Origin of the sequence: Vibrio sp. S17_S38 (assembly GCF_014694375.1) — a bacterium.
In the GTDB taxonomy this organism is placed as follows: domain Bacteria; phylum Pseudomonadota; class Gammaproteobacteria; order Enterobacterales; family Vibrionaceae; genus Vibrio.
In genome coordinates this window covers 288,358-340,622 of the sequence record NZ_JAAUWW010000001.1, presented here as the reverse complement: position 1 = coordinate 340,622, position 52,265 = coordinate 288,358, and the positions used below count along the sequence as shown (strand labels likewise).

Annotated in this window: 44 protein-coding genes and 2 pseudogenes (1 of these 46 running past the window's edge); 29 read left to right on the top strand and 17 right to left on the bottom strand. The window is 40.5% G+C overall.

The genetic code is table 11. The features are described from left to right. Positions 1-102: 102 nt before the first annotated feature. A pseudogene (locus HC725_RS01535) lies at positions 103-390 on the bottom strand (peptidase U32 family protein); the annotation flags it as partial. A gap of 246 nt (positions 391-636) precedes the next feature. Between HC725_RS01535 and ubiT the strand changes: the two are divergent. The 12 genes from ubiT (at position 637) to deoD (ending at position 11,908) form a co-directional block, all read left to right on the top strand. Further along, positions 637-1,155 (top strand): ubiquinone anaerobic biosynthesis accessory factor UbiT, encoded by a 519-nt coding sequence (gene ubiT, locus HC725_RS01530; protein ID WP_190329988.1) that lies wholly within the window; start codon positions 637-639, stop codon positions 1,153-1,155. Between the two features lie 117 nt (positions 1,156-1,272). Then, positions 1,273-1,785, top strand: coding sequence for a GNAT family N-acetyltransferase (locus HC725_RS01525; protein ID WP_190329987.1), 513 nt, complete (start codon positions 1,273-1,275; stop codon positions 1,783-1,785). Positions 1,786-1,836: 51 nt separating this feature from the next. Next, complete coding sequence (locus HC725_RS01520; protein ID WP_238928391.1) at positions 1,837-2,304, top strand: DNA polymerase III subunit psi; 468 nt, start codon at positions 1,837-1,839, stop codon at positions 2,302-2,304. A gap of 4 nt (positions 2,305-2,308) precedes the next feature. After that, entirely contained in the window at positions 2,309-2,794 is a 486-nt protein-coding gene (gene rimI, locus HC725_RS01515) for a ribosomal protein S18-alanine N-acetyltransferase (protein ID WP_190329986.1), read from the top strand. Positions 2,795-2,946: 152 nt separating this feature from the next. Continuing rightward, the gene (gene prfC, locus HC725_RS01510; RefSeq protein ID WP_190329985.1) at positions 2,947-4,527 is read left to right on the top strand and encodes a peptide chain release factor 3; all 1,581 of its coding nucleotides are present in this window, start codon (positions 2,947-2,949) and stop codon (positions 4,525-4,527) included. A 93-nt stretch (positions 4,528-4,620) separates the two neighbouring features. Further along, on the top strand, positions 4,621-4,857 hold the full coding sequence (locus HC725_RS01505) for a hypothetical protein (protein ID WP_190330013.1): 237 nt from the start codon (positions 4,621-4,623) through the stop codon (positions 4,855-4,857). A gap of 4 nt (positions 4,858-4,861) precedes the next feature. Further along, positions 4,862-5,671 carry a TatD family hydrolase gene (locus tag HC725_RS01500; RefSeq protein WP_190329984.1) on the top strand — a complete coding sequence of 270 codons (810 nt, stop codon included), beginning with the start codon at positions 4,862-4,864 and terminating at the stop codon, positions 5,669-5,671. 219 nt (positions 5,672-5,890) lie between these two features. Then, entirely contained in the window at positions 5,891-7,144 is a 1,254-nt protein-coding gene (locus HC725_RS01495) for a NupC/NupG family nucleoside CNT transporter (protein ID WP_190329983.1), read from the top strand. A gap of 452 nt (positions 7,145-7,596) precedes the next feature. Continuing rightward, entirely contained in the window at positions 7,597-8,370 is a 774-nt protein-coding gene (gene deoC / locus HC725_RS01490; RefSeq protein ID WP_190329982.1) for a deoxyribose-phosphate aldolase, read from the top strand. A 139-nt stretch (positions 8,371-8,509) separates the two neighbouring features. Continuing rightward, positions 8,510-9,865 (top strand): thymidine phosphorylase, encoded by a 1,356-nt coding sequence (gene deoA / locus HC725_RS01485; RefSeq protein WP_190330010.1) that lies wholly within the window; start codon positions 8,510-8,512, stop codon positions 9,863-9,865. 33 nt (positions 9,866-9,898) lie between these two features. After that, a complete protein-coding gene (deoB, locus tag HC725_RS01480; protein ID WP_190330009.1) occupies positions 9,899-11,119 on the top strand; it encodes a phosphopentomutase in 1,221 nt (406 codons plus the stop codon). Between the two features lie 69 nt (positions 11,120-11,188). Next, the gene (gene deoD / locus HC725_RS01475) at positions 11,189-11,908 is read left to right on the top strand and encodes a purine-nucleoside phosphorylase (protein ID WP_190329981.1); all 720 of its coding nucleotides are present in this window, start codon (positions 11,189-11,191) and stop codon (positions 11,906-11,908) included. A gap of 116 nt (positions 11,909-12,024) precedes the next feature. On the opposite strand, the gene HC725_RS01470 is transcribed toward deoD, so the two are convergent. Next, entirely contained in the window at positions 12,025-12,627 is a 603-nt protein-coding gene (locus HC725_RS01470; protein WP_190329980.1) for a YtjB family periplasmic protein, read from the bottom strand. Between the two features lie 245 nt (positions 12,628-12,872). Between HC725_RS01470 and serB the strand changes: the two genes are divergently transcribed. Beyond that, positions 12,873-13,853: a phosphoserine phosphatase gene (serB, locus tag HC725_RS01465; protein ID WP_190329979.1), complete on the top strand. Its 981-nt coding sequence runs from the start codon at positions 12,873-12,875 to the stop codon at positions 13,851-13,853. A 132-nt stretch (positions 13,854-13,985) separates the two neighbouring features. Beyond that, positions 13,986-15,368, top strand: a complete 1,383-nt coding sequence (radA, locus tag HC725_RS01460) for a DNA repair protein RadA (RefSeq protein ID WP_190329978.1) — start codon at positions 13,986-13,988, stop codon at positions 15,366-15,368. Positions 15,369-15,376: 8 nt separating this feature from the next. Here the strand turns inward: radA and mtgA are convergent, their stop codons facing one another. Continuing rightward, positions 15,377-16,066, bottom strand: a complete 690-nt coding sequence (gene mtgA, locus HC725_RS01455) for a monofunctional biosynthetic peptidoglycan transglycosylase (RefSeq protein ID WP_190329977.1) — start codon at positions 16,064-16,066, stop codon at positions 15,377-15,379. Between the two features lie 273 nt (positions 16,067-16,339). On the opposite strand from mtgA, the gene fusA reads away from it, so the two are divergent. Further along, a complete protein-coding gene (fusA, locus tag HC725_RS01450; RefSeq protein WP_190329976.1) occupies positions 16,340-18,430 on the top strand; it encodes an elongation factor G in 2,091 nt (696 codons plus the stop codon). Between the two features lie 91 nt (positions 18,431-18,521). On the opposite strand, the gene HC725_RS01445 is transcribed toward fusA, so the two are convergent. From HC725_RS01445 to HC725_RS01395, 11 genes and pseudogenes are all read right to left on the bottom strand, one after another. Next, complete coding sequence (locus HC725_RS01445) at positions 18,522-18,734, bottom strand: VF530 family protein (RefSeq protein WP_190329975.1); 213 nt, start codon at positions 18,732-18,734, stop codon at positions 18,522-18,524. A 99-nt stretch (positions 18,735-18,833) separates the two neighbouring features. Then, a complete protein-coding gene (locus HC725_RS01440; protein WP_190329974.1) occupies positions 18,834-20,513 on the bottom strand; it encodes an AMP-binding protein in 1,680 nt (559 codons plus the stop codon). A 336-nt stretch (positions 20,514-20,849) separates the two neighbouring features. Then, a complete protein-coding gene (locus HC725_RS01435) occupies positions 20,850-23,018 on the bottom strand; it encodes a phosphocholine-specific phospholipase C (protein ID WP_190329973.1) in 2,169 nt (722 codons plus the stop codon). Between the two features lie 6 nt (positions 23,019-23,024). Further along, on the bottom strand, positions 23,025-23,168 hold the full coding sequence (locus tag HC725_RS01430) for a hypothetical protein (protein WP_190329972.1): 144 nt from the start codon (positions 23,166-23,168) through the stop codon (positions 23,025-23,027). A gap of 310 nt (positions 23,169-23,478) precedes the next feature. Next, positions 23,479-24,615, bottom strand: coding sequence for a glycerate kinase (locus tag HC725_RS01425; RefSeq protein WP_190329971.1), 1,137 nt, complete (start codon positions 24,613-24,615; stop codon positions 23,479-23,481). 19 nt (positions 24,616-24,634) lie between these two features. After that, positions 24,635-24,817, bottom strand: a pseudogene (locus HC725_RS01420) (GntT/GntP/DsdX family permease); the annotation flags it as partial. Between the two features lie 181 nt (positions 24,818-24,998). Beyond that, positions 24,999-26,135 carry a sugar diacid recognition domain-containing protein gene (locus HC725_RS01415; protein ID WP_190329970.1) on the bottom strand — a complete coding sequence of 379 codons (1,137 nt, stop codon included), beginning with the start codon at positions 26,133-26,135 and terminating at the stop codon, positions 24,999-25,001. Between the two features lie 119 nt (positions 26,136-26,254). After that, a complete protein-coding gene (gene pncB, locus HC725_RS01410; RefSeq protein ID WP_190329969.1) occupies positions 26,255-27,463 on the bottom strand; it encodes a nicotinate phosphoribosyltransferase in 1,209 nt (402 codons plus the stop codon). Between the two features lie 262 nt (positions 27,464-27,725). Next, the gene (dapD, locus tag HC725_RS01405) at positions 27,726-28,757 is read right to left on the bottom strand and encodes a 2,3,4,5-tetrahydropyridine-2,6-dicarboxylate N-succinyltransferase (protein ID WP_190329968.1); all 1,032 of its coding nucleotides are present in this window, start codon (positions 28,755-28,757) and stop codon (positions 27,726-27,728) included. Between the two features lie 146 nt (positions 28,758-28,903). Continuing rightward, positions 28,904-29,503, bottom strand: coding sequence for an acetate uptake transporter (locus HC725_RS01400; RefSeq protein ID WP_190329967.1), 600 nt, complete (start codon positions 29,501-29,503; stop codon positions 28,904-28,906). Positions 29,504-29,745: 242 nt separating this feature from the next. Continuing rightward, on the bottom strand, positions 29,746-30,048 hold the full coding sequence (locus HC725_RS01395) for a YebG family protein (RefSeq protein ID WP_190329966.1): 303 nt from the start codon (positions 30,046-30,048) through the stop codon (positions 29,746-29,748). 507 nt (positions 30,049-30,555) lie between these two features. Here HC725_RS01395 and HC725_RS01390 point away from each other — a divergent pair. From HC725_RS01390 to HC725_RS01380, 3 genes are all read left to right on the top strand, one after another. Then, positions 30,556-30,912, top strand: coding sequence for a MerR family transcriptional regulator (locus tag HC725_RS01390; RefSeq protein ID WP_190329965.1), 357 nt, complete (start codon positions 30,556-30,558; stop codon positions 30,910-30,912). Positions 30,913-30,970: 58 nt separating this feature from the next. Continuing rightward, positions 30,971-31,348 carry a carboxymuconolactone decarboxylase family protein gene (locus HC725_RS01385; RefSeq protein ID WP_190329964.1) on the top strand — a complete coding sequence of 126 codons (378 nt, stop codon included), beginning with the start codon at positions 30,971-30,973 and terminating at the stop codon, positions 31,346-31,348. Positions 31,349-31,552: 204 nt separating this feature from the next. Then, positions 31,553-31,936, top strand: coding sequence for a cytochrome b562 (locus tag HC725_RS01380; protein WP_190329963.1), 384 nt, complete (start codon positions 31,553-31,555; stop codon positions 31,934-31,936). A gap of 37 nt (positions 31,937-31,973) precedes the next feature. Here HC725_RS01380 and HC725_RS01375 read toward each other — a convergent pair whose 3' ends face one another. Next, positions 31,974-32,876 carry a LysR substrate-binding domain-containing protein gene (locus tag HC725_RS01375; RefSeq protein ID WP_190329962.1) on the bottom strand — a complete coding sequence of 301 codons (903 nt, stop codon included), beginning with the start codon at positions 32,874-32,876 and terminating at the stop codon, positions 31,974-31,976. A 98-nt stretch (positions 32,877-32,974) separates the two neighbouring features. On the opposite strand from HC725_RS01375, the gene recC reads away from it, so the two are divergent. The 4 genes from recC to HC725_RS01355 all read left to right on the top strand — a co-directional run bounded on the left by recC (position 32,975) and on the right by HC725_RS01355 (position 43,535). Continuing rightward, positions 32,975-36,559 carry an exodeoxyribonuclease V subunit gamma gene (recC, locus tag HC725_RS01370; RefSeq protein ID WP_190329961.1) on the top strand — a complete coding sequence of 1,195 codons (3,585 nt, stop codon included), beginning with the start codon at positions 32,975-32,977 and terminating at the stop codon, positions 36,557-36,559. Between the two features lie 345 nt (positions 36,560-36,904). Continuing rightward, positions 36,905-40,696, top strand: coding sequence for an exodeoxyribonuclease V subunit beta (gene recB / locus HC725_RS01365; protein ID WP_190329960.1), 3,792 nt, complete (start codon positions 36,905-36,907; stop codon positions 40,694-40,696). Further along, a complete protein-coding gene (gene recD, locus HC725_RS01360; protein WP_190329959.1) occupies positions 40,696-43,056 on the top strand; it encodes an exodeoxyribonuclease V subunit alpha in 2,361 nt (786 codons plus the stop codon). Before recB ends, recD begins: the two co-directional genes overlap by 1 nt. 14 nt (positions 43,057-43,070) lie before the next feature. Next, positions 43,071-43,535, top strand: coding sequence for a YhcH/YjgK/YiaL family protein (locus HC725_RS01355; protein ID WP_190329958.1), 465 nt, complete (start codon positions 43,071-43,073; stop codon positions 43,533-43,535). Positions 43,536-43,612: 77 nt separating this feature from the next. Here HC725_RS01355 and argA read toward each other — a convergent pair whose 3' ends face one another. Then, on the bottom strand, positions 43,613-44,950 hold the full coding sequence (gene argA / locus HC725_RS01350) for an amino-acid N-acetyltransferase (RefSeq protein WP_190330008.1): 1,338 nt from the start codon (positions 44,948-44,950) through the stop codon (positions 43,613-43,615). Positions 44,951-45,247: 297 nt separating this feature from the next. Between argA and mltA the strand changes: the two genes are divergently transcribed. After that, entirely contained in the window at positions 45,248-46,357 is a 1,110-nt protein-coding gene (gene mltA / locus HC725_RS01345; RefSeq protein ID WP_274601372.1) for a murein transglycosylase A, read from the top strand. Positions 46,358-46,500: 143 nt separating this feature from the next. Then, positions 46,501-47,313: a tRNA cyclic N6-threonylcarbamoyladenosine(37) synthase TcdA gene (gene tcdA, locus HC725_RS01340; RefSeq protein WP_190329957.1), complete on the top strand. Its 813-nt coding sequence runs from the start codon at positions 46,501-46,503 to the stop codon at positions 47,311-47,313. 30 nt (positions 47,314-47,343) lie between these two features. On the opposite strand, the gene rnhA is transcribed toward tcdA, so the two are convergent. Beyond that, complete coding sequence (gene rnhA / locus HC725_RS01335) at positions 47,344-47,814, bottom strand: ribonuclease HI (RefSeq protein WP_190330006.1); 471 nt, start codon at positions 47,812-47,814, stop codon at positions 47,344-47,346. A 68-nt stretch (positions 47,815-47,882) separates the two neighbouring features. Here rnhA and dnaQ point away from each other — a divergent pair, with 68 nt between their 5' ends. The 5 genes from dnaQ to HC725_RS01310 all read left to right on the top strand — a co-directional run. Continuing rightward, the gene (dnaQ, locus tag HC725_RS01330; protein WP_190329956.1) at positions 47,883-48,632 is read left to right on the top strand and encodes a DNA polymerase III subunit epsilon; all 750 of its coding nucleotides are present in this window, start codon (positions 47,883-47,885) and stop codon (positions 48,630-48,632) included. A gap of 33 nt (positions 48,633-48,665) precedes the next feature. Further along, positions 48,666-48,917 (top strand): DUF2999 family protein, encoded by a 252-nt coding sequence (locus tag HC725_RS01325; RefSeq protein ID WP_190330005.1) that lies wholly within the window; start codon positions 48,666-48,668, stop codon positions 48,915-48,917. A 338-nt stretch (positions 48,918-49,255) separates the two neighbouring features. After that, positions 49,256-50,968 carry a 2-isopropylmalate synthase gene (leuA, locus tag HC725_RS01320; RefSeq protein ID WP_190329955.1) on the top strand — a complete coding sequence of 571 codons (1,713 nt, stop codon included), beginning with the start codon at positions 49,256-49,258 and terminating at the stop codon, positions 50,966-50,968. Between the two features lie 28 nt (positions 50,969-50,996). After that, the gene (locus HC725_RS01315) at positions 50,997-51,767 is read left to right on the top strand and encodes an AraC family transcriptional regulator (RefSeq protein ID WP_190329954.1); all 771 of its coding nucleotides are present in this window, start codon (positions 50,997-50,999) and stop codon (positions 51,765-51,767) included. Positions 51,768-51,945: 178 nt separating this feature from the next. Then, positions 51,946-52,265: the 5' portion of a LysE family transporter gene (locus HC725_RS01310; RefSeq protein ID WP_190329953.1), read on the top strand. Its footprint extends 298 nt past the window's final position; the window shows 320 of its 618 coding nt (coding positions 1-320); it begins with the start codon at positions 51,946-51,948; the stop codon falls past the right edge of the window.

Below are 52,265 nucleotides of genomic sequence, written 5' to 3'. Positions count from 1 at the left end.
TTGGTTAACATAATCACCATCCAGTTTTGTTAAAACTGAATGATACCAAGTGGATCAATTTTCAATTGGTGTTAGTGGATCATTTTTGCACTGGTGGTGACAATCAGCGACAATCAAGGCATCAACTCCGAGTTGAGCTGCTTGGTCTACTGCGTTAGTCCATCGATGAAAACCATTTGGATGAGCAAAAGTATTGAGTGCAATATGGATTTTTTTGCCGTGGTTATGCACGTACTCCACCGCTTTATCGAGTTTTTTGCCGCTAAAATTAAGCCCAGCAAAATGGCGAGCATTGGTGTCATCTTTAAAGCCGATATAAACCGCATCTGCGCCACAATCTATGGCGGTTTTGAGCGCTGGTAAATTGCCAGCGGGACAAAGAAGTTCCATCCATTAAACCTTTTATTCTGAATTTATCCGGTATTTTATTCAGTTTGATTGGTAGGGAATTGATATAAGGCAGGTTTATTGCGATCAACTTCTGTGAGTCAGCACATTTTGTACATAAATATCATAAAGAGGTAGGAGGGTTGACATTTATGGGTATTTTAGCAATTAGATGCTCATTCTTTGATTCATCTCAGAGAAGGTTTTTTTTAATAACTTAAAGTGTGAATATTAATTTTAGGAGTAGTTATGTTTTCATCTATACGTTCTCACATGGTTGCTAATGCAGCCCGCATACTCAAAACACCGATACAGTTATTACCAAAGGGCTTACAAGAAAAAGCGTTATTGGAGGCGTTAAAACAAGTATTTCATGAAGCACTTGAAGATGGCGATTTTGAATTTTTGCAAGATCGATGGCTGAAAGTCTCGATCAATGATCTTAACGTTTCTTGGATGATCAGCTTTCAACACGATCAACTTGTGGTTTCCGATAAAGAACAGACGGAAGATGTGAGTTTTTCTGGTTGTTTAAACGATCTGGTTTTAATTGCTAGTCGTAAAGAGGATCCGGATACGTTATTTTTTCAGCGTCGCTTGAAGATTGAAGGTGATACTGAATTGGGACTTGAAGTTAAAAACCTAATGGATAGTATCGATCTTGATTCACTGCCTAAGCCGCTAACTTATGCGTTAATGCAATTGGCTGAATTTGTGCACAAAGGATCACAGTCAACCGATAATCATCAAGTGGCCTCGGTGGCATAAAGTTTTGTAGGGCTTAGTGTTGAGTTGTAGGCTTTGGTGTTAAATTGTGGCGATTGATTAAATTACGACTATTGGCTGATTTAAGGGTACAATCTCGTTCTCAAATTAGAGGTGATTATGCAAATTAGAACCGAAGCTCCAGCCGATATCCTGACGATTGACTCATTATTAAAAAGTACTTTCCCAACCAAAAATGAAGCTAAATTGGTGCGTGCATTGCGCGAGAATAGCCGTTTTACTTTGTCTATTGTGGCTTGTACCGATGAAGGTGAAGTGATCGGTCATGCGTTGTTTACTCCTGTGACGTTGGATGGTGAGGATTTCGGTTGGCAAGGTCTAGCGCCAGTTTCTGTTCATGAAGAATATCGCAAACAAGGTATAGCGGAAGCTTTGATAAAATATGGTCTCGATTCTTTATATGAATTTGGCTACTCGGCGTGCGTGGTGCTTGGCGAATCTCATTATTATTCTCGTTTTGGATTTCAAGATGGTGAATCGATGGGGTTAGTTTCTCTCTACAACTCTAGACCTGAATATCAACGCGGTGCATTTCAAGTATTACCATTAATAGATGATACTTTTGTAGGTAAAGCGGGTTTGGTAGAATATAGCCCTGAATTCAGCGAGTAATTGTTGTTCTCATTTTTTACCTAACAGAATACGAGTGTGGATGTGAATACCATGTCAAAACCTAATGAGTCATTGCTCGGTAGTCAAAGGTTGATCGAAAGACAAAAATTGCAAGAAATAGGCGTAGATGTCTGGGAAGTTGCTCATCCAGAACGATTGCAAGGTGTAGAACAACGTAGATTTTCTTTACCAGAATCCTGTGCTTTATTGTTGGTGGCTGATTCTATTCCTGTTGGTGATGAAGCGGTGTTGTTTGCTAAAGTGCTTGCCAGTATGAAGTTGAATCTGGAGCAAGCCTTGCATGTTACACCTGCACAATTATCACAGATCACGCATCATCAGTTAGTGTGGATTTGGTTTGCAGGTACATCGTTATCTGATGCGGAACAAAGTGAATCGGCAATACCTTTTGAAGTTGATGGGTTACAAGTATTAAATTCAGTTTCTCTTAGCGATATTCCAACCGATATTCAACACCGTCGCCAACTATGGCAACAAATTTGTTCTTATCAAAAGTGATCTTATGACCATTCTTCCTCTTATTACTTCTCATCTTGATAGTGTATGGGTAATTGAACAACAAGCGCATAGTCATCCGTGGTCTGAAACTATGATCCGAGACTTATCACATAAGAACACCCCAAACTCTTCTAAATATCAATTTGGCTTGTGGGTAGATAAACAATTAGTCGGTTACCTTTATTGTCAAAATATAGTTGGAGAGGTCACATTGTTGACCATTGCGGTTGATCCTAATCAGCAAGGCAAGGGATACGGGCGAGCCTTAGTTGAGCATTTGATTGAATACAGCGAACAACAAGAAGCTGAAAGTATTTGGCTTGAAGTCCGCGCGAGCAACAAAGGTGCCTATCATCTTTATGAAGCGCTTGGTTTTAATGAGATGGATCGCCGTATCAATTATTACCCATCGGCCACCGCTAAGCATGGTAAAGAAGATGCGATTATCATGAACCTACTATTAGATAGTGGATTTAATCCTTTCAGCTAGAGTTATCACCATTTTTGCGTATAATTCGCCCCATCTAGCTAGGTTTGTTTTCAAGAGCGAATTCAGTCTTCCCGATACATCTTAGCGGTCCTATTATTTTTGTTGCTGTGAATACGGCAGCAGACAAACTGTTTATAAGGTTTACAGCACTTATGTCTTTCCTTTCTGAAGTTGGCAAGCGTCGTACGTTTGCGATCATCTCTCACCCGGATGCGGGTAAAACCACCATTACTGAAAAAGTATTGTTATTCGGAAACGCTTTACAAAAAGCGGGTACGGTAAAAGGTCGTGGTTCGAATCAACATGCCAAATCCGACTGGATGGAAATGGAAAAAGAACGTGGTATCTCGGTAACCACTTCTGTAATGCAGTTTCCTTATAATAATTGCTTAGTGAACCTATTGGATACACCGGGACACGAAGACTTTTCTGAAGATACTTACCGTACATTAACCGCTGTTGATTCATGTTTAATGGTGATTGATGCAGCTAAAGGTGTCGAAGATCGTACACGTAAACTGATGGAAGTGACTCGTTTGCGTGATACTCCAATCGTGACTTTTATGAACAAATGCGACCGTGATACTCGCGATCCTATGGACTTACTGGATGAAGTTGAAAGCGAGCTGAAAATGGCGTGCGCACCTATTTCATGGCCGATTGGCAGTGGTAAAGAATTTAAAGGTGTGTATCACATTCATCGTGATGAAACGATTTTATACGCCACAGGTCAAGGCAGTACCATTCAAGAAGTACGAACGATCAAAGGATTAGATAACCCAGATCTTGATGTCGCTGTTGGTGTAGAAGTCGCCGCTCAGTTGCGTGAAGATTTAGAATTGGTGATTGGCGCGGCACATGAATTCGATCGTGAGTTATTTTTAAGCGGAGAATTGACTCCGGTATTTTTTGGTACCGCATTGGGTAACTTCGGTGTCGATCACATGCTTACAGGCTTAACTGAATGGGCACCATCGCCGCTTGCTCGTGAAGCTAATGAACGTAAAGTTGAGTCGACAGAAGAAAAGTTCTCAGGTTTCGTGTTTAAAATTCAAGCCAATATGGATCCAAAACACCGCGATCGCATTGCATTTATGCGTGTTGTGTCAGGAACGTATACGCAAGGTATGAAGATGAATCACGTTCGTACTGGTAAGAATGTAAACATCTCGGATGCGGTAACCTTTATGGCAGGTGATCGTACTCGCGCTGAGCATGCTTATGCGGGGGATATTATTGGTTTACATAACCATGGAACGATCCAAATTGGTGATACATTCACTCAAGGTGAAGCGTTAAAATTTGCTGGTATTCCTAACTTTGCACCAGAGTTGTTCCGCCGTATTCGTCTGCGTGATCCACTAAAACAAAAACAGCTCCTAAAAGGCTTAGTCCAACTTTCTGAAGAAGGAGCGGTGCAAGTTTTCCGTCCCTTGCAAAACAATGATCTGATTGTTGGCGCGGTCGGTGTTCTTCAGTTTGATGTGGTTGTGGCGCGTTTGAAATCGGAATATAACGTTGAAGCTATTTATGAAGGTGTTAATGTGGCAACCGCTCGTTGGATTGAATGTTCTGATGAGAAAATGTTGGAAGAGTTTAAGCGCAAAAACCAAGCTAATTTATCGCTAGATGGTGGTAATAACTTATCCTATGTTGCACCAACGATGGTGAACTTAAACCTCGCTAAAGAGCGTTTTCCTGACGTAGAGTTCAGAGCAACACGTGAGCACTAAAATTTAAGTCGCATCAAACTTTGCAGCGAGTTGCGAGTTTATCGAAACCACATGTATACTCAAATCATTAAGATTGATGGAAAGGGGTTTTACATGTGGTTTTCTCAATTTAAATCGTTATATAAATTCAAAACACGTCATGTAGTGCACATTTTTCATAAGATAAAAGATAGATGCCGTTCCTACTTAGCTCGCTATGATGCTTGGTGTAAAGAGTTAGGCCTCACTCCTGAACATAAACGCAGTTGTTGTGCCTATAAAGCAGAATCTGCATCGCAAGATTCAGTATTGAAAGAAACATCGAAGCCAGATTCTAACTTCAAAGTATAATGCGATGACCTTTTCTTATTCATTTGTCGATACGCATTGTCATTTTGATTTCCCGGCCTTTAAACAGACGCAAAAACACCTAAATATTGCCAATGATGCAGGGGTGAGTAAAATAATTATTCCGTCAGTAGGGGAGTCTAACTGGTTGGAGATTAAGACATTATGCGATCAATTTTCTCCTCTATACTACTCGTTAGGCTTACATCCCTACTTTATAAAACATCATGAAGATGATGCTTTAGAAAACCTCAAGCAAGCGCTTTCTTCTCGCTCAAAGCAGTGTGTTGCGATTGGTGAATGCGGCTTGGATTTCATGCTAGAACCATTACTTCTTACGCCAGATATGATCCAAAAACAATCTCTATTATTTGAAGCGCAAGTAGCACTTGCCGCAGAGCTTCATTTGCCCCTTATTTTGCATTCCCGTAAAGCACACGATCAAGTGCTAAAAATTCTTCGCCTGTATAAGCCCCAAAAAGGTGGTGTTATTCATGCCTTTTCGGGGAGCTATCAACAAGCGATGGAATACATTAAATTGGGTTTTTATATTGGAGTGGGCGGGATTATTACTTACCCAAGAGCGAAAAAAACACGTGAGACAATATTACGCATTCCGCTTAATTCGGTAGTCCTTGAAACAGATGCACCAGACATGCCTTTGAATGGATTTCAAGGTGAAGATAATCATCCTGCAAAAATTAGCTTGGTTTTTGATGCTCTTTTCCACCTAAGAGGGGAGGTAAGAGAAGAAAGCCGAGAAGTGATCGCCAAGCAAGTGTGGTTGAATAGTCATCAATTGTTTTCATTAGACTGATTACAATTATCAATAAAAAGCAACCGTTTGCTCGTTTTCATTGATGATTCATTACTTGTGAATGTGATCCGCATCACGATGATTTGTTCTTTTCATTATTTTTACATTAACTAATGTGATTCGGGTATTACTTTGTTACAGGATGTCAGAGTATAATCACCTCGATTTTTGAACTCCACTTTAAATAAACTTTAACTTAAAATAAGGAAGCCATATACCATGAGCCTGGTTATGAGCATTGTTGGAATGATCTTTCTGCTAGCAGTAGCAGTCCTTTTTTCTGACAACCGCAAAGCAATTAATTTAAGAACAGTCGGTGGCGCTTTTGCCATTCAATTCTGCCTAGGTGCATTTGTACTATATGTTCCTTGGGGAAGAGATGTTTTAGCGTCGATGACAAACGGTGTTCAGCACGTTTATGATTTCGGTAATGAGGGTATTGGATTCCTTTTCGGCAATCTAGTTAACTTTTCTGTTGACGGTGTCGGCTTCATTTTTGCTTTTAAAGTTCTGCCTACCATTATCTTCTTCTCTGCATTAATCTCTGTGTTATATAACATTGGCATTATGCAGATTGTTATTAAAGTTTTAGGTGGCGGTTTACAAAAAGCATTAGGAACGTCTCGAGCTGAATCTATGTCTGCAACAGCGAATATTTTCGTTGGTCAAACAGAAGCGCCATTAGTGGTTCGCCCTTTTGTGCCGAAAATGACACAATCTGAATTATTCGCAGTAATGTGTGGTGGTTTAGCTTCTGTTGCTGGTGGTGTTATGGCAGGTTACGCAGCAATGGGTGTACCGTTGTCTTACCTAATCGCAGCGTCATTCATGGCGGCGCCTGGTGGCCTGTTATTTGCTAAAATCATTAAGCCTGAAACGGAAGAGCCAATTGATCAAATCGATGGCACACTAAATGATGATCCTGATAAACCAGCAAACGTAATTGACGCAGCTGCTGTCGGTGCATCTTCTGGTCTTGCTCTTGCGCTAAACGTTGGTGCAATGTTATTAGCGTTCATTGGTTTGATTGCTTTACTTAATGGTATTTTAGGTGGTATTGGTGGTTGGTTTGGCCTTGAGGGGTTAACGTTAGAGCTTATTTTAGGTTATGTATTTGCTCCTGTTGCTTGGTTAATCGGTGTACCTTGGAGTGAAGCAACGATTGCGGGTTCTTTCATTGGTCAAAAGACTATCTTGAATGAATTTGTAGCTTATTCTAACTTTGCCCCATACCTTGCTGAAGGTGCATCCGTTATTCTTTCTGAAAAAACTAAAGCGATTATTTCTTTTGCTTTATGTGGTTTCGCTAACCTTTCTTCTATTGCAATTTTACTGGGTGGTCTTGGTGGTCTTGCACCAGAACGTCGTTCAGAGATTGCACAAATGGGGATGAAAGCGGTTCTTGCTGGTACATTATCTAACTTAATGGCAGCAGCTATCGCAGGTTTCTTCATTACGCTACAAACTATGTAATTTGAGTTTATATATATAGACGCAATTGAAAAATATTAAAGCCGTAGCAGATTTTGCTACGGCTTTTTGTTTTGTATTTTCTGTTATATGAGCTGTTAATCTGAAATAGTTAGATTGAAGGTCATAGATTTGTTTTCATCACCGAAATAATGTGATTGATCTAACATTTTTTTTGAGATACAAACCGTTTGCGTTAAAGACAAAAACTGATAACAAAATGTTTATCAGTATAATCACTATGTATACAACCTATAGACTTTGGGTTGTGCGGTGACAAGGATTGCAATTAGTGCTGAATTTTTTATTTAGCGTTAAGTCTTCAAGGAACCAAGTCCGTTCATTTCATACTATTTATTAGGACCAACGTCCATCAGTTTTGGTTAATGGGCTAAACTTTAAACAACAACATTGATCAAAGCTTCATCGATATAATTTAAACATCGGAGATAGAAATGAGCGATTTACAAGCAGCTGCTTTACGTGCACTAAAATTAATGGATCTCACCACGTTGAATGAAGACGATACGGATGAGAAGGTGATTGCCTTATGCAAAGATGCAAAATCACTAGCAGGCAACACGGCTGCCATCTGTATTTACCCACGTTTTATTCCTATAGCGAAGAAAACGTTGCGTGAACAAGGCACTCCAGAAATCAGAATTGCTACTGTAACTAACTTTCCACACGGTAATGAAGATATTGATATCGCGGTTGCTGAAACCAGAGCAGCTATTGCTTACGGTGCAGATGAAGTGGATGTGGTTTTCCCATATCGCACACTTATTGCGGGTGATGAGAAAACTGGTTTTGAACTGGTGAAACAATGTAAAGCCGCGTGTGGTGATGTTTTACTAAAAGTGATTATTGAAACCGGCGAGTTAAAAGAAGAAGCGTTAATCAAGCGTGCTTCACAGCTTTCTATTGAAGCAGGTGCCAACTTCATTAAAACCTCAACAGGTAAAGTACCTGTTAATGCGACACCAGAATCTGCCGAAATTATGCTTAATGTTATTAAAGACATGGGCGTTGCTAAAACTGTGGGTTTCAAACCAGCTGGTGGCGTTCGTACCGCAGAAGATGCACAAGCTTACCTTGCTATGGCTGACCGTATTTTAGGTGCTGATTGGGCCGATAATATGCATTACCGTTTTGGTGCTTCAAGCTTACTTGCTAACTTACTTAACACGTTAGGTAAAGGCGAAAAAGCAGCGGAAGGCGGTTACTAATCTCTCTATTTTGAGAGTCTTATTTGTCGGTATGGATAACCTGAGCATTAAGGTTAGGTTATCTCTTACTCTTTTTCATGGGTTCCTCATGGTAAATAGAGAAGATATGTCGTTCAGATACATAAGCAGGCAGGTTGTGATGTTTTTACCTCAAGAAATTATTCGAAAAAAACGTGATGGCGAAGTGTTAACGGATGCAGAAATTAATTTTTTCATCCAAGGCGTTGCTAATGATACGGTTTCTGAAGGTCAAATCGCTGCTTTTGCGATGACCATTTTTTTTAATGAAATGACGATGCCAGAACGAATTGCGCTCACTTGTGCAATGCGAGATTCAGGTATGGTGATCGATTGGTCTCACATGAATTTCTCTGGCCCGATAGTTGATAAACATTCAACGGGTGGTGTGGGCGATGTGACCTCATTAATGCTTGGCGCAATGGTGGCAGCATGTGGTGGCTTTGTTCCTATGATTTCAGGGCGTGGTCTTGGTCATACTGGCGGCACATTGGACAAGCTAGAGTCGATCCCGGGTTATAATATTATGCCAACTAATGAATTATTTGGCGAAGTAACCAAAGAAGCTGGTATTGCGATCATTGGCCAAACCGGCAATTTAGCACCAGCAGATAAACGGGTTTACGCCACGCGTGATATTACGGCAACAGTGGATAATATTTCACTGATCACGGCATCGATTTTATCTAAAAAATTGGCTGCTGGGCTGGATTCATTAGTCATGGATGTCAAAGTAGGTTCTGGCGCGTTTATGCCAACCTATGAAGCGTCTGAAGAGCTAGCGCAATCAATCGTTGCGGTAGCTAATGGTGCTGGGACTCAAACTACGGCAATTTTAACGGATATGAATCAGGTGTTAGCCTCATCTGCTGGTAATGCCGTAGAAGTTCGTGAAGCAGTACAGTTTTTAAATGGTGAAATGAATTCTCGAAGTGAGATTCGCAATCCTCGTTTATTCGAAGTTACCATGGCTTTGTGCACAGAAATGTTGTTGCTCGGAAATCTGGCAACGGATGCTGATGATGCTCAACAAAAATTGCAAACCGTGTTAGATAACGGCAGTGCGGCGGAATGCTTTGGTAAAATGGTAGCCGGCCTTGGCGGTCCGAAAGATTTCATGGAAAATTACCATGATTATTTGCCTGAAGCTGAGGTAATCAAACCAGTTTATGCCCCAAAATCAGGAACAGTAACCGCAATGGATACTCGAGCCATTGGTATGGCCGTGGTATCAATGGGCGGTGGTCGTAAAGTTGCAACAGATAAAATTGATTATGCAGTTGGGTTTGATCAGTTTATTCGTTTAGGGGAAACAGCGGATAACATGACACCACTTGCGATGATCCATGCTCGAACAGAAACGCAATGGCAGCAGGCCGCTGATGAGTTACAACGAGCGATAACTATTGCAGATAATCGCAATAGCTATCAAGCAACTCCAACTATTTATCGTCAAATCCGAGCTCAAGATCTATAAAGCGATCCAGCAAGCTTGGAAGGAGAATAAATGATGAAACGTGCAATTATTTTAGTACTCGATTCTTTTGGAGTCGGCGCATCAGAAGATGCAGTGAAATTTGGTGATGTAGGCGCTGATACTTTAGGACATATTGCTGAGCAATGTAGCCAAGGTTTAGCTGATAATGATAAGCGTACTGGACCATTACGTTTGCCAAATCTATCCAAATTAGGCTTGGGTAAAGCGGCGCAAGAATCGACAGGAAAGTTCCCGATTGGTCTTGATGAAGATGCTGTTATTACAGGCGCTTACGGTCATGCTGCCGAGTTGTCATCTGGTAAAGATACGCCATCTGGACACTGGGAAATTGCAGGTGTGCCAGTGTTGTTTGATTGGGGGTATTTCAGTGATGAGAAAAATAGTTTCCCTCAAGAGCTGCTAGACAGCATAGTTAAACGAGCAAATCTTCCTGGCTATCTTGGTAACTGTCATTCATCGGGTACGGTTATTCTTGACGAGCTGGGTGAAGAACACATGAAGACGGGCTGGCCGATTTTCTATACTTCTGCTGATTCAGTCTTTCAAATCGCATGCCATGAAGAAACTTATGGCTTGGATAACTTACTTGAATTATGTGAAATTGTCCGTGAGGAGCTTGAGCCGTATAACATTGGTCGCGTTATTGCGCGTCCATTTATCGGAGCGAAAGCTGGCGAATTTGCGCGTACTGGTAATCGCCATGATTTATCGCTTGAGCCACCAGCGGCGACTGTGTTGCAAAAACTAGTCGATGAAAAAAATGGTGAAGTGGTTTCAATCGGTAAAATATCTGATATTTACGCAGGTTGTGGTATTACTCAAAAATTCAAAGCTACCGGCCTAGAAGCATTATTCGATGCGACACTTGAGCAAGTAAAACGATCTGGTGATAACACCATCGTCTTTACTAACTTTGTCGATTTTGATTCATCTTATGGGCATCGCCGTGATGTTGCTGGTTACGCTGCAGCTCTGGAGTATTTCGATAAACGCTTACCTGAAATTCAAGCGATTTTACAACCTGATGATGTTCTGATTTTAACTGCTGATCATGGTTGTGATCCAACATGGCCGGGGAGCGATCATACTCGCGAGCACATTCCAGTCTTAGTTTCTGGCCCTAAAGTACCTGCTGGTTCATTAGGTCGTCGTGATACTTTTGCTGATATTGGTCAAAGTTTAGCGGAGTATTTTGGTACTTCAGATATGGATTACGGTAAGTCGTTTCTATAAATATACAATCATTTATCTTAGTCACCACTTGAATCTAAGCGGTGCATCAACACTAACAAGGAAATAAACATGGCAACTCCACATATTAATGCTGAAATGGGTGACTTTGCAGACGTAGTATTGATGCCGGGTGATCCACTTCGTGCGCAATATATTGCAGAGAACTTTTTAGATGATGCGGTACAAGTTTGTAACGTACGCAACATGTTTGGCTACACAGGTACTTATCAAGGCCGTAAAGTTTCAGTAATGGGTCATGGCATGGGTATTGCTTCTTGTTCTATTTATGTTACTGAGCTTTTCAAAGATTTTGGCGTCAAGAAAATCATTCGTGTGGGCAGTTGTGGCGCAGTAAGTGACGATATTAAATTGCGTGATGTCGTTATTGGAATGGGTGCATGTACCGATTCTAAAGTAAACCGCATGCGCTTTAAAGATCACGATTTTGCTGCGATTGCAGATTATCACATGGTTAAAAATGCTGAAGAAGCAGCTAAAGCACGTGGCATTAAAGTGAAAGTCGGTAACCTTTTCTCCGCTGATTTGTTCTATACGCCTGATCCAGATATGTTCACCGTTATGGATAAATACGATATTCTAGGTGTGGAAATGGAAGCGGCGGGCATTTATGGTGCAGCGGCTGAATATGGCGCAAAAGCGGTGGCGATTTGTACTGTATCTGATCATATTAAATCTGGTGAGCAAACTACATCAGATGAACGTGCAACTACGTTTAACGAAATGATTTATATTGCATTAGACTCCGTTTTACTGGGTGATAAAGAGTAATCATTTCCTTTATAAACTGATATATAAAAGCGCCCTAATTGATAAGATTAGGGCGCTTTTTTGTTGGAAGTATTTTAAAGTTTAGAACTTAGAACTTAGAACTTAGAACTTAGAACTTATAGGTCTTTAAGTAAGATATTTTCAATATTGTCTTTTGGCTTATAAAGCAGAAGTAAGCACAATAATACGCCACTTAAAAAGCTTAAGATCAGCATGATGTACATCAGATGATCACTGTTTCTATAGCGGTGATCTGATACCGCGGTGACTTCACCTTTTTCAAAAGTAATGCGAATAAAGCCAATCACACTATTATCGTTAAAAATAGGTTTTACTAACTGCTCTAAACCAATACTCGCACTAGCGAGTGGAGTATCAAAGCCGAGGGTTTCACGGGCTGGTTTAGCCTTATCACTGGAAGCCAAGTGAATCCCTTCTGTATTATAAATCGTGGCATCTTGTACTAACGTTTCTGCTGCTATTTGATTTGCTAAATTCAGTAGGTCATCTTGATCGTCATTCATTATGAAATTACTGGCAGACATAGCGGCTTGCGAGACTAACAAGCTAGTTAGAGTATTTAGTTGGGAGTTTTGAATACGTTCATTATCTCTGCTAATGACAAAGCTATTAATGATGGTGTAAATAAATATGCCAGCTAATAGAGCTATTGCGATTAAACGTAAAAAACCTCGCCAAGAAAATAAAGACGTTTGCATAAATTACTTAACCTGTACTATGGATATTTAAGCCAGAACAATGCGATCCAGTATAACTGAAGTGTAGATGTTTCTGAAAATAATATGCCTTCCCTCGCTATTAACGCCACTCTCAGTCTCAATTCATTTGATCATGGGTATAAATTTGCTTATCAAGTGAGCATTTTGTATATGAAAGAGTGAAAGGCTTGCATAACTAATTTGCAATAAGGTAACTTGGATCAGATTAGATGAGGATAAGAAACATGGATGTAGCAAAAAAATTGAAAATACAGCGTAATATGTCGCTCTTAAAGAGATTTCCTGAAACGAAGACTCACAGTTGTTTAACCAAAATAAATGCTCAATGGATCGTCTTTGGGGAATATTTACCTCCCGAATATTTTGATGCAATTGAGACGTTTACTGGTGAACTTCATGCTGTTTTAGATGCGTGGAAGGTTGGTCGTTATGAAGTGGCGTTGATGTCAGGTTCATTGTCACCAGAATTAATGGAATTTGTTCATGGTATGCATCTTGATTGTGCTCCCATTAATGTTTTGCCTGAATTACACAAACCGGGCTTAATTGTGATGGATATGGATTCCACTGCGATTCAAATTGAATGTATTGATGAAATTGCGAAATTAGCCGGCGTTGGAGAGCAAGTGTCGGCGATTACAGAACGGGCAATGCAAGGTGAATTAGACTTTGAAGCTAGTTTACGTGAACGAGTTGGGGCTTTAGCCGGAGCGGATGAGTCTATTCTTGAGAAAGTTCGAACTCATTTACCTTTTATGCCAGAGCTTGAAGAACTGGTGAATACTTTAACCTTGTTAGGTTGGAAAACGGCGATTGCATCTGGTGGCTTCACTTATTTCTCGGATCATCTAAAATCAGTACTTGGGCTTGATCATGCTCAGTCTAATACGCTTGAAATTATTGATGGGAAACTGACGGGTAACGTTTTAGGGGATATCGTTTCCGCTCAAACTAAAGCGGATATCTTGGTGAGTTTAGCCGATGAGTACGATGTAGAGCAACACAATACGATTGCAGTAGGTGATGGGGCGAATGATTTGGTTATGATGGCAGCTGCTGGATTGGGTGTTGCTTATCATGCTAAACCGAAAGTTGAGCAACAAGCACAAACCGTAGTTAGATATGCCGGACTTGGTGGTGTGATTTGTATTTTATCTGCCGCTTTGATTAAACAAAAGCGCGTGAGTTGGAAGGCTATCCCGTAGCCTAAACCTGAAACTTAGAACAAGAAGCAGAGCTTAGTAGTTCTGCTTTTCCTATTTTATACACTTAAGCTTTTAGATCCTTATAAACTTAATGTCGTAAGGTATAACGTTTAAATTACTTGAGAGAAAACCATGGTAAGCAAAGCAAAACGAGCTTATGTCTGCAATGATTGCGGAGCAGATTTTCCACGTTGGCAAGGGCAGTGTAATGCTTGTGGTGCATGGAATACCATTACAGAAGTTCGCCTTGCCGCTTCTCCTCAAGTGGCGCGTAATGAGCGTTTATCGGGTTATGCAGGTAGCGGATCAGAATCCCAAGTTCAAAATCTTTCTGAAATTGATTTGCAAGAAGTCCCACGCTTTTCAACCGGTTTTAAAGAATTTGATCGTGTTTTGGGGGGCGGAATTGTTCCGGGATCAGCGGTGTTAATCGGTGGTAATCCCGGCGCAGGTAAAAGTACCTTATTACTCCAAACTGTATGTCGACTCGCGGCGCAGATGTCGACCCTTTATGTTACGGGGGAAGAATCACTACAGCAGGTCGCTATGCGTGCCTCTCGTTTAGGTTTACCCAAGGATCATTTGAAAATGTTATCGGAAACCAATGTCGATAAAATTTGTCAAATAGCTGAAAAAGAACAGCCGAAGATCATCGTAATAGATTCAATCCAAGTTATGCATGTAGCGGACGTTCAATCCTCTCCCGGTAGTGTTTCTCAAGTTAGGGAGTCCGCGACCACTCTGACTCGTTATGCAAAAAAAAATAATGTAGCTGTTTTCTTGGTTGGCCATGTGACTAAAGATGGCACCTTGGCAGGACCTAAAGTCCTGGAGCATATTATTGACTGTTCTGTTTTATTAGATGGTAGTGCAGATAGTCGTTTTAGAACCTTGCGTAGCCATAAAAACCGTTTTGGTGCCGTCAATGAGCTCGGCGTATTTGCCATGACAGGACAAGGATTGAAAGAGGTGAGTAATCCTTCTGCTATCTTCTTGTCTCGTGGTGATGAAGAAACATCTGGCAGCTCTGTGATGGTGGTGTGGGAAGGAACAAGGCCGTTGCTGGTCGAAATTCAGGCGCTGGTGGATTACTCACAGCTTTCTAATCCACGCCGTGTTGCCGTTGGTTTGGATCAAAATCGCTTGTCCATGTTATTAGCGGTATTACATAAACATGGCGGTTTGCAAATGGCCGACCAAGATGTATTTGTTAACGTTGTTGGTGGGGTAAAAGTGGCGGAAACTAGCGCCGATCTTTCCTTGTTAATGGCTCTGCTATCGAGCTTTAAAGATCGACCATTACCGAAAGATGTAGTGGTGTTTGGAGAGGTGGGTTTAGCTGGGGAGATTCGCCCCGTACCTAGTGGTCAAGAGCGTTTAATGGAAGCGTACAAACACGGCTTTAAGCGTGCCATTGTTCCTGCTGCGAATATGCCCAAAGGTGGCATTGCAGGGATGCAAATTCACGGTGTGAAGAAGCTATCGGAAGCGATTGATGCGTTTGATGAACTTTAAGTTATCTTTCAATCCATTTCCTTTAAATAGCCAAATCCTAATTGATTCATTTGAGTTTCTATCCAATCAATTCTTTGCCATTGATATTGAGTAGGTCTGTTTACTTTAAATAAATAAGGATTGGGTAAAACAGCCGCCAATTGTGCTGCTTGTGACATTGAAAGCTGGCTAGCATTAATTCCGAAAAAATGCTTGCTGGCAGCTTCGACACCAAAGATACCGGGACCAAATTCCACGAGATTTAAATAAATTTCAAGAATACGATGCTTTCCCCACTCCAATTCAACGATAACACTTAGCCATGCCTCGATTGCTTTCCTGACTAAACTTTCACCGGGCCATAAAAATAGATTTTTCACGGTTTGTTGAGTTATTGTGCTGGCACCTCTACGTCGCTCGCCAGAAATAATATCTTCAACAGCTTCGCTGGTAGAAATCAAATCAATACCATGATGATTTGGGTATCGCTGATCTTCTGATGCAATAACCGCAAGTTGCATATTAGGTGATATTTTATCTAACGTCGCCCATTTTGCGGCTGTGCGCTGTTGGTATTGGCTTGGTGGTGACAATTCACGTTGCAATTTCCAGCTCCAAATCACAGGATTTACCCATCTTAAAGGGAGAGTTATGAGAATAGATAATCCGATGAAAGTAATAATTAAGCGTAATAGCCATTTTTTTATCCATTTTCTCATGCTAATCCTTTCACTTTTTTTATTTTTGCTTAAAATGCCGCCACAATATCCATTATTTGGCAAAATGAGACCATAGCAGACATTGCTGATGGACCATAATTTAGCCGTAATAGCTCGAATATACTATAGAGCTAAACCTCAACAACAGTGGCTTACCAGCTTAAAAGTGGTAGGCCGAAAGATTTTTTATTCAAATGTGCGCAGGGGATATCAGTCTTGACAGATTGTGTTATACTCTGCGCGAACTTTATATCCTATTAATAGAGTAAGACAATGACTGATTTATCAAAATACAGAAACATTGGTATTTTTGCCCACGTTGATGCGGGTAAAACAACCACAACTGAGCGTATCCTAAAGCTAACTGGTACTATTCACAAAACTGGTGAAGTACATGATGGCGAATCAACGACTGACTTCATGGAACAGGAAGCTGAGCGCGGGATTACTATCCAATCTGCTGCAGTAAGTTGTTTCTGGAAAGACCACCGTTTCAACGTAATCGACACCCCTGGACACGTTGACTTTACAGTAGAAGTATATCGTTCTCTTAAAGTTCTTGATGGTGGTATCGGTGTATTCTGTGGTTCTGGTGGTGTTGAACCTCAATCAGAAACTAACTGGCGTTATGCGAATGACTCAGAAGTTGCACGTATTATCTTCGTAAACAAACTGGACCGTATGGGTGCAGATTTTTACCGTGTTACAGAGCAAGTGAAGAAAGTACTAGGTGCTACTCCACTTATCATGACTCTACCAATCGGTATCGAAGATGACTTTAAAGGCGTTGTAGACGTTCTTTCTCGTAAAGCTTACATCTGGGACGAAACTGGTCTTCCAGAAAACTACACTGTTGAAGATGTTCCTGCGGACATGGTTGACGATGTAGAGCAATACCGTGAAGAAATGATCGAAACGGCTGTTGAGCAAGATGACGAATTACTAATGGCTTACATGGAAGGTGAAGAGCCTTCTGTAGAAGACATTAAACGTTGTATCCGTAAAGGTACTCGTGACCTAGCGTTCTTCCCAACATACTGTGGTTCTGCGTTTAAGAACAAAGGTATGCAATTAGTATTAGACGCTGTTGTTGATTACCTACCTTCTCCAACAGAAGTTGATCCTCAACCTCTTATGGATGAAGAAGGCAACGAAAATGGTAAGCATGCAATTGTTTCTGCTGATGAAACTTTTAAAGCTCTAGCATTTAAGATCATGGATGACCGCTTTGGTGCATTAACTTTCGTTCGTATTTACTCTGGTAAATTGAACAAAGGTGACACCATCATGAACTCGTTCACAGGCAAAACTGAGCGTGTAGGCCGTATGGTTGAGATGCAAGCTGATGAGCGTAAAGAACTTACTTTTGCACAAGCGGGCGATATCATCGCTATCGTTGGTATGAAGAACGTTCAAACAGGTCATACTCTATGTGATCCTAAAGACCAAGTAACACTTGAGCCAATGGTATTCCCAAATCCAGTAATCTCGATTGCTGTACAGCCTAAAGATAAAGGCGGTTCTGAGAAAATGGGCATTGCGATTGGTAAAATGGTTGCAGAAGATCCAACGTTCCAAGTTGAAACTGATGAAGAGACTGGCGAAACCATCCTTAAAGGTATGGGTGAGCTTCACTTAGACATCAAAGTAGATATCTTGAAGCGTACTTACGGCGTTGATCTTATTGTTGGTCAACCACAAGTTGCTTACCGTGAAACGATCACTAAAGCGGTTGAAGATAGCTACACTCATAAGAAACAATCTGGTGGTTCTGGTCAATTTGGTAAAATTGATTACCGTATCAAACCAGGCGAGCAAAACACTGGCTTTACATTCAAATCAGTGGTTGTTGGTGGTAATGTGCCTAAAGAATTCTGGCCTGCTATCGAAAAAGGTTTTAAGTCTATGATGAATACAGGTGTTCTTGCAGGATTCCCAGTACTTGACGTTGAAGTTGAATTATTCGATGGTGGTTTCCACGCAGTCGATTCATCTGCAGTAGCATTTGAAATCGCAGCGAAAGGTGCATTCCGTCAAACTATGCCTAAAGCAGGCGCTCAACTTCTTGAACCTATCATGGCAGTGGATGTATTTACTCCTGATGATCACGTTGGTGATGTTATTGGTGACCTTAACCGTCGTCGTGGCATGATCAAAGACCAAGAAGCTGGCGTTACAGGCGTTCGTATCAAAGCTGACGTACCACTTTCTGAAATGTTCGGCTACATCGGTTCTCTACGTACAATGACTTCAGGTCGTGGTCAGTTCTCTATGGAGTTCGCACACTACGCACCTTGTCCTATGAACGTATCAGAGCAAGTAATTGCTGACGTTAAAGCACGTAAAGAAGCAGAGAAGAAGTAATTCTTTTTTAAGCTGATTTAGCTTTAAATAAAAACCCGCCAGTGATGGCGGGTTTTTTTATGTCTTATATTTTCGACACTTGAGACTGAGACTAGTGCTTTAAGGTGATATAGAGCTGTTCAACTTTCGTGCGAGCCCACTCCGTCTTGCGTAAAAACTTCAAACTGGACTTAATGCTAGGGTCGGATTGAAAGCAGCGGATATTGATTATTTGTCCTAGCTGTTCCCAGCCGTAGTGCTCAACCAGTTCTGTTAAGAGCTTTTCTAGCGTAATACCGTGTAGCGGATTATTTGTTTGAGACATGAGTAAACCTAATCAAAATAGAATGCAGATGATTATAGCAGTCAGGCTATATTATTTGGACATTCTATTTTTTTCATTTTATCAGTTATATATAAGACCTTATTCTTCCCATACGACCAATTGATCTGATGGCCAGTTTTCACCAATGTCATGGTACTTTTTCTCTAATACATGACGTTTGATTTTTAATGTCGGCGTTAAAATATTATTTTCAATTGACCAAGGTTCTTTGATCATTAACACACCTTTTATTTTGGCGTGAGATTCAAGGTTTTGATTGATTTGGGTAATGATTTTTTTTGTTTTACGTTCATAACGAGCCCTATCGAAGTTTTTAAAAGCATGCGGGATCACAAGTAAAATAGGCGCAGGTAATCCTAGGCCAATCAAACACATCATTTCGACACGTGAATGTTCAAAGATTGTTTTTTCTATAGGAACAGGTGAGACAAATTTCCCTTTAGCGGTTTTAAAGGTATCTTTTTTACGTCCTTCAATGGATAAATAACCTTCATCATCTAGGCTGCCAATATCACCAGTGTACAACCAGCCTTCACTATTAAATGCTTCTTTAGTGGACTCGTCATTCTTGTAATAACCAGCAAAGAGACCATGGCCACGAACCATAATTTCTTTATCTTCTGAGATCTTAATCTCAACACCAGGGCCTGCAGGGCCGATGGTGCCAATTTTATCGGCTCTAAATGGGTAATTAATGGTGTTGTAGGCAAAAGTTTCGGTCATGCCCCATGCTTCGGTAATATTTAAACCAACCGAGTGATACCACTTTAATAAAGAAGGAGATATTGGCGCAGAACCAGACCCTAGTACACGAGCTTTATTGAGTCCCAGACCTGATGCAATTTTCTTTTTTACTAGACTATTAATAAAAGGAATGGCTAACAAAATATTGAGTTTACGTTGCGGCATTTTTTCTAAGATCCTCTGCTGGAATAAAGTCCATAAGCGAGGGACAGAGATAAAGAGTGTAGGCTGCTGAATTTTCACGTCATCAACAAAAGTATCCAAGCTTTCAACAAAACCAGTTGGAACTCCGCCGATCATAGAAGAACCTAAAATATAAACGCGCTCCGTAATATGGGCAAGTGGAAGATAGGATAGTAATTTATCATCCTCTTCGATACCAATATGGTTCACTATATTTTGTGCGCACCAAGCAAAACCACCGTAATTTAGCATCGCACCTTTCGGCAGGCCTGACGTTCCTGAGGTGTAAACCAGAGACATTAATGTGTCGTTTTTATGCTCAGGTGTATCGGTGCTCGCCTCATGACTTTCGACTAAGATTGAGTACTCTTGTTTACAAGTAGGGACATTTTGATAAGGCAAGCTAATAGAAATAATATCCGGATGAGCAGCTAATATCTCAATAGTCGCTTGGTTATCATCAAGCTTACCTACAATGACTGCTTTGGATTCACTATGAGTTAAGCAGTGTTCAATCGTATCGCTTCCTGCGGTTGGGAAAATAGGGACGCTAACATAATTGCCCAGCATTAAGGCTAAATCACAAATGAACCATTCAGCGCAGTTTTTAGAGAGTAAAGCGACTTTATCTCGTGGTTCTAGCCCTAAACCTTGTAATGCAGTCACTAAGCGTTGTGCTTGGTCGACGACTTCAAAGTATGTAAATTCCTTTATTTCTCTATCAATAGGCTGAGATAAATAGATTTCATTTGGTCGATCTTTTGCCCATTTAAGAAGCTTTTCATGAGGCATGATTAATGTATTGAAATCTATATCTAAGTTTGAAGTCATAGTCACACCTTACTGGATGAATTTACATGCTATTAACATTTGTAGCTTGTCCGATATTAAATAACAAGAAGACTAAGGTCCAACCAGTTTAGATGTGTGAGCTAAGTCGTTACTTTCAGTGTAACTATTTATGTCGGTGTGAGGTGTGTTAGGGCTAGAAAGCTTGCCTAGGCTAATACATTAAGATGAGGATGTTAATAAATAAGCACCCTAAACTGAAGTAATTGTCTATGACAGCTAATCTATTACAACAAGTTTAGGGGGAATTATAGTTAATCCATTCATACCATTTTGATTTAACAATGACGCTATGGGATTAATTAAATGTATAAAATATTAAAGGCCAGTTGCTAACATCGGGTCAGAAAATGTGTGCTGCCCATTTTCGAGTCTGCCACTGTATCGACGTTTAAAATTAAGATCTTCATTTGTTACGGTAAAATCGTACCAATTTGCATGTCCGCCAACAGCTTGAATATATTGTTGCTTTGTATTTGGTTCTAAGTCAATTGTAATGATTTTGTTTTTATCGTAAACGGATAGATCTAATTGAAGTTGTACTTTCTTTTCTGAGGGATTATTTAAGTCAATAACGACTGCCGGTGATTCTATATTTACATCATAACAAATACTGACTTCGGGATTGCAGATCTCAGAATATCGACCTTTAAACTCACGATGAAATCCGTTCGGACCTAAGACCCAGAGGTGGTATGAATCAGTGTCATCAAGCGACTGCCAATTTTCCGTGAAGGTTTCATCAATATTAATGGCATACCGATTTGGTCCGCTGATCAAATCAAGCATGTTATAAATATGCAAAACGGCAGCTTTTCCCCCGGTATTACTCATCGATAATTCTATTTTTCTTGTTTCAGAGTTAACTCGTCCATTGACATGAAATTCATAAGGTAAGGCTCGAGATGGTCGGTAACCTATTTCTTGATTTGGTATTGTTTGTTCATCTTCGCTGGGTGGATTAATCTGAGGTAATGCTTCTTGTGATGTTCTAATTTCTTTTGCTAATGCTTGATCTATTTTTGGTAGTTCAGGTAATGATTCAGAATTGGGAGTTGTAAAATTAAAAGCCGAGGTAAGATCACCACAAATTGCCCTACGATATGGGGAGATATTCTCTTCAACCACACCAAAACGTTTTTCAATAAATTGTAAGACGGAAGTATGATCGAATACTTGTGAGTTAACCCATCCACCTCGACTCCATGGCGAAATAACATAACAGGGAACTCTAGGCCCAGGACCATAAGGCAAGTTATCTGCTGGCTGCCCTGGATTATCTTGATCGTGATACTCTCCTGCCGTATCAATGGTGCATCTGCCTTTGATTTCCCCATTAATTTGAATGCTTGGTGCACAAGGAGGAGGAAGGTGATCAAAAAAACCGTCATTTTCATCGAAGTTAATGATTAACGCTGTCTTACTCCATATTTCGGGGGAATCGGTTAATATATCGAGTAGGGCTTGTGTATACCAACCGCCTTGTACTGGGCTTGAAGGGCCAGGATGCTCAGAATACTCAGCAGGAGCGATGATCCATGACACTTGAGGAAGTATTCCTTGGGCGATATCGGCCTTGATAGAGTCAAGAAATCCTTTGTCGTTCATTGTGTTCGACACACCTTTCAATAAAGGATTAATAGTATTGTCGGCTAGATGCCATTCTGGGTATGGAGAACCGTTTGAGTTATTACCTCGCTCTTCATTTGCCTCTCGGTAAGCTCTAAATCCTGCTAATGGATTGTCGGTGAAATTATCAGGTAAGTTTTGATATACCTTCCAAGTTATTCCTGCAATCTCTAGTCTTTCAGGATACGTTGTCCAGGAATACCCTTCATTGGAAGAGCCTACAGAAGCGAAATTATTAGTAATTGCAGGAGGGTTTTCATCATTGATAGAGTTATTAGTACCACTCCAATGGAAGAGGCGATTTGGGTTCGTTCCGCCATGAAAAGAACAATAATACTCATCACAAATCGTAAATGCATTTGCGAGAGCAAACTGAAAAGGGAGTTCTTGTTCAGTGTAATAACCCATCGATTGTTTTTCTTTATAAGTTGGCCAATCGCTCATTCGCCCAAGATCCCATGCCTGTTGTGCATTTGGATAGGTGTGAGGTGTACCATTTACCCGCTGAGCATTCCCGTCATTTGCATTAAGGTGGTAAGGGGTAAGGATACGGTTTTCACCTAACTTCTGATATTTTTGCTGCCAAACATTCCCATTAACGGTAGGAATAGGGTGACGGTCACCAAACCCTCTTACGCCTTTTAATGTTCCAAAATAATGATTAAATGAACGGTTTTCCTGCATTAAAATGACAATATGTTCAATATCATTAATATTCCCATGAACATTGTTGGCGGGGATCTCTAATGCTTTTGCTATAGATGCAGGTATAAAAGAAGACGTAGTTAATCCTGCACTTATAGCAGTCAAAGATGATGCCTTTAAAAATTGACGTCGTTGTTGGCTCGTTTTATTCATAATTATTTACTCATTGGATTGTGACGGTGGGCAGTGAAGTTCTGATGGGTTTGGCGAGATATCACCACCACCTTGATCTGCTGAATTGTCGTTACAAGCAGTAAGTAATAAAAGATTTGCAAAGACTAATATGAATAACTTGTAAGGCATGGTTTTTCCTCAATAATAGTGTGCAAACACCATAATGATAGTATGTGACGTTTTATTGATAATTTTATTAAATAAGATGCGTCTAGGAAATTAGTGGTGATTCAGTGAATACAATGATGGTCTTGATAAGAGGGTTATCGTTGAGGGTTATCGTGAAGGGAAGAGTTATGAGGCTTGTGGTTTTTGATAATGAAGTTACTGATAATACACTAAAACAATATTCTCAATGGGTAAGATACCAGGTGATATACTTACCCTGCCCCTTAATTAAAGGGGGTAAAGAGAATATGCTTGATGTAGGGGATTAATATCAGCTAACTTGCCAAACTCGTGCGACATTTTCAGCCAAGTTACTCATGTTTATCTCAGCTTCGGCAAAAGCGGTGGCGAGATCAAAGGGGCGAGGAATAGCGGCAAAAACGGCATCGATACCATATTTATACACTTCTTGATAATTGTCACCAAGGCAGCCTGCGAGAGCAATAACCGGAATACCGTACTGTTTAGCGACTTTAGCCACCCCTACAGGTGTTTTGCCATGGGCGCTTTGCCAGTCAATTCGACCTTCTCCTGTTATGACTAGATTAGCGCCTATTAAATGCTTCTCCATTTCTAATGTCTCTAGCACTATTTCAATACCCGGCTTTAAGGTGGCAGAAGTAAAGCCTAAAAATGCAGCACCTAATCCCCCAGCAGCGCCAGCCCCTGGAATATTTTTAACTGATTTCCCCAGTTGACTCTCGATTAAACTGGCATAGTGATTGAGCGCTTGATCGAGTAATTGAGTATCTTCAATCGTTGCTCCTTTTTGTTTACCAAAAGTTGCCGTTGCTCCATGCTCACCGCATAGCGGATTATCAACATCACACGCGATCTCGATTTCGCAATCGGCTAATCGTGGATCAAGTTTACTGATATCGATGGTTTGTATTTTAGCTAAACCAAGGCCGTTACTATTAATTAGATTTTGCTCATTATCTAAAAAACGAACCCCGAGAGCTTCTAGCATTCCCATGCCACCATCATTGGTTGCACTGCCACCCAAACCTAAAATCAGTTTCGTAGCGCCATTATCCAAAGCATGTAAGATTAATTCGCCGGTGCCAAAGCTAGAGGTTTGTTTTGGATCTCGTTGTTCAGGCTTAACATGATGCAAACCACTTGCCGCAGCCATTTCAATAATGGCAGTAGAGCGGTTATCGCCTCCTAGTCGTCCATAGAAAGCATTGACAGGCGTCTTGAGAGGGCCTGCTACACTTATCTCTATTAATTCACCTTGAGTGGCATCAATTAATGACTGAACCGTTCCTTCTCCACCATCGGCAACGGGAACTTGAACGTATTCAGCGTGTGGCCAGACACGGCGCAGACCGTCTTCGATTGCTTGGCAAACTTGCTTAGAGGTTAAGCTTTCTTTGAATGAATCAGGGGCGATAACTATTTTCATAATGAACCTTATTAAATGTTTACAGTAAAATCAGGCTTAAAATATAAACCAGTACCATTGATGTTATTCCTTGAACGAGTGTAGCCATTGTTTGAGCGCGATACGCTAAGCCAACACTCATACGACTAAATTGCGATACAACCCAGAAAAAACTGTCATTAGCATGTGATACGGTCATTGCTCCCGCGCCAAGCTTATTAACTCCGTATCGTTATTATAATTCTCATTGAAAATAAGCATTTTAACTACGCTCTTATTGGGATTTCGATGAGTTGTTATTGGAGTTAATATTATTGTTGATAAGCCAATAAATAGCTTTAGTCGCATCTCCAAATTTTAGAGAGGAAAAATAATTAATATTGTGCATTTGTACAAAGTCTAATTTACTTTGTGATCTGGGACGCAATATATAGCTCAACTAAACCACTAAAATTATGTGGTGATATTTGAGTGATATTTTCAATTTTGTTAAGCCGATAGCGCAAAGTGTTACGATGAATGAAGAGGCTTTCAGAGCAATGTTTTAAATTGCCTTGATGCTCAAATAATGCATATAAGGTTTTCATCAATTGGCCTGATTTATCGTGGATTTTCAGTTTTATGATAGATTGTCTCAGCTGTTCTCCTTGCCAACTATTACTTAAAGGCGTGAGCAGCACAGGAATGCGTAAATCGTCAAAAAGGAATTTCTTGCTTTGAGGTGAGTGTAATTTACCTAGGGCAAGCACTTGTTTGGCACTTTGATAAGAGAGAGGAAGTTGAGCAAGGTTAGAATAAAACTGCCCCAGAGCAATTTGAACATTGTTTATTCCATGTTTATCTAATGTAGCGAGTAACTCATCAATACGTTGACTTTCATGACTATGGTCCCACTGATGATCGCTTACTTTACAGGGTTTAAGTACTACGATTTCATTCATAGCAATAACGGCAACTAAATTGTTCCTTTTAGGGAACTCTAATAGCTCGACAATCTGCCTAATGGTTGATAAGTGATTAGCTTGTGTATTTTGTTCTACCTCAATCACCACCGCAACTCTTGGTTTAGATAGATCTAGACTTAACCTTTGTGCCCAGTTATTAATTTCATTTTGATCCAACTCGCCATTGATCCAAGATGAAATGAACTCCTCTACATGTCTTTTATCCCACTGTAGCTGTTCTATTAACAGAGAGCGTTCAATGATCATTTCCGATGTCATTTTGACTAGAGCAGCATAATTTCGAATGTCTTCAGGGGGACCGGTAATTCCCACAACACCAATAATGTTTTGGTTGAATTTAAGTAATAAGTTGATGCCAGGTTTTACACCTTTGAGGCCATAGCTACTTTGCTCTGTGATTTCAACGGTATCACCATGATTGATAGCTAATAAGGCTCCATCATGGATCTGTCCAATACGTTTCGGGTCGCCACTGCTGATAATGATGCCGTATTGATCCATTACATTAATATTGGTTTCAATAATCGCCATGGTGCGATCAACAATTTGTTGGGCTAATTGAGTGTCGAGAAGCATGTGGGCTGACCTTACTAAGATAACGTTTATTGAGATTATCTTAGTAGGATGAAGTTGCCAGCATTTGTATGTTCAATTGTGACTTTGCACAGTTATTGTGTGGTTTTTGATCGTAAGATTTATGAGGCCAACTGAAACGCTTGCCTTAACTGCTGTAAGTAGTCTTCATCTTTACACATGCTTTTACCCGGTTCATCAGAAATTTTTGCTACTGGTTTACCTTGGCATGCTGTCAGCTTTAACACGATATTTAAGCTCTCTACATGGGGAATGTCACAGCTAAGCTTAGTACCAATTCCAAAACTGGTTTGAATTCGGCCATTAAAATGATGGTAAATAGAAGCGGCTTTCTCTAGCGATAAACCATCAGAGAAAACGATCAGTTTGCTTTGAGGATCGATACCAAGCTTTAAATAATGGTTAATGGCTTTTTCTCCCCATGCAATCGGATCGCCACTGTCATGACGTAAGCCAATAAATTGATGTGAAAGATCGGCATTAAAATCACGCAAGAAGGCATCCATATTGATGCAATCGGTTAACGCGATACCGAGCGTTTCTGGGTATTCTTTCAACCATGCATTGAGTGCCATTTTTTGTGAGCCAGCTAAGGTTGGTGAAAGCTGTTGGTGAGCTTGAAACCATTCATGTGCTTGAGTGCCCACAGGCGCAATATTATATTTAAACGCCAATGCGTAATTTGACGTGCCTTTCAATTGTGGGCAAGACTCAATGAGATTACTCACAATTTTAGTTTGTACTGCTTTTGAAAAGCGACGGCGAGTACCAAAATCAATTAAATTAAAATCAGCCGTGTTTTGTTCTTGATTAAATATGGCGAGCTTATGTTGAAGATGTTGAATGGCATCTTCTACTTTGACGTTCGGATATTTTATCTTTGATCGTAATTCACTGATGATGGCGAGCAGTGGCACTTCCCATAAAATTACATCCAACCATTTACCTGTCAGCTTCACGGCTAACTGCCCATCTTGGTTACTCACTTCAATCGTCTCTTCATTTAATTGAAATTGAGTTAAATACTCCAAGTAATCGGCTTGGTAGAAAGATAATGATGTTAAGTAGTCAATTTCTGGTCGCGTAAAGTGCAATTGGCATAAGGCTTTAATTTGCACTTTTAATGGTTCAATGAGATTGGTGAGATCTTCTTGGCTACGACAATGAAATTCAGCGACGACATCGACATTGGGATATTGATGAAAGACCGCTTGTTGCATGTGCAGTTTATAAGCATCGGTGTCGAGCAAAGAATCAATGATTGGTAAATCAATCAATGTGGATTGAAGCGAAGAATTAGAGTGGGTCATGAGTATCTTCAAATTACAATAATCTGAACATTTTACCCTACCTATTTGTAAATAGGAAAAATTGTCAGTTTGAAATCGTATTTAATCTTAAAGTCAATTGGCCTACGATGATCTAAAAGCTTTTATATTATCGTATTCCTTCCTTATTTTTTATATAAAAAACCCCAGAATAAGTCTGGGGTTTCAATTGATTAACTTGTACAGATTAAATAAATTAACTAGCTTTTAGTCTATGGTGATCTTTACGCCTAATAACTTGAATTTAGTTATTGCTGTGCAACTCACTGTTTAGCTCAACCGCAGATTTATTGGTTAAGCATTCAATTTTTCCCGTCACAGAGTTACGGCGGAATAGAAGATCCGGTGTACCCGCAAGGTCGCGTGCTTTTGCTACTTCAACTTCATTACCAGAAGCATCAAGCATGGTTACTTTAGTACCGGCTGTGATGTAAAGGCCAGACTCAATCGTACAGCGATCACCTAATGGGAAACCAAGGCCTGCATTGGCACCAAGTAGGCTGTTTTCGCCAATCTTAATAACAACCTTACCACCGCCAGAAAGAGTACCCATAATAGAGGCACCGCCACCGATATCCGAACCTTCACCAACCATAACGCCAGCTGAGATACGTCCTTCAACCATGCTTACACCTGTTGTACCAGCGTTGAAGTTAATAAAGCCTTCATGCATAACCGTTGTGCCTTCACCCACATGAGCACCAAGACGAACGCGTGAAGTATCTGCAATACGCACACCCGTTGGAACAATGTAATCCACCATTTTAGGGAATTTATCGACGCAATCGACAGTGATCACTTCACCATTAAGACGAGCTTCAATTTGACGACTTGCAAGTTCAGGTAAATCGATTGGACCTTGGTTTGTCCAAGCAATGTTATGCAGTAAACCAAAGATACCATCAAGCACAATACCGTGTGGTTTGGCTAGACGGTGGGAGATTAATTGTAGCTTCAAGAAACCTTCAGCAACAGAGGTTGGTTGCTCATCAGTCGCTAAAATAACTAACACTAATGCCGCTGACGCCTGAGTTGCTCTTTCTGCAAAGTCAGCATTGGCAACATCACCTTGAGCTGCAAATGCAGTTGATAGCTCAGCAGCAATTTCAGATGTTATCTCAATAGCTTGGTTACCTTGTTTGTAGCCAGTAACTTGAGAAACGGCAGCAACTAAAGCATCAGATGGGTTTAATACTGGGTGAGGGAAGAATGCTTCAATGATTTTACCGTCACGGTTTTTGGTTGCGGTGCCGAAGGCAAGTGCGAAATTAGCCATTTAAGATGTCTCTCCATGTCAAAATAGTGGGCTGGTATGATCAATCAGGTTGCCCATTGAATGTAATGTTGTTAAGCCAATCATAATGATTGCTTGCCTGAGTGGAAAGGCTTGAAGTGAAAATAATCACAATTGATGACGGTTTCTTATAAATGTTCTTGTTGAACGTCAGTATTTTTTGAAGGCAAAACAATTTGGGCAGGCAAAGGCAGAAAAACTAATTCCTGTTGAAGTACTTTAGTCATCGCTAAATAAAATGCACAGCAACCACAAACGATTCCCATAATACTGGCTAAAATATTAATGCTGGAAAATGGTAGAAATTGATACAGAGCGAGTAAGAAATAAACCATGGCTAAGCTGAGAAAAACCACAAAATCCAGTCGAGTTAAACGATGAGCAATGATGGTCATCGTGCTGGTGAAAATGCCCCATAAAATGAAATAAGATCCCACTAAAGCTGCGGGTGGTGTCGGGACGATATTAAGAGCAGGAAGCAATAAGATCCCCACATAAGATAGCCAATAAAGACCATACGCACTGAAAGTGATCCCTGCAAAGCTGTAACCATGCTTATACGCTTGCATGCCTACCAGTAATTGCGTTGCGCCACCAAAAACGAGTGCCATCGAAATCACTAATGCATTCAATGGAAATACGCCTAAGCCATGTAAATTAATTAAAATACTGGTAATGCTAAAACCGAATAGGCCAAGTGGAGTGTAATCAATGGAGGCGTTTTTCATAGTTTGCGGGATGATTAGTAATTGAACATACGAATACTAATATCATTGAAATGGAGTTTTGTAAACAATTTTGCAATCAATTGTATACAATATCTTATTTGCAGTGAAAAGCCAACTGAAAAATAGGACCGTTAATACTGTGAATTGAAACTATAAAGTGCGTTCATCATAAACAATAAAGGCAATAACGGCGTGTGCTGTTATTGCCTTTTGATTAATGAGAGCAAAAAATGGGATGGATATTAAGCCACTTGCTCATCATCGTTAGAAGCTGGTTCTTCTACGGTTTCTTTTTTGGCTTTTTTCGGTGCAGGTTTACGTTTAGCACCGAGCGCATAAAGTACTTCTTCTTTGTTTTGAGCAAGATAAAGAGATAATTCTTCTTTCTTCGCATCATCTTCAATCAGCTTACTGGTTTCTAGCAAAGTAAAAAGCTCATCCGCGATATCGAGCATTTTGTCATAAGCGTCTGCTTCAGCTTTAGAAGTAAAAGTCATCTTCTCTTCTCCGTTGCGTTCCACCACGTACTTGACGATTACAGCCATGGTTATCCCCGTATTATATAAGTTTATTTGAACTGGTTTTTTATACAGTTTTTTTGTGTGTTTGTCTAGTTGGGGAAAGTCTTATTGATGGTTACGAAATGGTAATCATGAACCGAGATGGGCGAACGTGATTCAGGATCTCTAGCCGTCGGTTAGGGCTTAAATAGCTGCGAGAGATCTACTATTTTTCTTTGCCTATGCTCATGTATAGGGTGACTAGTATTTTGGTTTCTCGCTTTCTTTATCACATTAAACCGATTACACGCTTCAAAAAATCGATAGTTAAGGTTTATTATCCTCATAAACTAATTGATGATCTGCGATCGTGTATAAAGTCAGTTCGGGTTTATCAGATCTTTATGCTAATTAACTGTAGTTGCGCTATAACAGGTCGTGAATTTTTTATACATGGACTAATTGACTTGATAATTTAATGCGTTGTCTAAATACTTTTGTACAAAAACTAAAACACCCAGCTTTAAATAAACAAAACTCAGAGGCAAGATTATGAACATGAGTGAATTTTCTAGTTTGGTGGAGTTGTCTCCTCATACTTTACGGTATTACGAAAAAATCGGTTTGCTTAAAAATGTTCAGAGAAATAGCAGTGGGCATCGAGTATATAGTTCGATGGATTTTAAGTGGATCAGTTTTATCAAGCGTTTAAAAGAAACAGCAATGCCTCTTGAAGAGATTTTGGAGTATGCAAAGTTGAGGGAGGTTGGATCTGAATCTGTCATGTTGCGCCAAATATTATTGGAGCAACATAAAGAAAATTTGAGGGCTCATATCGATCAACAACAAAAACATCTGCATGCTTTAGAAGATAAGATAAATCTTTATAAAAGTGGAAAAGTCGATTGACTTAGAGTTCACTCTAACTTGTATGGTGTGCCTGTACTCATAAAACAGGAACACACCAATGACAAAATCACGTTTTGATTCAGGTTTAGAATTACTCACTAGTATTGATAGTGAGGCTGGTACAAGTGTCATCGAAAGCTTGCAAGATATTTGCCCCGATTTAGCCAAATATATAATTGAATTTCCCTTTGGGGATATTTACTCCCGTTCTGGGTTGGATTTAAAATCTCGAGAAATCGCCACGGTTGCTGCATTAACGGCACTAGGAAATTGTACTCCTCAACTTAAAGTTCATTTGAATGCAGCGCTTAATGTTGGTTGCAGTGAGGATGAAATAAAAGAAGTCATATTGCAGATGTCGGTTTATGCCGGTTTTCCAGCCGCCTTAAATGGGATGTTTGCTTTTAAACAGGTATTGGTTGAGAGAGCAGCGTAATAAAAGTGCTCGCCTTACTTAAAATAGCCGTTGCAGTTTGATGGGATAGATCCTTGCTTGCCATTTTACTGCAACTTCAATTACTTTACGCAAAAGAACCATATCAGTTCATGCTGTAACACCTTAATACAAGTTCTGCTTGTGTCCAATTAGCAGCTTTCGTTACACTCCCATCCTCATTCAAATACCAAAGAAAGTTGTGCTATGAAAAAATTAATTCCATTTATTGCCTTATTGATTACCGCAAATGTGTATGCTGCTGGATCGGATCTGAAAGCCACCATGAAAGAAATGAAACTCGAATTTAAGCATGCGGCTGAAGCGAAGAGTATTAGTGAGATGCAAGTACCAGTTACCAACCTGACAAACTTGATCAATAAAGCAAAATTAGGTACTTATCCGCCAGAAAAACAAGATTTGTATTTAGAAGGGTTCAATAAACTAACGGTCGCACTGAATAATGTAGAGGCAGATCTGGAAGCTGGGGAGCTTGCTCAAGCACAGCAAGAGCTACGCCAAGTCGACAAACTTCGTATTGAATATCATGGCAAGCGCAACCCAAGCATCTGGAGTAAATTGTTCGGTTAAGGTGTGTGAATTGTCTAATTAGATTAAGTGGATATAACTAATCATGCTTAGGCTGTTTCCATTCAGAACTAAAATCAATAAAGCTTTTCAACAGTGGGCTTTGGTATTTTTCTGTATGTACCAGTAACCAGAATCGGCGTGTCATATCGAGTGGCAAGGGGAGTTCTACCACTCGTTTGCTTTCAATCGCGGAATGCGCAGCCAAGCGAGATAAACACGCAAGGCCAAGATTGGCAGTGGTGGCATTTAAAATAGCCTCAGTAGTATTAAGCTGAAAAGCCTCGTGCCAGTTTTCTAGTCTTGGCGCGATGGTGCGCAAGAAAAACTCTCGAGTCCCTGAACCAGCTTCTCGTAGTAGCCATGTGGTTGACTCTAAATCACGCATTAATATTTCTGGTTTCTGAGATAGTGGGTGGTCGGGTGAGCACACCACGCACATTTCATCTTGGCCCCATTCTTTGGCTAAGATTTGTTCCGACTGAATTTTCCCTTCGATCAAACCAATATCGAGCTGATAATCGATCAATTTTTGGCAAATTAACGCCGTATTCGAAATGAATAAGCTCTGTTGTTTATGTTGTGTTTGTTGGCGAAAATCTCGTAGAAGGTAAGGGGCAAGGTGATTGCCAATAGTATCGCTAGCACCGAGTTTTAATTCACCATTAAGCGTATTGCTTCGTTGAAAAAGATCGCCAATATCTTCTGTTCTGTGGAGCAATTCATCAGCAAGAGGTAGTAAGCGCTTACCTTCTTGATTGAGGACCAAACGATTATTTACACGATCAAATAAAGGATGTCCTAACTGCTTTTCTAATTCCGCTAAAGACAAGCTGACCGCTGCTTTGGATAAAAATAACTTTTCAGCCGAAACCGTTAGCGTTTTGTGCTTGGTGATGGTCGCAAATACTTTGATCTGCTTGAGTGTGATATTCATAGACATCCTTCATATCTGAAGCCGAAAGTATGAAGCGTATAGGGATAAAAAACAATTTTATGGTAGTCTTTTGTTATCCCACAGAAATTGTTGTCAGGTGCCTTGTGTTTACCATTTACCATTCCAATCAAGTTGATGTTCTTAAATCATTATTAGTGGAACTTATCCGCTTAAATCCTCTGCAAAATCCATTCGATTCAGAGCAAATTTTGGTGCAAAGTCCAGGAATGTCACAATGGTTAAAGATGGAAATGGCGCAAGAGTTTGGTGTTGCCGCCAATTTAACCTTTCCTCTTCCTGCTACGTTTATCTGGGACATGTTTACCAGAGTTCTTACGGATGTGCCTAAACGCAGCGCTTTTAACAAAGAGGCGATGACATGGAAACTGATGCAGCTGTTGCCATTGCAATTAGAACAGCCGGAATTCGCGCCGTTAAAACAGTATTTACAAGATGATAATGACCAATCTAAGTGCTATCAATTAGCTGAAAAAATTGCGGATACCTTTGATGGATACTTAGTTTATCGCCCGGAATGGATTGCAACGTGGGAAGCTGGGGAAGTTGTAGATGAACTCAATGGTGAGCATCCGTGGCAACCATTATTGTGGCAAGCTTTGTATGATCAAACCGTTGCTTTGGGTCAATCACCTTATCATCGTGCCAATCTTTATGACCATTTTATTGAAACACTCGACACTATGTTGGAATGCCCACAAGGGTTACCACCTCGGCTATTTGTGTTTGGTATTACTGCTCTTCCGCCACGTTATATGGACGCTTTACATGAGCTGGGTAAGCACATTGATGTGCACTTAATGTTTACCAACCCTTGCCGTTTTTATTGGGGGGATATCAAAGATCGTAAGTATTTGGCTAAACTTGAGGCCAAAAACCGTCAAAAAATGCATTGGTTGCAAGATAGATCTGAACTGGGCGAATTAGTACCACAACTTAAAGGCAGTATTGAACAAAATGCGCAACAAGAATGGCAGCAATTGCATACGGAAGATGCGGTTGGTAATAGTTTATTGGCGTCGATGGGAAAGTTAGGGCGTGATAATTTGTATTTATTATCACAACTTGAAGCCAATGAAATCGATGCTTTTGTTGATATTAAGACCACAAATTTGTTGCAACATATTCAAGCCGATATTTTGGAACTGCACGAGCATCAAGATGACGAGAAGCTAGAAACTAGTATCCATAAACCTGTGGTCGAGCCAAATGATGCATCATTTCAGCTGCATGTTTGTCATAGTCCAATGCGTGAAGTGGAAGTGCTGCATGACCGATTACTGGCGATGTTTGATGCAGATCCGAGCATAAAGCCACGCGATATTATTGTGATGGTGGCGGACATTAATGCGTATAGCCACGCGATTCAGGCGGTGTTTGGTAATGCGCCCAACGAGCGTTTTATTCCGTATTCCATTTCCGATCGTAGCGTCGACCAAGAAAACCCGATTCTGCAAGCTTTTATGAATTTACTGGCATTGCCGAAGTTGCGTTGCCAAGCGTCTGAATTGCTTGAACTGCTTGAGGTTCCTGCTGTGATGGCGAGATTTGGTATTAAACCTGAAGAGTTTGAACGTGTGACATCTTGGGTTGAACAAGTCGGTATTCGCTGGGGATTGGATGAGAGCACCGCACAACAATTTGAGTTGCCGAACCAAAAAAATAATACTTGGTTATTTGGTATTGAACGCATGTTGCTTGGTTATGCGATATCGGAACAAGCGGGTTTGTTTTTAGATTCAGAAGGAAGTATTGCCCCATTTGATGAAGTGCAAGGTATGGATGCAGAGCTTGCCGGAAAGCTAGCGGAATTTGTCTCACGTTTACAGCACTATCGTGATCGGTTGATCCAAACTCAATCTTTTGCGGATTGGCAGCATTGCTTATTTACGTTGCTAGATGATTTTTTCTTGGTGGATTTAGAAGGAGAGAGTGTCCTTACTTCGATTCGCCATTGTTTGCAGCAATTACAACAGCAGCTCGAAGATGCTGGTGTGAGCGATGACATTTCGCCTCAAGTATTAGAACAATATTTGATGAATCATTTATCTAGCTCGAAAGTGAGTCAGCGATTTTTAGCTGGACAAGTTAACTTTTGTACCTTAATGCCAATGCGCTCTATTCCATTTAAAACAGTTTGTTTACTCGGAATGAATGATGGTTTGTATCCTCGCAGCGTTAGCCCTGAAAGTTTTGATTTAATTGCAGGACGAGCTCGCCCCGGGGATCGTTCACGCCGAGATGATGACCGTTACTTATTTTTAGAGGCGCTGCAATCGGCCCAACAAATTTTATACATCAGCTATGTCGGACGTTCTATTCAAGATAACAGCGATAAAGAACCGTCGGTGTTGGTGGCAGAATTACTCGAATACTGCCAGCAAAACTACGCACTTTCTGGTAGTGAACACTTACCCAGTGATGAATCTGGATTGGCGGCTATCAATGCCATTCGACATCAGCATCCGTTAGTGCCATTTAGTCCAAGTGCCTTTACTGCTTCATTCGATGGAAAAAATGCGGACATTGCGAGCTATGCTAAAGAATGGCTGCCGGTGGCAAAATCTCAACAGTTACAGGGTTCTAAAGCGGAAAATAGACGCAATGAGGTTGAACTCGATTCTTACATATCTCAACTTGAACCTAACCATTTAGGTGTGTATTCATTAGACTTACAATCCTTGCAGCGTTTTTGGCGTTTACCTGTGCGTTATTTTTTTAATCATCGTCTGAAAAGTTATTTTGATGGCAGTGCCGCGTGGTCTAACTCTTTAGATGATGAGCCATTTAGTTTTAATGGTTTAGAATCTTACCAGCTAAGCGAGCACTTACTTCAATCTTGGTTGGAAGTTCAATCCTCACCTAATCATTGTGGTTTAAATACTGACTTTAATTCTGTAGCTGAGCGATTTATTGCTGAGAACAAAGCACAAGGAAAACTGCCTTTAGCGGAGTTTGGTCAGTTAGCGTCACAACAATTAATAAATAAAGTGGAACCATTAACCCAATCTTTAGCGCAATTGATCGAGAAACCATTAGAAGATATTGAAATTGACCTGGCGATTGATATCGAGCTTGATGGCGTGTCTTACCCACATAAAATTGTTGGCTGGTTAAATGGTCTTTATGCTTCAGCAGGTCAACCAAGTTTGGTGCGTTATCGTACTGGTTCATTACACTGCGTGACCATGATGAGTTGTTGGTTAGAGCATTTATGTATGAACGCCAGTGGTTATCCACAAATCAGTGATTTATTGGGGCTGTCTAATAAGGATGGCTTACAACATATTCAATTTAAAGCGATGGATAAAAATGAGGCCCTTAATCAATTAACTCATTTAGTCGGTTTATATTATCAAGGTCTGAACTCTCCATTATGGTTTGTTCCTAAAACGGCCATGGCTGGAGTTGAAAATGGATTTTTAAAATCCAATTGGGGCAGCGCAGATTCGACTTGGGTTGGATTGGATTCACCTGAGGCACAAGAGATAGCAACTAAAGTGATGGAAAAAACCTTCCAAGATGGTTATACCTTTGCCGGTGAAGGAAGCGATGACTATATCCAACGTATTTGGAAGCAGTGGACACCAGAGCTTGCGGATGAATTGTTAGAATTAGGCGTGGATGTTTTAAAGCCGATGCTTGATCAAGTTAGAAAAATACAAGTATAAAATAAAAACCGCCAGCGCACTGTAGGGTACGGCTGGCGGCAAGAAACGAGGTATTTTATATGTTCTATTTTCGTTTTATTGAGCGACTTTTGTTTTGTCTATCTTAGTGATTAAAGAACTCAATCATCTTCATCTTCAACTAGAAGAAAAATAAGAGAGTGCGGCTTTAATCGATAGATCATTATTGGATTTTCTAGGGTGCGATACTAATCGCGCCGGAGTATAAAAAACGTGAGGCTATTCTCACTCTCTAAAATTGATGAATTTATCGATAAATCATCATTATAAATTAAGCACCAGATCACACTTGCGCTCATTTGTGTATAGAAATAGGACAGCAATAATATGGCTCAATCTCTTAATAGCATGACTTTTCCCCTGCATGGCGCACGTCTTATTGAAGCGTCGGCGGGAACAGGGAAAACGTTCACGATTGCCGCCTTATATTTACGCCTATTACTTGGGCATGGAAGTAATCCTATCGATGGGCTGGAAGGTTCGGCCCATTGCCAACCATTAACCGTTGACCAAATTTTGGTGGTGACCTTTACCGAAGCGGCAACAATGGAATTACGTGGGCGTATTCGTAGCCGTATTCATGAAGCTCGAATCGCATTTCGTCGCGGTCAAAGTAATGATCCTATTATTAACCAGCTATTGCTTGATTTTCCTGATCATCAAACCGCGGTGCCTATTTTATTGCAGGCCGAACGTCAAATGGATGAAGCGGCAATCTTTACCATTCATGGTTTTTGTCAGCGCATGCTCACTCAAAATGCGTTTGAATCGGGTAGCCGTTTTCAAAATGAATTATTGACCGATGAAAGCCAATTGAAACTGCAAGTGGTGAGTGATTATTGGCGTCGTAATTTTTACCCAATGTCCGCCAGTTTAGCCGCGAAAGTCAGCCAATTGTGGTCTTCTCCTCAAGATTTATTGCATGAGATTTCTAACTATTTATCAGGTGAAGCATTAAGTTTTCCTAAAGTGGATCTCGACGCGGATTTAGAAGCATTACAGCAAAAGCATATTGATCGGATTGATAACGTAAAGCAGCTATGGCGCAATGCTGAGGTCAATTTTTTTGATGTGATCAGTAATTCCGGTGTTGATAAACGTTCTTACAGTTCACGCCATTTACCTAATTGGATTGAACAAATTTCTGATTGGGCGCAGCGCCATGATGTTTCTGGATTTGTGCCAGACAATGTCGAGCGTTTCGCACAAAGCGTCATTAATAGTAAAACGAAGAAAGGTCAGCCAGCCAGTCATGCGGTATTTTCTGCTATTGATGAGCTCATTGATAACCAACCAGACTTTGGGTTGCAGTTTAAATATCGCGCGATTACTCAGTGCCGAGCCATGCTACTACAAGCAAAGCAAGCACACAGTTGGTTGTCGTTTGATGATTTATTGAGTCAGCTTGGCGGTGCGATTGAAAACGATAAACAAGGTTTGCTGACTGAGCGTATTCGTCAGTTATTTCCGGTGGCGATGATCGATGAATTCCAAGATACCGATCCATTGCAATATCGTATTTTTAGCCGGATTTATCTTGAGCATCCACAATGTGGTTTATTCATGATTGGCGATCCTAAACAAGCTATTTATGGATTCCGTGGTGCGGATATTTTTACCTATATTCAAGCAAGAAACGAAGTGGCAGATCATTACACCTTAGATACTAACTGGCGTTCAAGCCAAGCGGTGATTAGTGGTGTTAATGGCATTTTTGAATTTGATGACCGCCCATTTGTTTATGACGACGATATTCCATTTCTACCCGTCAACGCCAGTCCTAACGCCGAGAATATGCAGTGGTCACTTAATGAAAAACCACAAGCAGCTTTTAATGTGTGGCTGCAAAAAAGTGATGATGGCGCGCCTGTTTCAAGTGATGCTTATACCTCAATGATGGCTAATTCTACCGCTTATAAGATTAATGAAATTCTGTCTTCAGCCCAACAAGGCAACGCCATATTTAGCGATAAAAAAGGACAGGCACATCAAATCCAAGCCAATAACATTGCAGTACTTGTAAGAACAGGGCGTGAGGCTAAACAAGTGAAGCAAGCGTTATCTCAACAAGGGATTGCCAGCGTTTACTTATCCAATCGAGACAGTGTATTTGATAGCGTGGTGGCAAAAGATGTGTTGCGTTTATTAACCGCAGCGCTCAATCCAAGTGATGCAAGATCGTTGCGCGCGATGCTAGCCAGTGACTTATTTGCTTTGAGTCTCAGTGAATTAGACAATTTTAATAACGATGAAAATGCGTGGGAAAATGTCGTTAATGAATTTGAACGCTACCAGCATGTTTGGTTAACACGCGGCGTATTACCGATGATCCGTGCGGTTCTCACTCAACGTGAAATTGCGGAGCGTTTATTGGGTCGCGCTCATCATGATGCGGATTTAGATCATGAAGGCGAGCGCAAACTGACCGATTTATTGCACTTGGCCGAATTGATCCAGCAAGCCAGTTTATCTTTGGATGGTGAAAGTGCTTTGATCCGTTGGCTGGCCGATAATATTGAGCAACATGATGGTGATGCGGGCGATCAAATTCAGCGTTTGGAATCAGAGCGAAATCTAGTGCAGATCATCACGATTCATAAATCCAAAGGGCTGGAATATGATTTGGTGTTCATGCCATTTGTGATGAATTATCGCGAAAGTAAGGTGGCGAAATTTTACCGCCATGAAGATCAAAAAACCGTCCTCGATTTATCTAAACCAGAAGACGGGATGGAACTGGCAGAAAAAGAACGTTTAGCTGAAGATTTACGCCTGCTATATGTCGGTTTAACGCGTGCGGTTTATGGGATATTTATTGGTATTACGTCTCTTAAAAAAGGCAATGGTAAAAAATCGACGGCGCACTTAAGTGCAATGGGATATTTATTGCAGCATCATCAGCAAGTGGAGGCGAGTGAGTTGACGCAAGCTTGTGAACAGTTGGCGGAAAAAGTGCCAGCGATTCATATTTGTCAGGTTTTACCTGAAAGACCAGATAGTGCTTATCTTCCCGCAACCAATGAGTTAACCGATTATAAAGCTCTGCAATTACAAGCTCGTATTGATCGTCGTTGGCGTATGACTAGCTATTCAAGTTTGATTAAACAGTCTCATCTTCATGTTGGAGATGAACTAGCATTGCGATCAGATTTTGATGCGTCTGTTGATTTAGAAAAGCCCATAGACAGCGACGCGGCAATTGATTTTTCTGATCAAGTAACATCAAGCGATATCGTCTCTTTGGTATCTGGGGAGCTTGAGGAACATGATGATCCTCAAGCTTTGGCTGAAGTGGATCTGTGGTCGATGTTTGCCTTTCCACGTGGCGCTAGGCCGGGAACGTTTTTGCATACTGTTTTTGAACAAATTGAATTTACTCAAGCGGCAACGAGCATTGAGAATACGGCGGTTATTGAGCGTTTATTGCAGCAAGAAGATTACCCACTTGAATGGTTACCAACACTGCAAGTCATGGTTGATAATGTGCTTAATACCCGATTAGATGGGAAAGATTTATGTTTATCGAGTAAAGGCCAGGCACAGCGTTTGGTGGAGATGGAATTTTTATTGCCAATCGAAACGCTCTCGGCAGCGGCGATTAATCGGGTGACTCATAAGTATGATGAACTGTCCGCTCAAGCACCAGACTTAGGTGGTTTTTCTCTAAACGATCGACCACTACAAGGGATGCTGAAAGGTTTTATTGACTTGGTGTTTGAGCATCAAGGCCAATATTACGTTTTGGATTGGAAATCGAATCATCTGGGCGATCACTATCAAGACTATCAACCAAATCAATTACAACAAGCGATGCTTGAACATCGATATGATCTGCAATATCAGCTCTATTCATTAGCCTTACATCGATTTTTACGCAGTCGTTTAGCAAATTATGATTACGAGACGCATTTTGGTGGTGTGTATTATTTATTCTTGCGTGGTTTTTCAAATCCAGCAGAGTTGACACAATCAAATGCTTTGCCGAATGGTGTTTTTCATACCAGGCCAAGTTTTGAGTTATTAGATGAGTTGGATAATCTGATCGCAGATACACCTCCCGTCGTCAAAAAAAACCGAAAAATAAGTAATGATACTCAGCAACAAGGAGAGCTTTTTTGATGAATACGACGGTTCAAAGTCATTGTGAAAATAGCAGTAATCGTGCGCTCACCTTTATGAAATTACTACAACAACACGGTGTATTTAGAGCGATCGATGTGCAGTTAGCCACTTGGGTACACCAACAATCGTTACTCGCTGATCAGAAAGTGGTGAACACCGATCAACAATTTTTACTTTCTGATCAACAAAAGCTAAACGCAGATTCAATGGCATTACTTACTTGTATGGTGAGTTATGAATTTGGTCGAGGTCATATCTGTTTAAATTTAGATGAGTGGGATCTCGTGCAGAGCTTATCGCTGAGGTTTTTATTCAAGCGTCAACCTGAGTTACAGCAACAATATGGTGAATGGGTTGAGAGCCTAGTTCACATTGATTGGCAGTCACTTTGCCTTGCATCATCATTAGTGGAATCTGCGCCGTCATTAACTACGTTAGGGCAAATATCCCCGAAGCCTTTAGTGTTGGAAAATCGCCGTATTTACTTACATCGCTATTGGCAATATGAAACGCAAGTAGCAGATCAGTTGCGCCAACGTGCAGAACCATTAGCATTAAGCACACGCGATATTGAAAATATAGCGCAGACATTGAATCGCCTATTTGAGCGAGATTATTCCTATTTATGGCAAGCTATTTCGCCACGAGAATCGAACCAAGTTCAGCGCCAGCGATGGGTGTGTGAAATGTTGGATGTACAATTTGAATCTGATGTTCTGAAAAAAACAAACGCCTCTCAAGTACTAGATTGGAGCGCAATTGATAGCGTTTTGACGCAAGCGACATCGGTCAGTGATCTACAAGCTTTAGATTCTTTAGTACCAACATCGGTCTGTTTAAATTGGCAAAAGGTGGCGGCAGCCGTGGCGTTATCTCGTCGGTTTGCGGTGATTTCTGGTGGTCCAGGAACGGGCAAAACGACAACGGTGGTGAAATTACTGGCCGCTTTGATTGAGCAATCGTTAGGGGAGTCAAGTTCATCGACTGCTTGTGTACCTACGATTAAGCTGGTGGCACCAACGGGTAAAGCGGCTGCGCGTTTAACTGAATCGATTGGTAGTGCAATAGAGCAGCTTCCGATTGCACCTAACATAAAAGCACTATTACCTTCTCAATCTAGCACTATTCACCGTCTTTTGGGGGCACGCCCTAATACAGTCGCTTATCAATACAATCGCAATAACCCGCTGCATGTGGATATTTTAGTGGTGGATGAAGCGTCGATGATAGATTTGCCTATGATGTTCCGATTGCTTGAAGCGCTACCTAAGCAGGCGAGATTGATTTTATTGGGCGATAAAGATCAGCTGTCTTCGGTGGAAGCGGGCGCAATTCTTGGCGATATATGTCAGTTTTCCTCCATTGGTTATCAAACCAATTATCTACAAACACTCTCTAGGTTAACTGGGTTTGAATCTTTGCCTGTTGCGGCCCAAGGCAGTGCGATTGCGGATAGTTTATGCATGTTGCAAAAGAGCTATCGCTTCCATGCTCGTTCAGGGATCGGTCAACTTGCTCAAGCGATAAATGCAGGTGATGCACAAAAAATGCAGCTGACTTGGCAACAAGGCTTTGAAGATATTGCCTTATACCCATTTTATCGTGAGCAAGATCTTTCTGTTGATAGCACTTTAGCTACGGCTGTTGGTGATAATGAAAGGCTGACTCAAAAACAAATTCAACCCCATTTGTTGTCCCTTTTAGTGAAAGGTTATCAAGCTTATTGCACGGGTTTATCTCTTCCTATCGTGAGCAATCGTCAATCTGAAGTGGCGCTGAAAACCTTAATGGAGAAAAAAGCTCGCCATGTGCTCAATGCTTTTTCAAGGACTCGATTATTGTGTGCGGTACGGGAAGGAGAATATGGCGTAGTTGGAATGAACAGCGAGATCGAGAAGGCGTTATCCCAACAATGTTTAATTCAACCGGTTGAAAGCGAGAAATGGTATGTGGGTAAACCGATAATGATCAGTCAAAATGATTCGGCATTAGGTTTACATAATGGCGATATCGGTATGTGTCTACTTGATGAGTCGGAAAACAATCCAAGATTGCGAGTATATTTCGAAATGCCAGATGGCCGCATCAAGGGTATTCTTCCTAGCCGTATTCCTGTTCATGAACTCGCTTTTGCAATGACCATTCATAAATCTCAAGGAAGTGAATTTGATCACACAATATTGCTGCTACCAGCTAAATTAAACCCTATCTTAACTAAGGAGTTGATTTATACTGGTGTTACTCGAGCAAAATCGCGTTTAGATTTATTTGCCAATCCTCAAGTGCTAGCGCAAGGTATTTCAATAAAAACCAAGCGCACCAGTGGCTTGAGCGAGAAGTTAACTAATTATAAGTAATGGACAGGTAGCGTATGTTTTTCGGAAATGTAAATCGGTTGGAGTGGAGCACTTTTCTTCCTGCTCATTTTTTAAGTTACCTTGAGAAAGCAGTGAAAATTGCTGCAGAAAATGAAGAAAACGGCCGTTATGATATTGATGGCGATAAGGTATTTTGTGTTTTAATGACACCAGAAACCGAGCCTAGGGAAGATCGAAAAACGGAAATTCATCGCGATCATCTGGATATTCAACTTCTGCTAGAAGGGGAGGAAACCTTTGGATATTCGATCGAAACCCCGCAAGCTTTATTAGATAAGCCTGATTACACTAATGATGTATTGCTGTTTAATGAAGTGAGTAATGAGAGTTTTATTTCACTGCGTTCAGGTGATTTTATTATTTTCTATCCGGGTGAATCGCATCGTCCTCAATGTGCGACGCGTGAACCGATGGCGTTGCGTAAAATTGTAGTTAAAGTGCATAAGAGCATGATTTAGATTCGCTCGACAGAGAATAAAATGCTTCGTGATGAGGCTATACGAAGCATTTTTTGTTTTGAGTTATATTTCGGATTTTATACTTTCAGCACTAATATTTTCGATTTTCGCTGATAGTTATACAAACCTTGTTTTGCCATCGGCAGAGATTCTACCCCCACTTCCACAAAACCTTGTTCTCTGAACCAATGCAAGCTGTGTGTGGTGAGAACAAAAAGTTTATCAATCCCTTTTTGCTTGGTTTGTTGGCGCATGTGATTAAGCAATAATGCCCCACGATCACCATCTCGATAATCAGGATGAATTGCGACACACGCCATTTCTGCCATTTTATCATCAACATAAGGATAAAGTGCTGCGCAGCCAATGATCAGGCTGTCTTTTTCTATAATCGTGAATTGATGGATCTCTTGCTCTAATTGTTCTCTTGAACGGCGAACGAGAATGCCTTGCTCTTCTAATGGCTGGATTAAATCTAAAATGCCACCAATGTCATTGATCTCTGCATTTCTGGTTTGTTCGGCACTTGCCATAACGATTTGTGTACCAATCCCATCAAATGAAAATAATTCTTGTAGTAGTGCGCCATCTTCTTTGTAACTGACGAGGTGACAACGAGGCACTCCCGCACGGCAAGCTGTAATCGCCCCGCGTAAAAAACGAAATGTGCCACTAGAGTGACCATTTTCTATGTCCGGTTGCGCTTCCATATTTTGTACGATTTTTTCTGCGCTACTTGGAAATAGTTCAGGGATGACTCGGTTATGTTCATCGATGATGCCTTGCTCGGAACAAAACCCAATCAACTTATCAGCCTTGAGTCGAATTGCGACTTGGGTTGCCACATCTTCGTACATCAGATTAAAACTTTCACCAGTAACAGAGCTGGCAATTGGACCTAATAATACAATCGATCCCATGTCCAACATGCGATTAATCGCGGCATGATCTATTCGGCGCACCTTACCACTGTGGCAATAATCGACACCATCGTCGACACCAAGAGGTTGGGCGATAATAAAATTACCACTGGCGACATTGAGTTGGGTGCCTTGCATGGGCGTATTTCGCAAGCTCATAGAAAGTCGTGCAGTAATGGCGAGTTGCAGTTGACCAGCCGCTTGCATCGCAATTCCAAGAGCGTCTTCATTGGTGACGCGGATCCCTTTGTGGTAAGAGGATTCACAATGATGTTTAGACAGGTTGAGATTAATTTGTGGTCGAGCGCCGTACACCAAAACAATCCGGACACCCAAGCTGTGCAGCAATGCAATATCATTGATGATGTTATCAAAGTTGCTTTCGCTAAATGCTTCACCGCCAAGCATGATCACCATGGTTTTTCCACGATGGGCGTTAACGTAAGGGGCGGACTGACGGAATCCTTTCACTAATGCAGTACTACGCATTTCAATATAACCTTGTTGACTATTTATTTTAAAATAATGACTAAAAATTCATTTTTCTGCAATCATTATTTTTAACTAATGTGAGGTGTTAGTGAGTCGATTTTGATTACTTATGAATACTTTGTGGCAATGACATTGTGATGACAGATGAGTTAACAAAGTAAATAAAATGTTGATAAATATTTCAGAGTATTGTGTCACTAGTGTAATTTTGTCATGCTGCGTGCCAACTCTTGAGTTAACTCATTTACGGTGATTTTTGTGCTAAAACTTTTTTCGTTTTCTCCTGTTTTCCCATTTTCATTGTCTTCTTGGTCTGTAACTAAGCGTTATGCAAAATTGACTTTAGTTTGTAGTGCCGTCTTTGTTATGTTCGGTTGTGCTAATCCAACCGACCGAGGCCAGCAGTATCTAGATGGTGATTTACCGTCAACCTTAACCTCGGAAGATAATGTCGACTCTGATGCTTCACGTGATTACACCACCTTTGCCGCTCAAGCAGAGGAGGTAGAAAAAAAATCCCCCTCTTTAAAAGCTAAGTATCATAATTTGTATGCACAATTAAATGTGTGGGCGCAAGAAAGTGGCGATCCTAATGAGTTAGCGAAATACGGGGTTAATTTTGATCAATTAGGTGGGGCTGATAAAAAAGGTAATATTTTATTTACTGGTTATTTTTCACCAGTGATTGAGATGCGTCATACTCCCGATCATCTGTTTAAATATCCCGTTTATGGCAAGCCTGAATGTGGCGCAGTGTGCCCAACTCGTGCACAGATTTATGATGGTGCATTAGACGGTAAAGGGCTAGTGCTTGGTTATGCATCCAATATGATTGATCCATTTTTGATGGAAGTGCAGGGCAGTGGTTTTGTTCATTATGCTGATAATGATGATCTTGAGTATTTTGCCTATGGTGGGAAAAACAACCATCCTTATGTCAGCATTGGCCGAGTGTTGATTGAACGTGGCATTATTCCCAAAGAAAAAATGTCGATGAAGGCGATAAAAGACTGGGTGGCGAAAAGTGATCCTGCCACAGTGAAAGAATTGCTAGAACAAAATCCATCGTATGTATTTTTTGATCGCCAACCAGGTGCGCAAGTGGCGGGTTCGGCAGGTATTCCTCTCTTACCAATGGCATCAGTAGCTGGTGACCGTAGTATTTTTCCTATGGGAACCCCTATCCTTGCCGAAATACCATTATTGGATGCGAATGGGAAGTGGACAGGTGTGCATATTATGAAGCTGATGATCGTGCTTGATACTGGCGGCGCAGTGAAAGGTGGTCATTTAGATTTGTATCATGGAATGGGCGCTCGAGCAGGCATTGCTGCTGGTCATTATCGTCATTTCGGTCGAGTGTGGAAGTTGGATTTAACCGCGCCACCATTACAGATCCCATCGAACTAAGATTAATCGTTAGGTTTTATAGTTAACTCTAGTCTTCAAATATCAGAACCGATGAAAGAGTGTGTATTAGCCTTAAGATAGGTATAATGCGCGCTCTTTTTTATTCTCTGCTTCCTCTTGTTCGAGTACATAAAGGCTCCATTATGAAAACACTGCAACCAGCATCTGACAGCTATAACCAACGATTTGGTGGCACTCGCCGTTTATATGGCAATAGTGAAGTCGATATTCTGCGTGCTGCACATGTGTGTGTGATTGGGATTGGTGGTGTGGGATCGTGGGCGGTGGAAGCCTTAGCGCGTACAGGTGTTGGGCATTTAACCCTCGTTGATATGGATGATGTGTGCGTGACCAATATTAACCGCCAAATTCATGCGATGACCGGCACAGTAGGGCAGAGCAAAATAGAAGTGATGGCTGAACGAGTAAGGCTGATTAATCCAGAGTGTGAAGTGGCATTAATTGATGACTTTATTACGCCAGAGAATATTGCTGACTATATTTCAAAAGACTTCGATTACGTGCTAGATGCGATTGATAGTTTGAAGCCGAAAGCCGCATTATTAGCTTATTGTCGCAGTAATAAAATCAAAGTGATCACGATAGGCGGCGCGGGTGGGCAAGTGGATCCTACCCAAATTAAAGTCGCGGATTTATCGAAAACCGTGCAAGATCCACTGGCTAAAAAGCTTAAAGATACCTTACGTCGTTTTCATAATTTTAGTAAAAATCCACAGCGTAAGTTTGGTATTGATTGTGTGTTCTCAACCGAGCAACTGAAATATCCACAACCGGATGGTAGCGTATGTGGCGTTAAATCGACGGCTGAAGGACCAAAACGTATGGATTGTGCCAGTGGCTTTGGCGCGGCAACCGTTGTTACCGCTAGCTTTGGATTTGTGGCAGTGGCGAAAATCGTTGAAAAAATTCTTTTGAAAGCGAAAAATAAGAACTAAAAGCGAAGCGTTCTCGCCATTCAATTCTTATTATTTTTCACTCGGCTGAAATCCTTCGTCTGCGCGGGTTGGTGACTCTGCTGCAGTGCGTGCTAAATCATCACATATTTCATTTTCACGATGTCCCGCATGACCTTTAACCCATTTCCATTCAACTTCATGGCGAGCGGTTTCGGTGTCTAGTGCTTTCCATAAATCGACATTTTTTACTGGTTTCTTAGCTGAAGTTTGCCAATTTTTTTTCTTCCAACCATGGATCCATTGAGTGATCCCTTGACGAACATATTGGCTATCAGTGGTTAAAGTAACCTTGCATGGTTCTTTTAATGATTTTAATGCCACCACTGCTGCCATCATTTCCATGCGGTTATTGGTCGTTTGTTGAAATCCTTCCGATAAATACTTTTCTTGTTCTTTATAGCGTAGAACGATGCCGTAACCACCTGGGCCAGGATTGCCTAAACAAGAACCATCTGTGAAAATCTCAACGTGTTTCGTTATCATTTGGTATGATTACCTTAATTTTTTACTGGGGCTTAAAACCCTCATAGTTTTACATAGAGTTTATTATGAATACCAGTACCAATTCATCACATGACCGCATCATTGTTCTGGATACCGAAACCACAGGTATGAACCGTGAAGGTGGGCCAGTTTATATGGGGCACCGGATCATTGAGATTGGTGCGGTCGAAATTATTGATCGTAAGCTGACCGGTAGGCATTTCCATTGCTACATTAAGCCTGATCGCTTAAGTGATCCTGAAGCGATTGGAGTGCACGGTATTACCGATGAATTCTTGGTCGGGAAACCAGAATATAAAGCGATTCACCAAGAGTTTATTGATTTTATTCGTGGCGCTGAACTGGTCGCGCATAACGCTCCCTTTGATACGGGATTCATGGATTATGAATTCAAACTCAATGGTAGCAATGAAAAAACTGCTGACTTGTGCAAGGTTACCGATACCTTGGCAATGGCGAAAAAAATCTTCCCCGGCAAACGAAATAATCTAGATATTTTATGTGATCGTTACGGTATTGATAATTCTCATCGTACCTTGCACGGCGCTTTGCTCGATGCTGAGATTCTAGCCGATGTTTATCTGCTGATGACTGGTGGACAAACTAGCATGCAATTTAATGCTGGTCAGTCTAAAGATGGTGGCGTGGGTGAAACCATTCGTCGCGTTTCTGCAGAGCGAGTATTGAAAGTATTAAAAGCGAGTGATGAAGAACAGAAACAACATGAAGAACGTTTAGATTTAGTGGCTAAAAAAGGCGCTTGTTTGTGGCGCGAAACAGTCGTTAAAAATTAGTAACTGAATAATAAAATAAATAAGGTAAGTATGATGAACCCAATTATTGCCCTGTTAAAACAAAACAATATTAGTGATGCACAGATCCGCGAGTTATTTGAAACTATGACTCAAAATCCATTGGCTGCAATGGCAACCATTAGTCAGTTAGGCCTACCGCAAGAGCAACTGCAATTATTGATGGGACAGGTGATGCAAAATCCTGCTTTGATTAAAGAAGCTGTTGATGAGCTAGGGTTAGATTTTTCAAAAGTTGAAGCGGCGAAAGCACAACTACAAAAGTAAATCTATCTACATAAAATTAAGTTAATGGTCGCGACAGGGTTTGAATAAAACACCTTTCACGACCTTTTTTGATCTTGGTTTATAGTATTTCAGAGTGGTGTAATCTTTCAAGCTTATCGCAATGGCATAGCGTATATCAGGACAAATAAGCAGAAAATTAAAGATGCTTTGTGTAACTAATCAATATGAAGGGCTTAAAACTATTTTTATACTGGAAAAGGATTTTAGCATCAGAGTTTTTAACTCCCTTTTGTCTAAATTGGACAGCTATGTGTCTTTAATCGATATGAACTCTATTCCGCATGTCTTTACTCTATAAGAATTAATAGGAGTAAAGTATGAATAATCCAACCAAAAAATATAATCCTGCTACGGTTGTAAGCAACCCACAGCGTACTTGGCCATCAAAGCAATTATTGGAAGCGCCGCGTTGGTGCTCAACTGATTTACGAGACGGAAATCAAGCTTTAAGTACACCAATGAATCATGAAAAAAAGGCATTACTTTTCGACCATCTGATTACCTGTGGTTTCAAAGAGATAGAAGTCGCTTTTCCATCCGCTTCACAAACAGATTTCAAATTTGTTCGATATTTAATTGAACAGAATAAAATTCCCGATAATGTTTGGATTCAAGTTATTACTCAAGCTAGACCAGATCTAATCGAAAGAACATTGCTATCTCTACAAGGGGCTTCACGTGCGATTGTTCATTTATATAATGCAACCGCTCCATTATTTAGAGAGTTGGTGTTTAAAAAAAGTAAGTCTGAAATTATTGAAATGGCGGTGTTAAGCACACTGCATATTAAACGATTATGTGATGAACAATGTCAGACACAATGGACTTTGGAGTACTCTCCTGAAACCTTTTGTTTTACAGAACTTGAGTTTTCATTGGAGATCTGTGAAGCGGTTAAAAAAGCTTGGCAGCCAAGTAATGACCGTCCTTTAATATTAAATTTACCTGCAACTGTGGAGGTAAATACTCCTAACGTTTATGCAGATCAAATTGAAAAATTTCGCACCTCATTCAGTGATATGGAAAGTGTCACGATTAGCATCCATCCACATAACGACCGTGGTACTGGTGTTGCCGCCGCTGAACTCGCTCAGCTTGCAGGGGCCACACGAGTGGAAGGATGTGTTTTCGGTAATGGGGAAAGAACGGGAAATGTAGACCTTGCGATATTAGCTTTAAACTTATATACCCAAGGTATCGATCCAAAATTAGATTTTTCTGATATTAGAAAAACAGCCAAAATAATAGAGTCTTGCACTAATATTCCGATCCACCCTCGGCATCCTTATTCCGGTGAACTTGTATTCACAGCTTTTTCTGGTTCTCATCAAGATGCTATTAAGAAGGGATTTGAAGCGCATGCTTCTGGGCAATCAGAGAAATGGAACATTCCATATTTACCTTTAGACCCTAAAGATGTTGGTTGCTCATATGAAGAAGTTATCAAAGTTAATAGCCAATCTGGTAAAAGTGGTCCATCTTGGATGTTAGAGCAAAATCATGGATTAAAACTACCAACTAAGCTGCAATTAGATTTTAGTAAAAAGGTACAGAATATTTTAGATAAAACAGAGGTAGAGCTCAGTTTATCTGAAATGTGGGATATATTCAGACGTAGTTATGGCGTTAATCCTTATGTTAGCTTGAAGTTGATTGACTACCAAAGTGACTCATCTAATAGTGATCAAGGTATTGTTGTTAAAGTGGGATATAAGAATAAAATATTTAAAATATCAGGAAAAAGTAACGGTTTATTGAGTGCTTTACTGAATGGGCTAAATGAATACTTGGATATAGATATTAATATTGTTAATTATTCTGAGCATACATTAGGAGATTCGACACACAGCAAAGCAATTTCTTATATTGAATGTGAATCTGATGGCAATCACCATTTTTTTGGTGTTTCTATAGAAAACGATACGACTCGATCTTCTCTTCAGGCAACACTTAATGCTATTAGTAATTTACTAATAGCAACGCAGAAAACCCACATATTAACTGATATGCCAGAAAGCACCTTGAGTTAAGTATAAAAATAGATAAGGGATGAGTTATATGCATTTTGTTAATGATCAGATGGAACAAGCAGTAACGGCAATAGCTCATCATTACTCTCATAATGCTTGCGAACCTCCGCATTCTCATACTAATACTCAATTACTTCACACTGTGAGTGGTGTGATTAAAGTGGAGACTGAAATAGGAGATTGGATTGTTCCTCCCGGAAGAGGTTTATGGATCCCAGAGGGGATGATCCATAGTTTACGTACTGTTGGTACCGTGGACGTAAAAACATTATTTATTGATCCGCTTGCTAGAGCCGATTTACCAAATCAATGTCAAGTATACGAAGTTACTCCTCTTTTAAGAGCGTTGATTATTCAAGCCGTAAATATTAAAAACCCTTTCCTTAAAGGAAGTCGAGAAAGCCGAATTATTGAATTGATATTGGATGAGTTAAGGATACTTAATATTTTGGATTTTCACGTTCCTATGCCGAAAGAAAGCTCTCACCTTTATGATCTATGTACCAAGATATCAAAACGATTAGACCATCCTTGGTCAACTTCGGATGCATCAAAATTATTACAAATATCAGACAAGACAGTATCTCGTCAATTTCATCAACAACTTGGGCTAAGTTTTGGGGAATGGTTGCGAAGAAAGCGATTATTGGAAAGCATGGAATTATTGGCTCAAGGTGTCAATGTGATAGACGCTGCACTTTCTGTTGGATATGAAAGTCCTAGTTCATTTAGTTCTATGTTTAAAAGTAGAGTAGGCATTTCACCTGTAGAATATGCTTCAAATATTGGATGTTCATAAATATACGACGAAGTAAGTTTCTTTCGTTCATGTCATCATGTGGTGAAAAATTAATAAAGTGTTTTGCTCGTTGCATCCAATGTAGGATTTACAGATCGTAACGAATTCAGCCACCCCCTAATGATGCGTTAGGTTTATATTTGTCCGTTGTGTTTACAATGTTTATTAAGGAGATTTAGTGGAAATCTGGAAATTGATTTTTTTTATACCGGTTTGCTTCGCATTAAATATGACACCGGGTCCCAATAATCTTCTTGCTATGAATAATGCACGTTGTTACGGCTTTCAGTCTGCATTGATTGCTGGTTTGGGCCGAGTCACCGCATTTTCAGCAATGATTACTCTAACTGCTTCAGGCTTGGCCGTTGTTCTTTATGCATCTGAGACTCTATTTTTTACGATAAAACTACTGGGTGCCGCATATTTGCTTTGGATCGCGTTTAATCTTTGGCGTTCAGAAGCTAGTCCAATATTCGAAATTGACAGAACCCGAAATCA

Bases quoted from the DNA above. Each gene is read 5' to 3' on its own strand.
- deoD (WP_190329981.1), top strand. From the start codon at position 11,189: ATGGCAACTCCACATATTAATGCTGAAATGGGTGACTTTGCAGACGTA.
- HC725_RS01385 (WP_190329964.1), top strand. From the start codon at position 30,971: ATGACAAAATCACGTTTTGATTCAGGTTTAGAATTACTCACTAGTATT.
- HC725_RS01500 (WP_190329984.1), top strand. From the start codon at position 4,862: ATGACCTTTTCTTATTCATTTGTCGATACGCATTGTCATTTTGATTTC.
- dnaQ (WP_190329956.1), top strand. From the start codon at position 47,883: ATGAATACCAGTACCAATTCATCACATGACCGCATCATTGTTCTGGAT.
- prfC (WP_190329985.1), top strand. From the start codon at position 2,947: ATGTCTTTCCTTTCTGAAGTTGGCAAGCGTCGTACGTTTGCGATCATC.
- recD (WP_190329959.1), top strand. From the start codon at position 40,696: ATGAATACGACGGTTCAAAGTCATTGTGAAAATAGCAGTAATCGTGCG.
- HC725_RS01440 (WP_190329974.1), bottom strand. From the start codon at position 20,513: ATGACTTCAAACTTAGATATAGATTTCAATACATTAATCATGCCTCAT.
- HC725_RS01495 (WP_190329983.1), top strand. From the start codon at position 5,891: ATGAGCCTGGTTATGAGCATTGTTGGAATGATCTTTCTGCTAGCAGTA.
- HC725_RS01445 (WP_190329975.1), bottom strand. From the start codon at position 18,734: ATGTCTCAAACAAATAATCCGCTACACGGTATTACGCTAGAAAAGCTC.
- radA (WP_190329978.1), top strand. From the start codon at position 13,986: ATGGTAAGCAAAGCAAAACGAGCTTATGTCTGCAATGATTGCGGAGCA.
- HC725_RS01520 (WP_238928391.1), top strand. From the start codon at position 1,837: ATGTCAAAACCTAATGAGTCATTGCTCGGTAGTCAAAGGTTGATCGAA.
- HC725_RS01395 (WP_190329966.1), bottom strand. From the start codon at position 30,048: ATGGCTGTAATCGTCAAGTACGTGGTGGAACGCAACGGAGAAGAGAAG.
- dapD (WP_190329968.1), bottom strand. From the start codon at position 28,757: ATGGCTAATTTCGCACTTGCCTTCGGCACCGCAACCAAAAACCGTGAC.
- HC725_RS01375 (WP_190329962.1), bottom strand. From the start codon at position 32,876: ATGTCTATGAATATCACACTCAAGCAGATCAAAGTATTTGCGACCATC.
- ubiT (WP_190329988.1), top strand. From the start codon at position 637: ATGTTTTCATCTATACGTTCTCACATGGTTGCTAATGCAGCCCGCATA.
- HC725_RS01430 (WP_190329972.1), bottom strand. From the start codon at position 23,168: ATGCCTTACAAGTTATTCATATTAGTCTTTGCAAATCTTTTATTACTT.
- deoC (WP_190329982.1), top strand. From the start codon at position 7,597: ATGAGCGATTTACAAGCAGCTGCTTTACGTGCACTAAAATTAATGGAT.
- recB (WP_190329960.1), top strand. From the start codon at position 36,905: ATGGCTCAATCTCTTAATAGCATGACTTTTCCCCTGCATGGCGCACGT.
- tcdA (WP_190329957.1), top strand. From the start codon at position 46,501: ATGAAAACACTGCAACCAGCATCTGACAGCTATAACCAACGATTTGGT.
- HC725_RS01325 (WP_190330005.1), top strand. From the start codon at position 48,666: ATGAACCCAATTATTGCCCTGTTAAAACAAAACAATATTAGTGATGCA.
- leuA (WP_190329955.1), top strand. From the start codon at position 49,256: ATGAATAATCCAACCAAAAAATATAATCCTGCTACGGTTGTAAGCAAC.
- HC725_RS01400 (WP_190329967.1), bottom strand. From the start codon at position 29,503: ATGAAAAACGCCTCCATTGATTACACTCCACTTGGCCTATTCGGTTTT.
- HC725_RS01470 (WP_190329980.1), bottom strand. From the start codon at position 12,627: ATGCAAACGTCTTTATTTTCTTGGCGAGGTTTTTTACGTTTAATCGCA.
- HC725_RS01380 (WP_190329963.1), top strand. From the start codon at position 31,553: ATGAAAAAATTAATTCCATTTATTGCCTTATTGATTACCGCAAATGTG.
- HC725_RS01355 (WP_190329958.1), top strand. From the start codon at position 43,071: ATGTTTTTCGGAAATGTAAATCGGTTGGAGTGGAGCACTTTTCTTCCT.
- HC725_RS01390 (WP_190329965.1), top strand. From the start codon at position 30,556: ATGAACATGAGTGAATTTTCTAGTTTGGTGGAGTTGTCTCCTCATACT.
- mtgA (WP_190329977.1), bottom strand. From the start codon at position 16,066: ATGAGAAAATGGATAAAAAAATGGCTATTACGCTTAATTATTACTTTC.
- HC725_RS01415 (WP_190329970.1), bottom strand. From the start codon at position 26,135: ATGCTTCTCGACACTCAATTAGCCCAACAAATTGTTGATCGCACCATG.
- serB (WP_190329979.1), top strand. From the start codon at position 12,873: ATGGATGTAGCAAAAAAATTGAAAATACAGCGTAATATGTCGCTCTTA.
- deoA (WP_190330010.1), top strand. From the start codon at position 8,510: ATGTTTTTACCTCAAGAAATTATTCGAAAAAAACGTGATGGCGAAGTG.
- HC725_RS01435 (WP_190329973.1), bottom strand. From the start codon at position 23,018: ATGAATAAAACGAGCCAACAACGACGTCAATTTTTAAAGGCATCATCT.
- HC725_RS01505 (WP_190330013.1), top strand. From the start codon at position 4,621: ATGTGGTTTTCTCAATTTAAATCGTTATATAAATTCAAAACACGTCAT.
- HC725_RS01525 (WP_190329987.1), top strand. From the start codon at position 1,273: ATGCAAATTAGAACCGAAGCTCCAGCCGATATCCTGACGATTGACTCA.
- HC725_RS01315 (WP_190329954.1), top strand. From the start codon at position 50,997: ATGCATTTTGTTAATGATCAGATGGAACAAGCAGTAACGGCAATAGCT.
- deoB (WP_190330009.1), top strand. From the start codon at position 9,899: ATGAAACGTGCAATTATTTTAGTACTCGATTCTTTTGGAGTCGGCGCA.
- HC725_RS01425 (WP_190329971.1), bottom strand. From the start codon at position 24,615: ATGAAAATAGTTATCGCCCCTGATTCATTCAAAGAAAGCTTAACCTCT.
- fusA (WP_190329976.1), top strand. From the start codon at position 16,340: ATGACTGATTTATCAAAATACAGAAACATTGGTATTTTTGCCCACGTT.
- rimI (WP_190329986.1), top strand. From the start codon at position 2,309: ATGACCATTCTTCCTCTTATTACTTCTCATCTTGATAGTGTATGGGTA.
- pncB (WP_190329969.1), bottom strand. From the start codon at position 27,463: ATGACCCACTCTAATTCTTCGCTTCAATCCACATTGATTGATTTACCA.